The following is a 56,685-nucleotide window of genomic DNA, read 5'->3' as shown; positions in this document are numbered from 1 at the left end:
CGCAGCCGCTGCAGTTCTGTGACGCGTGCTCTTTTCGGCAGCTGGAGCCGCTCCTGTACCTGAGCGGAGGGCGTGACGTTGCGAATCGAAACAACGCGTGCGAAGGTCTCGTAACCCATCTGGCGCATCGCTTCGCCAAAGCCCTGCAACCGGCCCAGGTCCTGGAAGGCCTTGGGCTTGGAGACAAAGGTGCCCTTGCCGTGCATGCGGAAGATCAGGCCTTCGTTCTGCAGGTCGTTCAGTGCCTGGCGCACCGTGATGCGGCTCACGTTGAAGAGCGCCATCATTTCGCTTTCCGAGGGCATCTGCTGATGCGGCTGGTAACTGCCGTCGAGAATGCGCGCCCGCAGGATGTCCTTGATCTGTGCATACAGAGGCGTGGGCGACTCGGGCTGCATGACCGCTTCAGCCGGACGTTGCTGGCTTTCCGGGACCGCGTGCAGAGGGGTGTTGCGAAGCCTGGGGTTCATGGGGGCACCAACTTGTTATGACAAGTTATGCTGAGCAAAAGCCATGCCAGCCGAAACAGGCCTTTCCGCGTCTTCCGGTAGCTATAAAGGTGCAAAAACCGGACGGTGCGCAGAATGGAAACGCCGGGCTGTGCAATTGCGGTGCATGCCCCTATATGTCTGCACAAAAATACAACTGTTGGGGCCACGGCAAAGGTTCGAGCAATCGCTGATGTATATAAATGAGCGGTTTCGCTTGCGCGGCTGCGAAAGTTTGTGCCCTCATCGGCGTGGTGGTACCCTGCGGGTCCTCTTGTCGTTGCGGGCGTGAGCTGCGCATGTGTCTGTATCCAACCGGCTTTTTTCATGAACGAAACCCCGATTCCCTCCTGTGACGTGCTTGTTGTGGGTGGCGGCCCCGCCGGCTCCACCGTTGCGGCCCTGCTTGCCTCCCAGGGGCGTGACGTGGTGCTGCTTGAAAAAACGCACCATCCCCGGTTTCACATCGGCGAATCGCTGCTTCCGGCCAATGTGGAGCTTTTTGAGCGCCTGGGAGTGCGCGATCAGGTGGACCGTATCGGCATGCCCAAATGGGGTATCGAGTTTGTGTCGCCCGAACATGCGCATTGCAGCTACATCGAATTCGCCGATGCCTGGGACAAGTCGATGCCCTCGGCCTGGCAGGTGCGGCGTTCCGAGCTGGACGAGTTGCTTTTTCGCAATGCGGCGACGCGCGGGGCCAAAACGCTGGAAGGCTGCACCGTGCGCGATGTGAGTTTTGACGCAGAGGGCGCCACGGTCCAGGCCGAGATGGACGATGGTGCGAAACGCAGCTGGCGAGCCCGCTTCGTGGTGGACGCTTCCGGCCGCGATACGCTGCTGGCGAACAAGCTGCGCAGCAAAGCCAAGAGCCGCGAACACAACAGCACGGCGCTGTTTGGCCATTTCACCAACGTCGAGCGGCTGGAAGGAAAACGCGAAGGCAACATCAGCATCTGCTGGTTCCCGCACGGCTGGTTCTGGTTCATTCCGTTGGCCGACGGCACGACCAGCGTCGGTGCGGTGTGCTGGCCGTATTACCTGAAGTCGCGCGAGAAGCCGCTGCGCGAATTTTTCATGGACACCATCGCGATGGCACCGGAGCTGAAACGCCGCCTTGCCAAGGCCACGCTGGTCGATGACGCAGTGCACGCCACCGGCAATTTTTCCTACAGCAGCACCCACGCCACCGGCGACCGCTACCTGATGCTGGGTGATGCATACACCTTCATCGACCCGATGTTCTCGTCGGGCGTGTACCTTGCAATGCACAGTGCCTTCGATGGTGCCGAACTGGTGGCGACCGCGCTTGACCAGCCGGCCGACCTGCCTGCGGTGCGCAAAAGCTTTGAGGCCATGATGCGCAAGGGGCCGAACGAGTATTCGTGGTTCATCTACCGCGTGACCAACCCGACCATTCGCGAGATGTTCATGCATCCTGCCAACCCCTTGCGCGTCAAGGAAGCACTGCTGTCGCTGCTGGCCGGAGACATTTTTGGCAAGACGCCGTTCTGGGGTCGGCTGCGGGTGTTCAAGGCGATTTATTACGGCATTTCACTGGCGAATTTCCGCCGCACCTGGGCAGGCTGGAAGCGCCATCGCATGGCCATCCGCGATGTGGGCGCGCTCAAGGGCGAGACCATCCTGAAGACGGACGGCAGCTAGGCGCGTCAGGGCTGATGCCGGCGCGCGGCGCCGGGGCTGGTGTTCTTTCTACAATGGGGGATGTCCCCAGAAGTCCCCAGCTCCCCTCTCCTGCAAAACCTCAATCCGGAGCAACTCGCAGCGGTCACGCTGCCCAGCACGCATGTCCTGATCCTGGCCGGCGCCGGCTCCGGCAAGACGCGTGTCCTGACCACCCGCATCGCCTGGCTGCTGCAAAACGGCTACGTGTCGCCCGGCGGCATCCTGGCAGTGACCTTCACCAACAAGGCCGCCAAGGAGATGCTGACGCGCCTGTCGGCCATGCTGCCGGTCAATGTGCGCGGCATGTGGATTGGCACCTTCCACGGCCTGTGCAACCGTTTTTTGCGCGCGCACTACAAGCTCGCCAACCTGCCTTCCACCTTCCAGATTCTTGACACGCAGGACCAGCTTTCGGCGATCAAGCGCCTGTGCAAGCAGTTCAACATCGACGACGAACGTTTCCCGCCCAAGCAGCTGATGTGGTTCATCGCCGGCTGCAAGGAAGACGGCCAGCGTGCGAAAGATGTCGTGGTGCGCGACGAGGAGACGCGCAAGAAGGCCGAAATCTATGCGCTCTACGAAGAGCAGTGCCAGCGCGAGGGTGTGGTCGATTTCGGCGAGCTGATGCTGCGCAGCTATGAGTTGCTGCGCGACAATGCGCCGGTGCGCGAACATTACCAGCGGCGGTTTCGCCATATCCTGATCGACGAGTTCCAGGACACCAACAAGCTGCAGTACGCCTGGATCAAAATGCTGGCCGGGCAGGGCGATGATGCCGTGTCAGGTGTGGGCGCCATGCCGGGTGGTTCGGTGATTGCCGTGGGCGACGACGACCAGAGCATTTACGCTTTCCGCGGCGCGCGTGTCGGCAACATGGCTGATTTTGTGCGCGAGTTCCACGTCCAGCACCAGATCAAGCTGGAACGTAATTACCGCAGCTTCGGCAACATCCTGGATTCAGCCAACGAGCTGATCAGTCACAACAGCAAGCGCCTCGGGAAAAACCTGCGTACCGAGGCCGGCCCGGGCGAACCGGTGCGCGTCTTCGAGGCCACGTCCGACTTTGCCGAAGCGCAATGGTTTGTCGATGAAGTGCGGCAACTGGTGCGCGACGGCACGGAGCGCAAGGAAATTGCGCTGCTCTACCGCAGCAATGCGCAAAGCCGGGTCATGGAGACCGCGCTGTTCAACAACGGCATCCCCTACCGCGTGTATGGCGGCTTGCGCTTTTTCGAGCGCGCCGAAATCAAGCATGCGCTGGCCTACCTGCGCTTGCTGGACAACCCGCATGACGACACCAGTTTCATGCGTGTCGTCAACTTCCCGCCGCGTGGCATCGGGCTGCGCAGCATCGAGCAGCTGCAGGATGTGGCGCGCGCTTCCGGCTGTTCGCTGCACGACGCCGTCAGCGCCGTGCCCGGCAAGGCCGGTGCCAACCTCGGCGCCTTTGTCGCCAAGCTGGACGTGCTGCGCGAGCAGACGCCGGGTCTGAGCCTGCGCGAAATCATTGAGCTGGTGCTGCAGCACAGCGGCCTCGAGGAACATTACAAACTCGAGAAGGAAGGCCAGGACCGGCTTGAGAATCTGGGTGAGCTGGTCAATGCCGCCGAGTCCTTCGTCAGCATGGAAGGTTTCGGCCGCGACGCGGTGGCCCTGCCTGTCGATGAACTCGGTGCGGCGCTGTCGCAGTCGCCGGCCAGCCAGGGGCTGGACCCATCCGCGCCACTGGGGGACGAGCCGCTGCCAGAACTGCTGGCGCCCGACCAGGAAACCGGTGAAACCCTGTCGCCGCTGGCCGCCTTCCTGACGCACGCCGCGCTCGAATCCGGTGACAACCAGGCCCAGGCGGGCCAGGACGCGGTGCAACTGATGACGGTGCATTCGTCCAAGGGGCTGGAGTTTGACTGCGTGTTCATCTCCGGACTGGAAGACGGCATCTTCCCGCATGAAAACTCCCTGAGTGATGCGGGCGGCATCGAGGAAGAGCGCCGGCTGATGTATGTGGCCATCACGCGCGCGCGCCAGCGCCTGTACCTCAGCCATTCGCAGACACGCATGCTGCACGGCCAGACCCGCTACAACCTCAAAAGCCGCTTCTTCGACGAGTTGCCGGAGGCGGCACTCAAATGGATTACACCGAGAAACCAGGGCTTCGTGCAGGCCTATGGCGGCCAAGGAGGTGCCTGGAATGCTACGAATTCAGGAGCTGGCAGCGCCCGTGGTGATTGGGCTAAGGCCGCTTTTGCTTCAAGGAGTCAGGGGGGTGACCGGTTTCCCAACCCGGCGGTGCCGGTGCAGCGCGACGCACCGGCGCACGGGCTGAAGACCGGCATGAACGTGTTTCACGCCAAGTTCGGCGAAGGCCGGGTGATGATGCTCGAGGGCAGCGGCGACGACGCCCGGGCACAAATCAATTTCACGCGGCATGGTGTGAAATGGCTGGCCCTGAGCGTGGCCAAGCTCACGGTGGTTTAGGGACCTTCTGCATAACTTTCGCCATGCGCGTTCGGGTCCACAACGGGATGATTTGCTCGCCAACACCATGCAGCGTGTGCTGAAGCACACGCAAGGGATTTGGTGAGGAAAGCGCCCGTTTTGGTCCGAACCCGAAGGGGCGTGGTTTTGCGGGCGATCCGCTTCGTTACACAACCAGGCAAGGCGTGCAGCCTTGCCTTGGGTTTTGCGCCTTGCGACTCATCCCGCAAAAGCCTCGCCGCGCTCGGCGCGAGTTATGCAGAAGGTCCCCGCAGTTAAGATGGCGCAAACCCGATCAACCGCTCCGAGACGACAACCATGAACGAGACAGAGACAAGCCAGGCAGCGGACGAAGCCACCGTCGAGGTCAGCCACCAGGACTTCAAGACCGGCCTGCCCATGGGCCGTTTCCGACTGATCGTGAACCCCGAGCGCGCGCAGAAATATATCAAGCACCGGCTGTTTGTGATTGGCATCTCGCTGCCGCTTCTGGGCATGGGTGCGGCACTGGCCCTGTCGGGCCATGTGTGGTGGGGGTTGCCGCTGGTGCTCACTGGCGCCTTGCTGCCCCGCGTCATCAAGGCGCATGCCGCCAGGATCCTGCTGCACCTGGCGCTGCATGATGCCAGGACCTACCGCGAAGCGATCGCGTACGAAATCCTGGAAGTACGTCGCGCTACCTGAGCAACCTGCCGTCGCGGCCGATCACGGTCACTTCGACAAATTTCGAGCCGACGTGGTTTTCCGGCGAGAAACTCACCTTGAAACCTCCCACGTCATAGCTGTTCATTTTTTCGAGCTGGCTGATGATCTTGGCGCGCGTTGGATCGGCGCCGCTGCGGCGTATGGCTTCCACAAGAATCTTGGCTGCGATGAAGGACTCCATGCTGGCGTAGGAAACCACCTTGTCCGGCTGGTATTTGGCCATCAGGGTCTGGAACTCGCGGGCCACCGGCGCCAGCGTGGAATACGGGTAGGGCATGACTTGTGAAATGCCAATGCCGCGGGCGTTGTCCTCGCCGGCGTTTTTCAGCAGCTCCTTGAAGTTCACCACCGAGATGCTGAACAGCCGTGCCTTGCTGCCTTGGGCCCGCATTTTCTTGATAAAGGCCGCTGAGGCCCGGTTGACCGACACCATGATGATGGCGTCCGGATTGGCCGGGGCAATGGCGGCCACCGCTGCATCAACTTCTTCTGGTTTGGTGCGATCATAAGCGCCCGTGGCTACGGCTTTCATCCCGAGTTTTTGCATCGCGCTTTCGGCGCCCACCAGGCCACTTTTGCCAAAGGCATCGTCCTGGTACATCACGGCGAAGCGGCGCAGGCCGATGGTGTACAGGTGTTCCACCATGCGCGCGGTCTCGTCGGTGTAGCTGGCCCGGATGTGGAAAATCTGCGGGTTCATCGGTTCGCGCAAATCCTTGGCGCCGGTATAGGGTGCCAGCAGGGCGATACCCGCTTCCTCGAGCACCTTGTTCTTGTTCAGGGCCAGCACATTGCCGGTGCCGACAAAACCGAACAGGGCCAGCGGCTTGTCTTCGGCAAGCAACTGGCGCGTCAGGGCCAGGGTCTGGTCGGGTTTGTAGGCGTCATCCTTGAGGGCAACGCGGATCTTGCGGCCGTAAATGCCGCCGTTGTCATTGACATAGGCGAAATACGCTGCGCCGCCCGCCACGTATTCGTTGCCGGTTCCGGCAATCACGCCGGTCAGCGGCGCCACCTGCCCGATCACCAGATCCTCGCGCCCCGGCGCCGCGTGCCCGGACAGGGCAAACGACAGCAGAGTGGCAAAACCCAAGGCCCTGGCCATGAGATGAATCGTCTTGTTTTCCATTAGTTTTCCTAGTTAATTAACATTACTTACTGTTCTGCATTGCAGAACTATCTATTTATTCAACTATCGCGATTCTGAAACAATCAGACACATTTGCACTTATGGATTTCCCGTGTTGTGGGGTTAAACAGACTATCTGGTGCCACAATTGTTGGACTTTTTATTCCGCAATGCAGAACTGATAATGTCTCAACCTCTTGTTTCCAGCAGACCCGTCGTCCGAACGGCCAGCCTCGTTCATGCGAAGGAAGATCGCCACTTTGTGACAGCATTGGCACGCGGACTAGATGTGCTCAGTGCTTTTCGCTCCCGCGACCGGACCTTGGGCAACCAGGAACTGGCACGCCGTTGCGGCCTGCCCAAGTCAACGATTTCGCGTTTGACCTACACGCTGACCAAACACGGTTATCTGGAGCATGCGCAGGATGCCAATGGCCATGCCGGTTATCGCCTGGGCAGCGCGGTACTCGCGCTGGGCAGCGCCATGCTGGCGCGCATGGACATGCGGCAGCTCGCCAGGCCGCTGATGCAGGACCTCGCTGACAGCTCGCAAGCCATGGTGTCGCTGGGCATTCGCGACCGCCTGAGCATGATTTACGTTGAAAACTGCCGCAGCGAATCCGCACTCACGCTCAGCCTGGATGTCGGTTCACGCATCCCGCTGGCCAGTACAGCGATGGGCCGCGCCTACCTGTGCGGCTGCTCGGACAACGAGCGTGAGGCCCTGCTCGAGCGTATTCGCGTCCAGGACGAGAAGGCGTGGCCTAAAACCCGCGAAGTGCTGGAGCTGGCGCTGACACATTACCGCGATCACGGCTGCTGCGCGTCTTTTGGTGATTGGCAGAAGGACGTTAACGCCATTGCTGCTGCATTTCGGCCTGCAGGTGGACGCTCCGTCATGGTGGTGAACTGCGGCGGTCCAGGGTTTAATCTTTCGCCGCAATTCCTGATGGCAGAGGTGCGGCCGCAACTCGTGGCGCTGGTTAGGCGGCTGCAAAACGCCTCTGGCGAAACGTTTTAGAGCAGGGCCCATGCCTGCGCCTGCTACGTCATGGTCAGCGCCGCCAGGTGCCTTCTGATTCTCGAAAATCGTGACATGATGCCGCGTCCAGTTGGCGTTTCCCGGCGTTTATCAGTCGGCACCAACGCCTTTTTTGGGAGACTTGCGATGAACATCAAGCTTTTGTTTCTTGCCCTGACGGCCTGCACTGCTGTGGTCCACGCCGCCGACACCCCTGGCAGCAACCCCAGCGCGCCGCGCACGTCAGTGAGCGACCGCCTGGGCAACGCCCGCACGGCCATTGAAGCGCGGGACTGGAACCGGGCCATGTCCGAATTGACCACCGCCGCACGCGAAGAGCCGCGCAACGCCGACGTTCACAACCTGCTGGGTTACAGCTACCGCAAGCGCGCCACGCCCGACATTACGAAGGCGTTCGAGCACTACTACACGGCGCTCAAACTCGACCCCCGGCACAAAGGGGCACATGAGTACATCGGACAAGCCTATTTGATGGAAAAGCGCCCGCTGGAAGCGGAGAAACATCTGGCCGAGCTGGAAAAAATCTGCGGCAACAAAACCTGCGAAGAATACGCAGACCTCGCCAAGGCGATCATGGAGTACAAGGCGAAGAACTGAGCCCGAGGTGGACAGACCCGCATGCGGCGCTGGAAGGCCGCTTGCCGGGCTGGCATTCTCAAGGCGCGGCCTGGCTCAATACGTCATCCTGCCGCTGCCGTCCTTGGTGCCTTTTCGGCCTGCGATCTGCCAGGCCGTGCGCTGGTCCACCAGCCGGGCCAGGAATTCCAGCTCTTCGTCGGTGTGGTTCAGGGCCTGGGCCGGGGACAGGTAGAGGCCGTCCCTGGGCTCGGCATCGGCCCAGAACGACTGGTGGTATTGCGCCTGGGACAGCTGTTTTTGACCGCTCGCGCCCAAATCCACCGTGCCATAACAGTTGCAGAAATAGTTGCGGTTGCCCCGGTCCGCAAAAATCTCGGCATACACGCCGGTGCCGCGTATGCCTGCAGTCAGTGTCGGCATGACAATGGAGCGGTTCACACCCTTGCCCCAGACGCTGGCCACGGCGCCCGTCAGCAGGCGCAGCAGGCTGACCGCATTGAGCGTGGCACCGCGTTCCACCGACAGGCGCGAGTTCTGGCGTACCTGGAAGGCCGAATTGCCGATCACGAACACCAGGCTGGCGCCCGGTCCGGTCTGGATCTCGTCGCCGGTCTGGATCGCTTGTTGCGGGCTCAGGCGGTTGCCGTTGATGGTTGCATCGCCGTTCAATTGCACGATATTGCTGCGCTGCTGCGCGAGGGCGGCCGGCAATCCGCCCATGGCCACCCAGGCCGCCGCGGCCTTGAGCGCGTCACGCCTCTGGAACCACAAAATTTCTTTTTCTTGCCGGCCTTGCAGCAGGTGCTGTGTCATGGCGTTTCTCCTGGGGTGGGGTTGTTGTCGGTGTTGTCAGGATCGTCGGTCGGGGAAGCATCAAAACTGTCGCGGAAGGTGAAATAAAGCGAGGTCGAAAACATGGCGGCCATCAGCAGTGCGGCCGGCATGAACAGTGCGGCCGCCGCCTCGGGGCTGGCCAGCAGGCCGGCAAGCAGGCTCACGGCCAGGCCGATGACCATGAGCACCGCCATCCAGGTGAGGCCGAACACCACGTAGGCGCCGGCATTCCTGAAACAGACGACGGCACTGAAAAACAGGCTCTTGACCGGTGTCACGCCATGCCAGTGCACCAGGGCGGGCGCGTGCCAGAACAGCACCGAGACCGGCAGGTACAGGGCCATGATCATCAGCATCGCACCCTGCATCTCGGGGGCGAGGGCACTTTCCCGGCTGACCGGCACCTCGAAAAAAAGCGGCACCACGGAAACAATCAGCAGGCAGGCCGCCGCGTACAGGAAGCCCAGAACCATCATGGCACGGCTGCGCTGCTGGCCCGCGCGGAAGGCGCTGACCAGGATGGCGGGCATGGGGAAGCGACCCTTGGTGGCTTCCAGCGTGGCCGCCATCAGTCCCAGTGTGGCGGCCGGCACGATGGCCAGCGCCAGAACCACGCCAACGAAGGGAATCAGCGACGCCAGCGTGGCCGCCGCCATGTACATGAAAAACAGGCCGGCCAGCGCCAGCGGCTGCTTGAAGAAGGTTTGAATGCCGAGCTTGACCCATGTGACGCCAGTACGTGCGGGAACGATGTTTAGTTTCATTGCGTGAGTTGCATGTTGGGGGTTCAAGCCTGTTCAGGCTCGGTCAAAAAGGCTAAAAAAGGCTGACTCGGTGAACAATTTAACGCCGGCAGGGCAGTTTGCTTCAAAAACGGCGACTTGCCGGTTTTCTGCGCCCGGTAGCTCGTCCACGGATTCAGGAGGCCAGGCCGCAGGGATGGGCTACCCGCTGGCGCAGCACCCGCTCGAAATGACCGGGGTCATGCGCCTGCAGCAGGGCTGCCTCGCGCGGCAGGTAAAAGTCCCACAGCCGCGAAATCCAGAAACGCAGGGCGCCCGCACGCTGCATGGCCGGCAGCAGGCTGCGCTCCTGCGCGGTAAGCGGTCGCACGGCCTGGTAGGCTGTCAGGAAGGCGCTGGTCCGAGCTGCGTCGCGTTCACCGGTGGCCAGGTCCACGCACCAGTCGTTGAGGCTGACGCCGATGTCGAACAGCAGGGCGTCCCAGCCGGCGAAGTAAAAATCAAAAAAACCTGTGAGATGCAAATCGCCGCCGTCAGCGTCGAACATCACGTTGTCGCGGAACAGGTCGGCATGGACCGGCCCGCGCGGCAAGGCCTGCCAGGCCGAGGATGCCGCCACATGGTTCTGGTAGGCCAGTTCGGACAGGATCAGGCTGGCCTGTCCGGCACTGAGGTAAGGCAGCACCACCGGCACTGTCTCGTTCCACCAGGGCAGGCCGCGCAGGTTGGCTTGCTGGCGCGGGAAATCTTGCCCCGCCAGGTGCATGCGCGCCAGCATGCCGCCCACGGCAGCGCAGTGGGCAGGCGTGGGAGCTAGTTCGCTGCTGCCGCGCAAACGATCCACGACGGCGGCGGGTTTGCCCTTGAGCCTGTGCAGGATGTCGCCGGGCTGGCTGCCCGCGTCTGCCGTCACGGCGGCGTGCGGTTCGGGCACTGGAATGCCGCGCTGCGCGAGGTGTTTCATCAGGTGCAGGTAAAACGGCAACTGCTCAAACCCCAGGCGCTCAAACAGGGTCAGGACGTAACGGCCCTGGTCGGTGTCGGCGAAATAGTTGGTGTTTTCAATGCCGCCCGAACAGGCGTCCAGGGTTTGCAGCTTGCCCAGTCCGAGCGAGTGCAAAAGAGGGGCGGCCTCGTCGAACGAGACTTCGGTGTAAACGGCCATGCCTGGGGCTGAAACTGGAACTGAACGAAAAAACTAGAACTTGAGAACGTTCCAGACACGGCTGCCGGTGGCACCGGCGCCTGATTTGGACGGAGCCGTACCGCCGCCCTTGGTGGAATCCGACGGCAGCACTTCATAGGCCGGCACATTGGTCTTGGGCTGTACCGTGATGCTTTGCGTTTCACCCCCGACGCGTACTTCGTCGATCCGTGAACCGGCGTCTTCGGTGCGGATGCGCTGGATGGCGGCATCCGGCCGGCGGCTGGCCGGGTTGGTGCCGGGCTCCACGGCGACAGGGGCCGGTGCCGGGGCCGCAGCGGGTGCAGCTGTCTGGGCCAGGGCCGGGACGCAGGCCAGCACAGAGGCGGCAGTGGCGAGCAAAAGGGAGCAAAAGGGGTGTTGCATGCCTGCATTGTAGGGGGCCGGAACCGCGGTGGATAGAGCCTGCAAAACGGTGACAATTGGCGCCATGAGCACCGACAAAAAAACACTTCTGCTGGTGGACGGCTCCAGCTATCTGTACCGCGCCTTTCACGCCATGCCTGATCTGCGCGCCGATCCGGGCGACCCTGCCAGTCCTGCCACAGGCGCCATCCGCGGCATGGTCAACATGATGCAGAAGCTGCGCAAGGATGTCCGGGCGGACTACGCGGCCTGCGTGTTCGATGCCAAGGGTCCGACTTTCCGCGATGCGCTCTACCCGGAATACAAGGCTCAGCGTTCGCCCATGCCCGACGATTTGCGCAGCCAGGTCGAGCCCATCCATGAAGTGGTGCGCCTGCTCGGTTGGAAGGTGCTGGACGTGCCCGGCGTGGAGGCTGATGACGTGATCGGCACCCTGGCCTGCATGGCGTCGCAGCAGGGCATCGAGGTCATCATCTCCAGCGGCGACAAGGACCTGAGCCAGCTGGTGGACGAACACATCACCGTCATCGACACCATGAACGATCGCCGGCGCGACCTGGCCGGGGTCGAGGCTGAATTTGGCGTGCCGCCGCGGCTGATGGTGGATTACCAGGCACTGGTCGGTGATGCGGTCGATAACGTGCCCGGCGTGCCCAAGGTGGGCCCCAAGACGGCGGTGAAATGGCTGCTCGAATACGGTTCGCTGGATGCGCTGGTGGAGCGTGCCGGCGAGATCAAGGGTGTGGTCGGGGAGAACCTGCGCCAGTCGCTGGAATGGCTGCCCAAGGGGCGGGAGTTGCTGACCATCAAGAAGGACTGCGACCTGGTGGATTACATCGCCGGCTTGCCTGCTCTTGAATCGATAGCAATTGGCGCCCAGCATACGGAGGGTTTGAAGGCTTTTTACGAGAAGTACGGTTTCAAGGGGTTGGTCCGGCAGATCGATATCGAAAGCACGCCGCCGGAGCTGATCGGCGGACCCGAGGGGCGGCACAAGCCACCGCCTCCGGGCGGTGCGGGCGGCAGGGCGGACTCGCCGGGACTTTTTGACGAGGTGCCCCTCGTCGACACGCCGTCGGCCGGGCGTGCCAGCAACCTGAACTACGACACGGTGCTCACCTGGGAAGCCTTTGACGGCTGGCTGGCGAGGATCGAGGCGGCCGAATTGGTCGCGCTGGATACCGAAACCACGTCGCTCGACGAAATGCTTGCGCAGATTGTTGGCCTGAGTTTCAGCGTCAAACCGGGCGAGGCCGCCTACATCCCGCTAACGCACGACTACCCTGATGCGCCGGCGCAGCTGCCGCAGGGCGAGGTGCTGGCGCGGCTCAAACCCTGGCTGGAAAACCCGGCCAAAGCCAAGCTGGGACAACACGTCAAGTACGACCGTCATGTGTTTGCCAACCACGGCATCGAGGTGCAAGGTTACGCGCACGACACGATGCTGCAGAGTTATGTGCTCGAAGTGAACAAGCCGCATGGCCTGGCGAGCCTGGCCGAGCGCCATGTCGGACGCAGCGGCATCAACTACGAAGACCTGTGCGGCAAAGGCGCGCACCAGATCAAGTTCAACCAGGTGGACATCGCCAAGGCCGCCGAATACTCCTGCGAAGACTCCGATCAGACCCTGGACGTGCACCGCGTGCTCTGGCCGCGGCTGCAGGCCAATGACAGGCTGCGTTTCATCTATGAGCTGGAAATCAAAAGCAGCGAAGCCCTGTACCGCATCGAGCGCAACGGCGTGCTGATCGACGCGCCCATGCTGGCCAGACAAAGCGGCGAGCTCGGTGTACGCATCCTTCAGCTCGAGGCCGAAGCGCACCAGCTGGCGGGCCAGCCTTTCAACCTCGGAAGCCCCAAGCAGATCGGCGAAATTTTCTTCACCAAGCTGGGCCTGCCGGTCGTCAAGAAAACCCCCAGCGGCGCGCCGTCCACCGACGAGGAGGTCCTTGAAAAACTGGCCGAGGACTACCCGCTGCCGGCCAAGATCCTGGAGCACCGCGGCCTGTCCAAACTCAAGGGCACCTACACCGACAAGCTGGCACAGCTGGCCCACCCAAGGACCGGCAGGGTGCACACCCACTATGCGCAGGCGGTGGCCATCACTGGCCGGCTGTCGAGCAATGACCCCAACCTGCAGAACATTCCGGTGAAGACCCTGGAGGGCCGGCGTGTGCGGGAAGCCTTCGTGGCACCCGCAGGCAGCGTGATCGCCAGTGCCGACTATTCGCAGATAGAGCTGCGCATCATGGCGCACCTCAGCGGCGACGAAGCGCTGCTGTCCGCTTTTGCCCAGGGCCTGGACGTGCACCGCGCCACCGCTGCCGAGGTGTTCGGCGTGGCCCTGGAGCAGGTCAGCAGCGAGCAGCGCCGTTATGCCAAGGTCATCAACTTCGGTCTGATCTATGGCATGAGCAGTTTCGGCCTGGCGCGCAATCTGGGCATCGAGACCAAGGCCGCCGCGGCCTACATCGACAAATATTTCCAGCGTTACCCGGGCGTGAAGAACTACATGGAGCAGACCGTGGTGTTTGCCCGCGAGAACCACTTTGTCGAGACCGTGTTCGGCCGACGCCTGTACCTGTCGGAGATCAACGGCGGCAACGGCCCCAGAAAAAAGGCAGCCGAAAGGCAGGCCATCAACGCGCCCATGCAGGGCACGGCAGCCGATCTGATCAAGCTCAGCATGGTCAAGGTGCAGGACGTGCTCGATGCTGAAAAACGTGCCACCAAGATGATCATGCAGGTGCACGATGAACTGGTGTTTGAGGTACCCGAGGCCGAAGTCGAGTGGGTGCGCACTGAAATACCGCGCCTGATGGCCGGGGTCGCAGAGCTCAAGGTGCCGCTGCTGGCCGAGATTGGCATCGGGGCCAACTGGGAAAAAGCGCATTGAGCGCGGGTGCCGCCGCCGACGCATGACAGACATCAAGACCTACGGGATGTCCGAGCGGGCCGACCACCTTGACTTCGACATCCGCTCCCAGCTGGTTCGGCCGCCGCTGGCGCGCCCGCACCGGCACGAATATTTCCAGATTCAGGTGAGCCTGCAGGGCGACACGAAGCAGAACGTGGCCGGTACGGTGCGGCCGTTCCGGCGCGGCTACCTCAGTTTCATTCTGCCTTACCGCGTGCATGTGATTCCGCATCCCGAAGGCTCGCGCTACGTCATCATCAACATGTCGCAGCAATTCCTGCGTCCCGGCCTGGATGTGGACCCGCTGGACCTGGAAGACGTGCCGCTGAGCCGCGCGCCTGAGCTGGCCCCTTTCCTGTTTCAGGAATATGCCGATTTCTGGTTCACTGAAGAAGAGTTCCCTGAAGTCGAAGCCCTGCTTGACAAGCTGGCCTTTGAGAATGCCCATCGCCGCTTCGGCTCCATCGAGATGATCCGCGGCCTGATGCTGCAGCTGATTGCGCTGGTGTGCCGCAAGTTCGAAGCCGACCTGCTGCGTTTTTCTGCCAGCCAGGCGCAGCAGAGCAGCCGGCGCGCCAGCCTGCAGCGCGCGGTGCGCTACATCCGCGACAACCTGGCGGGCGAAATCACCCTGGCCGATGCCGCCGCCGCGGCCTTTCTGTCTCCCAATTATCTGGCGCATCTGTTGAAGAAGGAAATAGGCAAGACCTTCACCGACCTGGTGACGGAGCGCAGGCTCGAGTTTGCGCAGGAACAGCTGGCGCACAGCACCCAGCTGATCGCCAGTGTGGCTCATGCGTCGGGATTTGCCGATGAAGCTTATTTCGCGCGCCGCTTCCGCCAGCGTTTCGGCATGAGCCCGAAGGCCTACCGCGACAGCGTGCGGGCAAAAATTTCAGGCGCCGCCTGAGGGAAGTGCGGCGTCCGCACGGGTGCCGCCGGGGCTTCTTTGAATCGTCCGGTGAATGCGTAAATGCGTCTGCCCGCGTGGTGGACATGCGGCTTAAGCTGGCTGCTCGACATTTCACGACCACTCCAAGGAGACAACCATGACCGACATGAACAAACGCGGACTTCTGCAATCGGGCGCATTGATGACGGCAGGCGCCATCGCCGGCTGCGCGGCACCCGGCACGGCGGCCAATGCACCGGCCACGCCTTTTTCGGTAGCCGACACCTACGTGCCGATTGCCGGCAGCAGCGAAATGTTTCCGGTGCGCCGGATTTATTGCATAGGGCGCAACTATGCCGCGCATGCGATCGAAATGGGCTCGGATCCCACGCGCGAGCCGCCTTTCTTTTTCCAGAAACCCACCGATGCCATCCAGACCGTGCCACCGGGGCAGGTGGCCGACCATCCCTACCCGACATTGACCAAAAACTATCACTACGAGGTCGAACTGGTGGCGGCGCTGTCCAGGGGCGGGCGCAACATTCCCATGAGCCAGGCACTGGAGTGTGTTTATGGTTACGCCGTGGGCCTGGACATGACACGCCGCGACCTGCAGCGCGGCATGGGCGACCAGAAAAAGCCCTGGGAAATCGGCAAGAGCTTCGACCGGTCGGCGCCCATCGGACCCATCCACAAGGTGGCGCAGACCGGCCACTACACCAAGGGCGCCATCTGGCTCAAGGTCAATGGACAGACCAAGCAGCAGGCCACGCTGAATCACATGATCTGGTCGGTGGCCGAGCAGATCTCGAAGCTGTCTGAAGCGTTCGAGCTGTTTCCGGGCGACATCATCTATTCGGGCACGCCGGAAAATGTCGGGCCGGTGGTCAAGGGCGACGTGATCGAATGCCATATCGACGGCCTGCCCGAGCTCAGCATCAAAATCGTCTGAGCCGCCGTACAGGGCAGGCACGGCGCAGGGCTACGCCTGTATTCCCTGCGCCGGCAAGAATTTCTGCAGCTGCTTAGACTCCGGGGGTTGATTCAACCACCCCAGAGGAAACCACCATGCTCAATAGCAATCAGAAAAACGAGTTTGATTCCCTTTTGCCCGGGCAAAGCACGGAAAACGGCGCCACCCGCCGCACGGCGCTGAAGGCTGCGCTCGGGGTCGGTTATGCAGCGACGGCTTTGCCGATCATGGCGCAGACCGCCATCAAGACGCCGTCTGACGGCCTGAAGGCCGGCGAAACCACGTTTGAAGTCAACGGGTTCAAAGTGCCCGCGTATTACGCCGCACCCGCCGGCAAGACCAACCTCCCGGTGATCCTCGTTATTCAGGAAATTTTCGGCGTGCACGAATACATCGCCGACACCGCGCGCCGTTTTGCCAGGGCCGGTTACCTGGCGATTGCGCCCGAGCTTTATGCGCGCCAGGGCGATCCCACGCAGTACGGCGAGATGGCCAAGCTGATGGCCGAAGTGGTTTCCAAGGTGCCGGATGCGCAGGTCATGGCCGACCTCGACGGCGCCGTGAAATGGGCGGGCGCCAATGGCGGCAACACGGCGAAGGTGGGCATCACCGGTTTTTGCTGGGGTGGCCGCATCACCTGGCTGTATGCCGCGCACAGCCCCAACGTCAAGGCCGGCGTGGCCTGGTATGGCCGGCTGGTCGGCGCCAGCACCGAGCTCACGCCGAAACACCCGATCGACATTGCCCCCATCCTGAACGGCCCGGTACTCGGCCTCTATGGAGGACAGGACGGCGGCATCCCCCTTGACACGGTGGATAAGATGAAGACAGCCCTTGCTGCCGGCAGCCCGGCGGCGAAGGCTTCGCAATTTGTGGTGTACCCTGATGCCCCGCACGCTTTCCACGCCGATTACCGCCCGAGCTTCCGCAAGGAGCCGGCCGAGGACGGCTGGAAACGCGCTCTGGCGTGGTTCAAGGCCAACGGCGTCGCTTAAATCCCAGCGCCCGTGTTGCCCAGGCCGCCCCACAGCAATGTGCGGCGGCTTTTTGACAGGTGCGCCATCCGGCATTGTTTTATTAACCTTTTAGGGTTTAAGCCCTTATAGATCGGGCGTGAGCAGCTATGACATTGATAGCAATTTTGGTGGGCACACTGGCTGCCGGCATCGGCAGCGTGTGGCTGGCGGCATTGCTGAGTTTTGGCGTGCTGGCACGCTACACCTCGCACATGCTCAGCCTGGCCGCTGGTGCGCTGCTGGCAACGGCCTTCATGCACCTGCTGCCCGAAGCCTTCGAGAGCCAAGCCGGCGCGCAGGAGCTGTTTGCCACGCTGCTGGTGGGCCTGGTGTTTTTCTTCCTGCTCGACAAGGCCGAGCTTTACCACCATGGCCACGAGCACCATGACCCGCAAGGGGGAAAAGAAGATCTGGGCTACATGCTGGCCCCCGTGCGCACCGGCAACTCCCAGCGCGCCGAGCGGGTGGAAACCTCGCCGGGTGCGCTGGAGCATGGCCATGGGCACCACCATCACCATCATCATGGCGAAGCCAAATCCGGCAGCTGGGCTGTCCTGACGGGCGACAGTGTGCATGCCTTTGGCGACGGCATCCTGATCGCCTCCGCCTTTGTGGCGGACATGCGGCTGGGCGTCATCACCGCGCTGGCCGTGCTCGCGCATGAAATCCCGCATCACATGGGAGACCTGGTGGTGCTGCGCCAGACGTCGAGCAACCAGCGCGCGGCCCTGGTCAAGGTGTCGCTGGCCGGTGCAGTGACGGCCCTTGGCGGCCTGGTCGGCTACGCGCTGGTGGACATGCTGCACGACTGGCTGCCGTATTTCCTGGTCGTGGCCTCCAGCAGCTTTGTGTATGTGGCGCTGGCCGACTTGATCCCGCAGCTGCAAAAACGCCTGAGCGCTCGCGAGACGTTTTCGCAGATCGCCTGGCTTGCGGTGGGCATAGGCCTGGTGACGGTGGTCAGCGGGCTGGCGCATTCGCGTTGAGCCGCTTCCTCTCGGTGTTGCACGTGTCAGCCAGACACTGACAGGCAAAGGGCATGGCAGCCTATAGGGTCCGGGCCTGCGGGCCGCGACCATGGAGTCATTCTTCAAGGATGCTGCCATGAAACTTCCCACTTTCACTCCCGGGCCGTCCCGGCCCCGCCGGGTGCGCCGTCCATGGGCGGCTTACACCGCCTACGTCACCACCGTGTGTGCCAGCATGGTCGCTGCCGCGGCCGTGGCCACCGGCATGGTGGGAGGGTTCTGACATGCATGCAGAACCTGTGACCATTCCGGAGGAAGAAGAACAAGCCGTGACACCGGGCGATGACAGCAACGACGATCCGACGCCTCCGCTGCCGGTCGATCCCCCGGGCGCGCCTGCCAGAAATCCCGCCGTCGATACGGCGGCCCCAGGGGATGCGGCAGTGAAGAAGGAAAAGAAAGAAGAGCCCGAGATCGGTAACGAGCGCGATATTCCCTCTGATGGCCGCGATCCCGAAGGCGAGGGGATGATCCGTGAAGTGGAAAAACCGGAAGAACCCCCGTCCGAGCGGCCGGAAAGGGAATGAGGTGGTGGCTACCGATCCCAACGTTCCGCCGCCTGAGCCGGTTCAGCCGATAAGCTCGCCACCCAATCCGGGCCAGGTACAGCCCACACCGCAGCCGATGTAGCTGGCGGCTTGGACGTAGGTCCCGGTGTAGTCACAGCGTTGCACTTGCCGCGTCAGAGTTCGGCTTCCCGCACTTCGTCCGCTGTGGGCAGGCCTTCGGTGTCGCCGAGTACCTGGACCGCGCGGGCGCCGATCCAGGCGCCGCGCCTGACCGCTGATGCCACGCTCTGGCCGGCCAGCAGGGCGCTGATCACGCCGACGGCAAAACCGTCCCCGGCTCCGACCGTGTCCACCACCTTCTGCACCGGAAAACCCGGGACGTATCCGCTGCCGCCCTCGCCGTCGAAGTAAGCGCCTTCGCTGCCGAGCTTCACGACCACCAGCTGGGCGCCGCGCTCCAGGTAAAAGCGGGCAATCCCTTCGGCAGTTGTTTCACCGGTGAGGAAGCGGCCTTCCTCCAGGCCCGGCAGCACCCAGTCGGCCCGGGTGGCCAGGTCGTTGATGGACGTGCGCATCAATTCGGGCGTGGCCCACAGCGTGGGACGCAGGTTGGGGTCGAAGGACACGGTGCGTCCGGCGGCCTGCATCAGGTCCATGCTTTGGCGCGCCACATCCAGGGTGTTGGCCGAGAGGGCGGGAAACACGCCGGTGGCATGCAGGTGCCGCGCCGACAGCAGCCAGGCTTCGTCGATGTCGCTGGCATTCATGCGGCTGGCGGCCGAGCCCTGGCGGTGGTATTCGACCGGCGGGTCGCTGCCGTCCAGCACGCTGCCCTTGATCATGAAGCCGGTGGACTGTCCGCCGGCCAGGGTGACATGTGAACAGTCAATGCCTTCGCCCGACAGCGCCTTGATCAGGTAGCGGCCCATCATGTCGGTGCCCAGCCGGCTGGCCCAGCCGACTTTCAGGCCCAGGCGCGCCAAGCCGATGGCCACATTGGTTTCAGCGCCGGCGGTGCGTTTGTAAAAAGAGGTGGCGTCCTCGAGTGGCCCGGGGCGGTCGGCCACCAGCAGCATCATGGCTTCGCCGAAAGCGACGGCGTCCAGGGTGGTTGTCATGGAATGTTTTCGGGCAGTGCAGGGTGCGGAAATCCTAGCACCCCGGAGCTGCTCTGTTATTCATAGCTGTTTGCCCACGCCCCTGTTGGGCCAAGGCCCGATTTGACTTGTGGAAATGCGGAAGCCGGTGCGACACGGCCCGGGTGATATTTCTTGCGGTATCCGGAGATGTTTGTCCGGTTGATCTGGAGCAATTGGAACCGCTGGGTACCAAGGCAAACTCATGTCATGCGACTTAACAGCAAGGCATGCGTAGAGCCGCAGGAGAGCGTTGCACGCATCGTCTACGCGAGCGAAGCCTGTATCGGCGTCGGCGTGTATGCCGAGATGGAGCGCATCCGCGCCAGCGCGGTGCGCCACAACGTGCCCGTCGGCATCCACACCGCGCTGTTGTACCAATCGGGTTGGTTCGTGCAGTGGAAAGAAGGGGCTGGCCACGCGCTGCTGCGGCTGACAGACCGACTCGCGTCAGACCCGCGTCATCACTCCCTTCGTATCGTCCATTCCAGCTGCGGTCCACGGCTGCTGAGCGGCCCGTGGTCCATGGCCATCGTGCAAACGAACGAAGAACCCGAATCCATGGCCCGGCGCGTGGCGCGCCTGCACGAGAGCATGGAAAACGGGGTGCAGTACTCGCCGCCGGCCGTCTGGCGCCAGCTCTCCACGCCCCTGGACCACCCCGGTGCGGCGCAGCAAACCAACCCTGATGCGTTCCAGCGCATCCTGGTGTGCGCGGCGGCGGCTTCCCCCTCGTTCGAGTTCGCGCGATGGCTTGCCGCACGGCACAGGCAGCCGCTGGTGCACCGGCGCTTTGCGGGTGATGAGGGGTTGGATGTCGGCACCGACTATGTGGATTTCACCGACGGCGACCGCGTACTGCGCGTCATCGCCATGTCGCGCAAGGGGCTGGCTGTTCCTCTCACGCGCGCTTTCGTGCCTGACTACTCGCACATCGTGCTGCTGCTCTCCGGCGAGCCCGAGCGCGACCTGCCGCTGCTCGACAAAGTGGCCGCCGCATGCGCCGGGCTGGCGTCACCACCGGTGCTGGTCGGCGTGGCGCAGCATCGCGCGGCGCACTCGCGGCCCTTCGCCCTGGCACATCACCTGGGCCTTATCTATCTCGACGCCCAGGCGCACCCTCACGACTGCGCGGGTGTGTGGGCGGCCGTGCACCCCTTGCTGGCCTGCTGGCGCGAGGCAGCCAACAGCGGGCCGCTGTCCATTCCCGATTTGCTTGCCATGAGGTAACCCATGTCCATTGAACTTTTCCACAACGACAACCATGCCTGCCTGATGTTCACCGACCTGATCGAGGAGGACGGGCAGGCGGTGCAGAGCAACCAGTTCCTGATCGTCGACCACGGTGCGGGCGCGATCATCGACCCGGGCGGAAACCTTGCGTTCAACGACCTGTTCCTGACGCTCTCCCACTTCTTCCCGCCGCAGGACCTGAACTACCTGATCGCTTCGCACGCGGACCCGGACATCATCGCGTCACTCGACCGCTGGATGACATCCACACGGGCCAAGCTCGTTATCTCGTGCATCTGGGAGCGCTTCGCGCCGCATTTCACCAAAGCCGGCAAGACGCAAGGAAGGGTGATCGGCGTGCCGGACACTGGCGGCTTGCTGCCGCTCGGCCAAAGCGAGTTGTGGCTGCTCCCCGCCCACTTCATGCACTCGGAGGGTAACTTTCATTTCTGGGACCCCGTCAGCCGCATCCTGTTCACGGGCGACCTGGGCGTCTCCATGATGAACGGAAGCGATGCCGCCAAGCCGGTGACCGACTTCGCGAGCCACGTCGACAAGATGGAAGGCTTCCATCGCCGCTACATGGTGTCGAACAAAATCCTGCGACGATGGGTGAACATGGCCAGGCAACTGCCGATCGCAATGATTGTCCCGCAGCACGGTGCCCGGCTCGAGGGGAAGGCGATCGGCCGATTCTTCGACTGGATCGAGAACCTCATGTGTGGCGTGGACCTGTTCGATGACCGGGCGTACCAGCTGCCCACCGCCGGAATCGATCCGCACCTGAATCGGACCAGGCCTGCCCTTCGTGCCGTCCGTTGAGGGGCGTCGGGGTATTGAAAAACAAATTCAGTTTTAGCCAACTTTCTACGGATTTCTCCTGAAAGCAACCCATTCCAGCTGTCTGTGCTGGAAGACCACCTTGGCTTCATTGACCACACGATCCACTGGTCTTGTTGACAGTGGCCCAGGCGTGCGACTCGGCTTCCGGGCTGGCAAGGCCTTTCTTTTCATATCCCTTCTCGATAGGTTCGGGTTGACGCTTTAGCCTGTCGGTGCAGGCGGAGTTATCTCCCTGCGGCATGGCATTTCTCCTGAGTAAAACCTCGTCGAAGCAGCGCGCCGCAGGGGGTGCTCTGTCAACACCCCCGATGCTTTTCTGCAGGACAAACCCACGCCGGGTCCGGGCGGGATTTGTCCTACAGCAAGATTGCGCCCATCCCACAAGGAGCCCTTGGCCGGCTTCTTAGAGTGGCCTTTGTGTTGTGGCGTTTTGCCGCGCACACAGCGTCTCGCTGTCAATCCTTTCATAACCCTTTGAATGAGGTCCCACCATGAGCAAGGCACCTGCAAAAAAGAACGACGCTGTTGACCTGCTGGACGCAGATCACGTTGCCGTTAAAAAATTGTTTACCGAATTCAGGAAACTGAGCGAGGCCGGCGCGCCTGAGGAAGAAAGAAAGGCACTGGCCGACAGGATCTGCATGGAACTGACCGTGCATGCCGAGATTGAAGAGCAGATTTTTTATCCCGCCGTGCGCGCAGCCATCAACGATGAGGAACTGCTCAATGAAGCCGAGGTCGAACATGCCAGCGCGAAGGAATTGATCAGCCAGATTTCCGCGATGGGCGCCGGGGAAGAGCTGTTCGACGCCAAGGTCATTGTGCTCGGCGAGTACATCGTTCACCATGTCGAAGAAGAGCGCAACGAAATTTTTGTGAAAGCGCGCAGGAGCGACCTGGACCTCAAGGGCATGGTCGAAGAACTCAAGACCCTCAAGGAGGAATTGATGGCCAATTACGAAGTTTCGGCCTGATGTGCTGTCCGTGGAGCGGGGGGGAGCCCCGCGTTCCACGGCGCGGCAAAAAAAATCCCACGGACCGTCAAGCACGTGGGACAAGGGGGAGGATGGGTTCCTCAAGCGGAGTTCGAGGCATCCGGTTTGTGCTTCTGCACCTCTCCGGAGGCATGAACCCAATGTAGGCGAGGTGCGGCTACCCGGGGAGTCGGACGATGAAGTGTCCGCTTGTAGGAAAACCTCCTGGCCCGTCTGGCCCCGTTGCGGGGCCAGCTTGCAAGGACACACAGCAGCTTCAGAGTGCCCCTGTTCCGAAGCGGGGGTCCAGGGAAAAATAAAAGCAGGCCCCGGCACCCTCGGCGGATTCGGCACGTATCACGCCGCCGTGCCTCTCGAGAATGCGGTGCACCGTGGCCAGCCCGATGCCGCTGCCTTCGAATTCGGTTTCATGGTGCAGCCGGTGAAAAGGCTTGAACAGGCTGTCGGCGTAGGCCATGTTGAATCCGGCGCCGTTGTCCCGGACAAACAGCATCTTGCGGCCGTCCTCGCGGGTCGGCAGAACGCCGAACTCTATCGTTGCATCGGCGCGGTGGCGCGAGTATTTCCAGGCATTGCCGATCAGGTTCTCCAGCAGGATGCGTGCGAGCTTGCTGTCGCAGCGGTCGCTGATGCCCGGCTGGATGGTGATTTGCACCTGGCGCCCGGGGTCGCGCTGCTTTTCCTGCGCCACCACCTGCCGCGCCATGGCACTGAGGTCAACCTCCTCGAGGCTCAGCTTGCCCTTGCTGACACGGGCCAGCGCCAGCAGGTCGTTGATCAGTTCATGCATGCGCACGACATTGAGCCGGACGCGCTCGAACAGCCGCTCTTCCTCATCACTGAGACGCCCCTTGAGGCGCCGTGCCAGCAGGACACTGAAGCCCTCGATGCTGCGCAGCGGTGACTGCAGGTCATGCGAGACCGAGTAGCCGAAGGATTCGAGCTCCGCATTGGTGGCCTTGAGCTGCTCGGTCCGTTCATTGACGCGCTGCTCCAGTGTTTCATGCAGACGCGAGATTTCCCGGTCGCGGCGCAGGCGCACCAGTTCCGCCGTGATGCGGCTGGCAAAGATCTGCACCAGTGCGTTGCGGTCCGGTGACAGCTGCTGGGGCTGCTGCCAGAAGGCGTTGACGATGCCGATGGTACTGCCGTCCGCGTCGCGCAGCGCCGCACCGGTGTAGGCGTGGTAGCCGCCTTCCTGCAGAAAGGGGTCTGCCGGGAACAGCTGCTGCACGCCCTCGCCATAGACGCACAGATCGCCGCGGCTGAGGGTCATGTCGCAGGGCGTGCCCGCCAGCAGGTAGCGGATATTGGGCTGCAGCACGCCGCCCCGCACCATGGCCAGCGACGTGACGCTTTGGTCCGGCGCCGTTTCTCCGACCATCACCAGGTCGGCGCCTATGGCATTTGCCAGGTGCTGCACCACGGAGCGGAAGAAGGCTTCGCCGGTGCCGGTCGACAGGCCCCTGGCAACGTCGATCAGCAGGGCCTCTCGCCGCTTCTGATCGCTGATGTTGATGGTCGAAGTGAGCATGCAGGGCTCGCCGGCAATGTCGACAATCACCGACCACACGCGGCAATCGACCATGCTGCCGTTTTTATGGCGCATCTGGATTTCGCGGCTCAGGGCCCGCCCATGCGCCTGCAATTCCTCAACGAACTGCTGGCGCTCGGCGTCATTGCGCCAGACCCCGACATCCACTGCAGTGCGCCCCACCAGCTCATGCGGCTCGTAGCCATGGATCCGGTCTTCGGAGGCATTGGCGGCCAGGAAGGTGCCGTCGGACACCCGGCTGATGGTCATGTTGATGGGGCTGAAATCGAAGGCCTTGGAAAACAGCTCTTCCGATTGCCGGGCTTCCTGCCGGGCCAGGGTTTCGGCGGTGGCGTCGGTGATGGTGGACACCACAATGCGCCCCTGGCCTTTGCCCTCGATCTCGGTGGAAAGCAGGATGTGGATCAGCCGGCCGTCCCTGGTGCGCGCTTCCAGCGGGAGATTGATCACGCGTCCGGTGGTCGCCATCTGGCGATGGAAGTCCTTGCGGGCCTGCGGCTTGTCCCACAAGACTGCGTCGGTGCCTCCCAGGAATTCTTCGCGTGAGTAGCCATACAGCCGTTCGAAGGCCGGGTTGACGTCCAGCACGGTCATGTCTGCGAGCGACTGCACGATGATGGCGGCGGGGCTGCTGCGAAAGATGCGGCTGAAGCGGTCTTCGCTCAGGCGCAGTTCGTTCTCGGCATGTTCGCGGCGTCGCAGGTCGGTGTGCTGGCTGCGCAAGGCGCCCAGGATCACCTGGCGGCTGGTGTAGACGCTGATGGCAATGCCGGTCAGCACCAGCACGTGGAGCAGCCAGAACCTGGAGCCCACCGAGAAGTCGGGCCGGACCAGCAAGCCGGTTGCCTCGGCCCAGGTCAGCACGCCCAAGGCTGTCGCGCTGAACAGCACGGTCGCGATCAAGGCCTTTTTCTCCAGCAGCATGCCGGCAGCAATCACCGCGGCGGCAAAACCTACTACCACGGCACCGCGTACGGAGCCGTAAACCAGGATGCCGGCCGTAGTGCAGCCGAGCAGGGAAAGCACCAACAAGTGGCTGGCCCACTGGTAGTGGCCGCGGCGCAGCAACTCGTAAGACACGGCGATCAGAACCAGGGATAAGACCACCGTCGCGATCTGCATGCCACCGCTGTTCTGCGCAATGGATAGCACCAGCACCAGCGGCAGGCCCGCCATGAGTACCAGCAGCAGGGACCGCAGCCCCGAGACGTAGCGCTTGTCGATCAACTCTTCCGCAAGCAGGTAGGCTGAGTCAGGAAAGGAAGGGTTGGACATGGCAATAGGGCTGCAGCTGATGGTAATGCATGGAGCTTGCAGCGGATGAATGTGTTTTTGCCGTCAGATCGCGCGGGCTAACCCTTTGCCACTGGCCGGCCGGGATCGCTGCACCACTCGCTCCAGCTGCCGGCGAACAGGCCGGTGCGGCCCAGGCCGGCGATTTCCATGGCCAGCAGGTTGGGCACCGCGCTGACGCCGCTGCCGCAGTGGTGCACCACGCTGGCCGGGTCGTGCCCGGCCAGCAGTGTTTCAAATTCGCTCCTGAGCTGGGCCGCGGGCTTGAACTTGCCGTCCGGGCCGATGTTCTCGCTGAAAGGGCGATTCAGGGCACCGGGGATATGGCCGGCCACCGGGTCCAGCGGTTCGACCTCGCCGCGAAAGCGCGCGGGCGCACGCGCGTCCACCAGCGTCTGGCCGGGCCGGCCGAGCTGGCTGGCGACGGTTTGGGCAGTGACCAGCGCGGCTTTTTCAGGCCCGGGGAAAAAGTTGGACTGGAAGTGCGAAGGCTCCTCGCCGCTGGCGACGGCACCGCCGGCTGCCTGCCAGGCCTGCAGTCCCCCGTCGAGCACAGCGACGGCCTCGTGGCCGGCCCACTTGAGCATCCACCACAGGCGGCCGCAGTAATTGGCGCTGTTCCGGTCATAAACAACGGCCTGCATGTCATTGGTAAAACCCACGCTGGACAGCCAGATCGCAAATTTCTCGCGGTTCGGCAGCGGATGCCGCCCCCCGGAGGCGGGCTGGTCGGCGCCGCCGCTGGCGGTCAGCACGCCGTGGGCGCCGGGCACGCCGTGTTTGGCGCTCAGGTCGGTATCGAGGTTGGCATAGACGGCACCCGGGATGTGGGCCTCCAGGTACTGCTGTTTGCCGGCCTGCGGCTGGAAGAGGTCAAAGCTGCAGTCAAATACCCGGCACGGCTGGCGGCTGTCGATCAGGGCCTGCAATTGCGCGGCGGAAATCAGGGTGGTGTACATGAGCGGCTCCCGGTTGAAAAATGAATCCCTGCAAGGGCCTGGCTCAATGCTCCTCGGCAGGTGAGCCCGGCGCGGCCCGCGCGCGCAGCACCGTGGCCGCGATGCCGCTGGCCACGATCAGCGCCATGCCCGCCCAGCCGATCAGCGGAATCCGGTCACCAAACAGGATCAGGCTGTAGACGGCGCCGAACACGATGCCGGAGTATTGTAGATTTGCCACGACCAGCGTGGCGCTGCGGGTTTTGGCCAGGCTGTAGGCGCGCGTCATGCAGAGCTGGCCCAGCGAGGCCAGCACACCCAGCGGGATCAGCCACAGCGCCGGTTTCCAGTGCCATTCCGACACGCCGGTCACCAGCATGCCTGCGCCGCCGGCCACGGCCGAGCCGACCGCGAAGTAAAACACCGTGCGGGTCTCGGGTTCACCGACGCGTGCCAGCGCCATCACCTGCATGTAGGCAAAAGCAGCGAGCAGGCCGGACATCAGGCCGATCAGGCCGGCGAAGGCCTGGTTCTGCTCGATCGTTGGTCGCAGCATCATCACCACCCCGGCGAAACCGGTGATCACCGTGAGGACGAGCGGACCTTGGGAGGCGACGCTCGCGGTCGTTGCCTGGCCGCGTGCGGGCAGCAAGCCCATGAGCAGCGCACCCCCGACCAGGAAAGCTGCGATCCAGACACTGCTCATGTAATTCAGCGTCATGGCCGTGGCCAGAGGCAGGTGGGCGATGGCGTAAAACCAGGCACCCAGCGAGATCACACCCACCAGGCTGCGCCACATGTGCATGCCGGGAAAACGGGTGGACAGCGTCACGCCGCGTGTGCGGGCCAGCGCCCACATGAAGAACATGCCGAGCAGGCCGCGATAGAAAACCAGTTCGGCACTGTTGAAGTATTCCGACGCGAACTTGACGCAGACCGCCATGGTTGCGAAGAAGAAGGCGGCAGCTAACATCCAGAGGGCTTGCATGTGTCGGCCTGGGTGGGATTGGGGGTGAAAAGTGGCTTTTGCCCTTTGGGGGCGGGCGCAGGCAGCTATGAAAAAGATAGTGAACTGCCCGTGCAGCGCCGGCCTCAGAGCATTTGCGTGGTCTTGCTGGCACCCATTTCGCGGCGATACCACTCGTGAAAGTGCTGCATGCCGTCTTCCATCGGGCTCTGGTAGGGGCCGAACTCGTTGTCGCCGCGCTGCATCAGGGCCTTGCGGCCGGCGTCCATGCTCAGAGCAATCTCGTCGTCTTCGACACAGGTCTCCATGTAGGCGGCCTGCTGCGCATCCATGAACTCGCGCTCGAAGGCGCAGATTTCCTCGGGATAGAAAAACTCCACCACGTTGAGCGTCTTGTCCGGCCCCTGCGGGTGCAGGGTGCTGACCACCAGGGCGTGCGGGTACCACTCGACCATCACGTTGGGGTAGTAAGTCAGCCAGATCGCGCCGTACTTGGGCGGCACGCCCTTGCGGTACTGCAGCACCACATCGTGCCATTTCTTGTAGACGTCGGTGCCGGGCTTGCCGAGCTTGTCGGACACACCGACGGTCTGCACCGAATAACTCGGCGCCAGCTCCCAGCGCAGGTCGTCCGTGGTCACGAAGGCGCCCAGGCCGGGGTGGTAGGGGCCGACGTGGTAGTCCTCCAGGTAGACCTCGATGAAGGTTTTCCAGTTGTAGTTGCACTCGTGCAGGTGGGTCTTGTCGAGCTGGTAGCCCGAAAAATCGAGGTCGGGCATGGCGCCCAGCGGTGCCATTTCGGCGGCGATGTCCCGGCCGTTGTCTTCAAACACCAGGCCATTCCAGCTGCTGGTCTTGTAGCGGTTCAGGTTCAGGCAGGGATCGACTTCAAAGTGCGGTGCGCCTATCAGCTCGCCGTTGGTGTTGTAGGTCCAGCGGTGCAGCGGGCAGACGATGTTGCTGCCGGTGTTGCCGCGGCCCTGCAGCATGGTGGACTGGCGGTGCCGGCAGACGTTGGAGATCAGCTCCACGCCGCCCGCGTTGCGCACCAGTGCGCGGCCGCCGAGCTCCTGCGGCAGGGCGTAGTAGTCGCCCAGGTTCGGCACCGACAACTCGTGACCCACATAACGCGGACCGCGCGCAAACAGTTTCTGCTGCTCCCGCTGGTACAGGCCGGCATCGAAATAGCTGGAGACGGGGAGCTGGCTGGTGGCCTGCAGGAGACGAAGGCTTAGATCAGACATGCAGATTCCGAAACGGGTGATTTCGGGTGAGTACTCAGGAGGCGGAGGGGCAACCTTGCCACGGCGGGCCAGGAGCGGCAGGATGAAAATTACTTTCAATTGTAACGTGTGCCCCTTTGCGCGCCCTCCTGCTCTTTCCGTACAAGCACCCTTCCCGGGGTGGGCAGCTCGCACCCCACAAACACGGGACCAGGCCTGGGAACGGCGGGTCCGTCTCAAAGCAGGGCCACAACGGCCTAAAATCAGGCTCCAACCAAATACCATGGCCAAAACCTCCTCCACCTCCGCACCCACCGCACCGGCCAGCTATGAAGCTGCGCTGGAAGAACTTGAAACCCTGGTGGCCCGTCTCGAGTCCGGCCAACTGCCGCTGGACCAGTTGCTGACCGGCTACCAGCGCGGTGCCGAATTGCTCAAGTTCTGCCACGACAAGCTGGAAGCTGTGGAAAACCAGATCAAGGTGCTGGAGAGCAGTGAACTCAAGCCCTGGAACCAAGAGTAAGACATTGACTGAGCACAAACCTTTTGCGCTGGACGCCTGGAGCGCCCGGCAGCTTGCCGCTGTAGAGCAAGCCCTGACGCGCTGGGTTGCGCCCCTCGAACCGGTTCCGGCACCCGCCGGGCTCGGTGATGCGATGCGCTACGCAGTGCTCGACGGCGGCAAGCGGTTGCGCCCCTTGCTGGTCATGGCCGCCTGCGAGGCGGTGGACGGCCATCCCCGCGCGGCCCTGCGTGTGGCCTGTGCGGTCGAGCTGATTCACGCGTACTCGCTGGTGCATGACGACATGCCCTGCATGGACAACGATGTGCTGCGGCGCGGCAAACCCACGGTGCATGTGAAATTCGGCCAGGCGCAGGCGCTGTTGGCCGGTGATGCGTTGCAGGCGCTGGCTTTCGAACTTCTGACACCGGAAGACGACTCCATCGATGCCGCAACCCAGGCGGCCCTGTGCCGCATGCTGGCGCAGGCCGCGGGTTACCAGGGCATGGCCGGCGGCCAGGCCATCGATCTGGCCAGCATCGGAAAAACGCTGTCGTCCAATGAACTGCATGACATGCACCGGCTGAAAACCGGCGCGCTGCTGCAGGCCAGCGTGATGATGGGTGCCGCCTGCGGCAAGCCGTCGGCCGCGGCAAAAAATGCGTTGCGCGACTATGGCGCAGCCGTGGGGCTGGCGTTCCAGGTGGTCGACGACATCCTGGATGTCACGGCCGACTCGGCCACGCTGGGTAAAACCGCAGGCAAGGACGCCGCCCAGGACAAGCCGACTTTTGTCTCGCTGATGGGCTTGCCCGCTTCCCGCAACTATGCGCAGGAGCTGCTGTCCCAGGCGCATCACAGCCTGAAAGCCAGTGAACTCGGGCACACGGCTGCGCTCAGCGCACTGGCCGACATGCTGGTCAACCGCACGACATGAAGGAAGAGCAGCCAGCGCCTCCCAAAGAAAAAAGCCACCAGAAACAAGACACCACGATGTACCCCTTGCTTGAAACCATCAACAGCCCTGCCGACCTGCGCCAGTTGCCGCGCGCGCAACTCAAGACGCTGGCTGACGAGCTACGCGCTTATGTGCTGCACAGCGTGTCGCAGACCGGCGGACACCTGAGCTCCAACCTGGGCACGGTCGAACTCACGGTGGCGCTGCACTATGTGTTCAACACGCCGGACGACCGGCTGGTCTGGGACGTGGGCCACCAGACTTATCCGCACAAGATCCTGACCGGCCGGCGCGAACGCATGGCCAGCCTGCGCCAGTTCGGCGGCCTCAGCGGCTTTCCGCGGCGCGATGAAAGCGAATACGACACGTTTGGCACCGCGCATTCGTCGACCTCGATTTCCGCCGCGCTCGGCATGGCCATGGCGGCCAAACAAAAGGGTGAAGACCGCCATGCGGTGGCCATCATCGGCGACGGCGCCATGAGTGCGGGCATGGCCTTCGAGGCGCTGAACAATGCCGGTGTCTGCGACTGCAAGCTGCTGGTGATACTCAACGACAACGACATGAGCATCAGCCCGCCGGTAGGTGCGCTGAACCGTTACCTCGCGCAGCTCATGAGCGGGCAGTTCTACGCCTCCGCCAAAAACGTCGGCAAACATGTGCTCAAGGTGGCACCACCGCTGTTCGAGCTGGCCAAGCGGCTGGAGACGCATGCCAAGGGCATGGTGGTGCCTGCCACACTGTTCGAGAACTTCGGCTTCAACTACATCGGGCCGATTGACGGTCATGACCTCGAGTCGCTGATTCCCACGCTGGAAAACATCAAGCACCTGTCCGGTCCGCAGTTCCTGCATGTGGTGACCAAAAAAGGCCAGGGCTACAAGCTGGCCGAAGCCGACCCCGTGGCCTACCACGGACCGGGCAAGTTCGACCCGGCGATGGGGCTGCAGAAGTCCACCGCGCCGGCCAAACAGACCTTCACCCAGGTCTTTGGCCACTGGCTCTGCGACATGGCTGAAAAGGACAGCCGGCTGGTCGGCATCACGCCGGCCATGCGTGAAGGCTCGGGCATGGTGGAGTTCCACCAGCGGTTCCCCGATCGTTATTACGACGTCGGCATCGCCGAGCAGCACGCGGTGACCTTTGCCGCAGGCATGGCCTGTGAAGGCCTCAAGCCGGTGGTGGCCATTTACTCGACCTTCTTGCAGCGGGGCTATGACCAGCTGATCCACGATGTGGCGCTGCAAAACCTGCCGGTGGTGTTTGCTCTGGACCGTGCCGGCCTGGTCGGTGCCGACGGTGCCACACACGCCGGTGCCTACGACATTGCCTACCTGCGCTGCATTCCCAACATGAGTGTGGCCTGCCCGGCCGACGAGAACGAATGCCGCATGCTGCTGAGCAGCGCGTTTGAGCAGAATCATCCGGTGGCTGTGCGTTATCCGCGCGGCGCAGGTGCCGGAGTGGCCACGCAGACGCATCTGGACGCCTTGCCCTTTGGCAAGGGCGAGCTGCGCCGCGAGGGTGCGGGAGTGGCCATTCTGGTTTTTGGCACCTTGCTTTACCCAGCGCTGCAGGCAGCCGAAAAACTGGGTGCCACCGTGGTCAACATGCGCTGGGCCAAGCCCCTTGACACTGAATTGCTGCTCCAGGTCGCAGCCAGCCATGATGCCCTGGTCACCGTGGAGGAGGGCACCGTCATGGGCGGCGCAGGCAGCGCGGTGGCTGAGGCACTGTCGGCGGCCGGCGTAAGCCGGCAGATGCTGCACCTGGGCCTGCGCGATGAGTTCACCGAGCATGGCGACCCGGCCCGGCTGCTGGCCTTGCAGGGGCTGGATGCCGTGGGCATCGAGCAGGCCATCGTTGCCCGTTTCGGCACCTTGCCCGTTCCGGCAAAACCGGCCAAGCGCTCGCTGAAATCCGTGGCTTGACGCATGCATGAAACCGAAAGCTGCCCCTGCGCGGCTACCGGGCGGCAGCGCGATTCTTTCGGATGGACCGGCCACAACAAGAAGCGGCTGCGTATGTGTGAGCGACGCGCGATCCGTTTTCCCCGTTCCGGCCTGGCTTGCTGACAGAACACTGAAGGCCTGATTCTGCAGATCCGTTTTCAAGGGAAAACCCGCGAAAGTGAACATCGGCACACTCCTACAATTCGCGCAGCAATGTGCCCCTCAAGGCCGTTGTGCTTGCAGTTTCCGTCAATGAGGTTAAGCCCTGAGTGGGTAACTCCCAATGTCTATGGATTGGGTGGCTCCTAAACTCGCGGCTGGTTGTACCTTGTTTAATTTTTATAACTGAGGAGTTAGCTCATGGATCGTCGTTCCCTTATCAAGAATGCCGGCATTGCCGGTGTACTGGCTGCTGGCGTAGCCCCAGCTGTCCATGCCCAGGGCGCCGCTATTCGCTGGCGCCTCGCGTCGAGCTTCCCGAAATCGCTGGACACCATTTTTGGCGGCGCTGAGACCTTTGCCAAAAAAGTGAGTGAAATGAGCGGTGGCAAATTCACCATCAGCACTCACGCAGCCGGCGAATTGATGCCCGCTTTCGGTGTGGTGGATGGTGTGCAGAACGGCACGGTCGAATGCTGCCATACCGCGCCTTACTACTTTTTCGGCAAGGACGAGACTTTTGCGCTCGGTTGCGCCATTCCTTTCGGCCTCAACAGCCGCCAGATGACGGCCTGGATGTACGAAGGCAACGGCATGAAGCTGATGCGCGAGTTCTACGCCAAGTACAACATCATCAATTTCCCGGCCGGCAATACGGGCTGCCAGATGGGTGGCTGGTATCGCAAGGAAATCAAATCGGTCAAGGACATGAAAGGCCTGAAGATGCGCATCGGCGGCTTCGGCGGCAAGGTGCTGGAGCGTATGGGCTCGGTGCCACAGAACATCCCTGGCGGCGAGATTTACCAGGCACTGGAAAAAGGCACGATTGACGCCGCTGAATGGGTTGGTCCTTACGATGACCAGAAACTGGGCTTCAACAAGGTCGCCCCGTTTTACTACTACCCTGGCTGGTGGGAAGGCGGCCCCGAGCTGGACGTGTTCGTCAACAACAAGGCCTATGAGGGCCTGTCTGCAGAGAACAAAGCCATCGTCGAAGCGGCTGCGGCGTATGCCCACGTCGAAATGCAGGCCAAGTACGATGCCAAGAATCCGACGGCGCTGAAGCAGCTGGTCGGCAGCAAGACCAAGGTGCTGCCTTTCCCCAAGGACGTGCTGGACCTCGCTTTCAAGGAAGCCATGGCCCTCTATTCGGAGATCAGCGCACGGAATCCGAGCTGGAAGAAGGTTTACGAAGATTACGCCGGCTTCCGCAAGGACCAGAATCTCTGGTTCCGTTTTACCGAAGCACGTTTCGACAGCTTCATGCAGGCCCAGAAGCTGTAATCAGCAGTTTCAGCCATGCTGATCAAAGCCCCGCTCTGCGGGGCTTTTTTTATGGATGCTTGTCGTCACCCATGACCCGGGAGTCTTCGCGGTGTTGCAAAGTCTTGTCGGGGGATGGCCCGTAGCCATCCGGGCCACGAAGAGGCCCGGAGAAGAGCCGCTGATGGTGCTGCTCCGCTGTAAAGCTTCGCGCATGGACGCCGCGCTAGCACCCCGACGGCGTTTTACGCCTTGCTCATGGACTTTTTGATCGCAACCCGAAGGGACACATTTGCACAAATAGCGTTATCCAAGCCCTGACTGCCTCTGGGGCAGCGTGCGGCAGAGGGCGCGTGTAGTGAGCAGTCGCCGCGCGGCTGCGTGACGCTCCTCGGAGGCAGCTGAAGTCTTTGGAGCCTGGTCGACAGCGGGTCAAGCAGATATTCAACGGCCTGCAAACGCGCAAAAAAAAGCCCCGGTATGCCGGGGCTTTTGGGGTTTCGAAGCAGAAGCCGCAAGAGGCCGTTACTTCTTTCCCTTGTCCTTGGCCATGGAGTCCTCCATGGCCTTCATTGGGTCATCATCGGCCAGCTTTTTCTCAGCGGCGGCTTCTTCGGCGCTGCCCGGGGCTGCAGGTGCTTCAACAGGCTCCTGCTGGACTTCCAGGATCACCTTGTCGAGGTCGAGTTTCTCAACCTTGTCGAGGCCACTGGACACAATGCCCGGGAAGGCAATGATCAGGCCGACCATGACGATCTGGATCAGCACAAAGGGAACGGCACCCCAGTAGATCTGCATGGTGGTCACGGGCTGGATCAGCTTTTTGGTGACCTTGTCGGTGTATTCCTTGATCGGTGCGACGCTGCGAAGATAGAACAGCGCAAAACCGAAGGGCGGATGCATGAAGGACGTCTGCATGTTCACCGCCAGCAGCACGCCGAACCAGATCAGGTCGATGCCCAGCTTTTCAGCCACAGGCGCCAGCAGCGGTACCACGATAAAGGACAACTCGAAGAAGTCCAGGAAGAAGGCCAGGAAGAAGATCAGCGCGTTGACCACGATCAGGAAGCCGGTCTGGCCGCCGGGCAGGCCGCTGAGCAGATGTTCCACCCATTTCGGTCCGTCCACACCCTGGAACACCAGGCTGAAAATCGTTGATCCGATCAGAATGAAAACCACAAAACACGACAGCTTGGTGGTGGTGTTCAGGGCCTGCTTGAGCAGCGAAAAACTCAGGCGACGGCGCGCAAAAGCCATGATCAAGGCACCCAGCGCACCCATGGCGCCGCCTTCTGTCGGTGTGGCAATGCCAAGGAAAATCGTGCCCAGCACCAGGAAAATCAGCAGCAGCGGGGGGATCAGCACAAAGGTGACGCGTTCGGCCATGCGGGAGAGCAGGCCAAGGCGGGTAGCCTTGTTGATCACGGCAATGACAAAGGCCAGAATCACGCCCAGGCACATGGACACCACGATGGTTTCATCGAGGGCCACGGTTGTGACTGCTTCGCCTTTCCACCAGGTCTGCACCTCGGCATAGTGCTTTGCAAAGTAAACGGCGCTGCCCGCCGAGGCAATCGTCAGCAGCAGCAGCGACAGCAGGCCGGCCTTGCCGTTGTCCTCGCGGATGGTGCGCGCTTCAGCGGGCAGCGCAGGCACCCATTGCGGTTTGATGAAGGCGAGCACGAAGACATAGCCGACATACATGCCAGTCAGGATGAAACCGGGAACGAAAGCGCCTTTGTACATGTCGCCCACGCTGCGGCCCAGCTGGTCAGCCAGGATGATGAGAACCAGTGACGGCGGGATGATTTGTGCCAGAGTGCCCGAGGCCGCAATCACGCCCGAGGCGATGCGCCGGTCATAACCGTAACGCAGCATGATGGGCAGGGAAATCAGGCCCATGGAGATCACCGAGGCCGCGACCACGCCGGTGGTGGCTGCCAGCAGCGCGCCGACCAGGATGACCGCAATGGCCAGGCCGCCGCGCAGCGGGCCGAAGAGCTGGCCAATGGTGTCCAGCAGGTCCTCGGCCATGCCGCTGCGTTCAAGCACCAGGCCCATCAGCGTGAAGAAGGGGATGGCCAGCAAGGTATCGTTCTGCATGATGCCGAACAGGCGCAGGGGCAGGGCCTGAAGCAGTGCTTCGGGCAACACACCGAGCTCGACGCCGATAAAACCGAAAAACAGGCCGCAGGCGCCGAGGCTGAACGCCACCGGAAAACCCATCAGCAGGAAAACGATCAGCCCCATGAACATGATGGGGGCGAGATTGGCAATGAAAAATTCCATGATGGTGTTCCTGTTCAGCCGGCAGTTCTGGACTCGGCGAGGCGGCGTATCGCCTCGGCCAGCTCTTCTTCAGCCGTCTTTTCAACCTTCCTGGTCGTCGGGTCCTCGATCAGGCCTTTGAGAAAGGCCACGCGCTTGATCAGCTCCGACCAGCCCTGCACCATCAGCAAGGTGAAGCCGAGGGGAATCATGGCGTAGACGGGCCAGCGGATCAGGCCGCCGGCGTTGGCGGAGACCTCGCCAGAGCGGTAACCCTGCAGGAAAAACGGAATCCCGTAATAAAGGATGGTCAGGCAAACCGGTGTGAGGAAGATGGCGAAGCCGATGATGTCTATCCAGATCTGTCCGCGTTTGGACAGCCTGCTGGAAAGCACGTCAATCTTGACGTGCTCACCATGGAGCAGGGTGTAACCCGCGGCCAGCAGGAAGGCTGCCGCAAACAGGTACCACTGCACTTCCAGGTAGGCGTTCGAACTCATGTTGAAAACTTTGCGGATCACGGCGTTGACGGCGCTGATCACGGTGGAGGCAAGAATCAGCCAGATCACGTATTTGCCGATCAGGGCGTTAAGCCAGTCCACGGCGTTGGAAAATTTCAATAAGGCGCGCATTGTTGTCTCCAGAAAAAAGAGTCCGCGCATTAACAATCATCCGGCAGATCCTCGCGAGGAGGGGGCCGGATGCAGGTCTGCGCGGATGGGATTCTATAGAGGACTATAGAAGGCAAGCTGACAGCTTCGTGACGGTGTTATCCCGTAGCGCGGCCGATGGCAGGCACGCCGGCGTGGCTCCTTTTACAGGCGATCGCGCTGCAGACAGCGTGCAGCACCGCACTAGATGACCTGAACGCCGTTGCCTTCCAGCATGCAGCCGATGATGCGGGCATCGGCGAAACCCTGGCTGTGAAAGCATGCCAGGACCTGGTCAGCGATTTCCGGGGCGCAGGACACCAGCAACCCGCCGCTGGTCTGTGGATCGGACAGCAAGGCTTGCTGGGCCGGGCTGATGCCTGCCGGCAAGCCCACTTCGCTGCCATAGCTGGCCCAGTTGCGGCCCGAGGCGCCGGTGACCATGCCCCGGGCTGCCAGTTCGAGCACACCCGGCAGCAGCGGGATCTGGTCAAGCTGCAGCTCCATCTTCAGTCTGGCGCCGCGCGCCAGCTCCAGGCCGTGGCCCAGCAGGCCGAAGCCGGTGATGTCGGTCAGTGCATGCACACCTTCCATTTGTGCCAGCGCGATGCCCGGCTTGTTCAGCTGGGTGGTTACGGCGATCATGCGTGCGTAACCCTCTGCATCAAGTGCGTCCTTTTTCAACGCTGCCGACAGGATGCCGACACCCAGTGGTTTGCCCAAGATCAGCACATCGCCCGCCCGGGCGCCCGAATTTTTCTTGACGCGGGAAGGATGGACCAGCCCGAGCACCACCAGGCCGTAGATTGGCTCGACCGAATCGATGGTGTGGCCGCCGGCGATGGGAATGCCTGCATCGCGGCAGACGTCCTGCCCGCCGCGCAGGATGGCGCCTATGGTCTCCAGCGGCAGCACGTTGATGGGCATGCCGACCAGGCCCAGCGCCATGATGGGTGTACCCCCCATGGCGTAGACGTCGCTGATGGCATTGGTGGCGGCGATGCGGCCGAAGTCGTACGGGTCATCGACGATGGGCATGAAGAAGTCTGTCGTGGCGATCAGCGCCTGCTCGTCGTTGAGAAGGTACACCGCCGCGTCATCGGCAGTTTCGATGCCGACCAGCAACTGTGGCGGAATCGGGAGGTTGCTGGAATTCTTGAGGATTTCACTGAGTACGCCGGGCGCGATCTTGCAGCCGCAGCCGCCACCGTGCGAAAGGCTGCTCAATCGCGGCGGGACGGCGGGTGTGAGTTTGTCAGGGGCGTTCATGGGCGGACTTTCAAGGCTGTGCCGGGTGGAGTGCACTGAGCACCAAGTTTAAGACAAGGCGCTCTTCTTCTGCGGGATCGAGCAGATGGGCGCGCTGGCGGCACTGGTGTTCGAGCAGCGCCAGAAAACGCGGCTCGGCGGCGCAGCGCTGCAGCAGCAGCGCCAGGGCGGCATCGTCACCCACCGGGAAATAGCCCGCGTAATCGGCACCCAGCATGCCAATGTTGCCGCCGATCCGCGATGCCAGCACCGGCGTGCCGGACTGGATGGCTTGCCCAATGACCTGGGCACCGCCTTCCATGCGGGAACTGTTGACTAGCACATGCGCATGCCTGATGTGCTGGCGCGTCCGCGCTTGCGGCAATCCTCCGAGCCAGCGATAACCGGGCGAGGCTTTTTCCGCCGCACGTGCGGCCAGCGCGAATTCGGGGGCGAGTGCGTCGCCGATATGGTCAAGCAGGATGCGGGTCCCCCGGGCTGCGGCTCCCGCAGCCAGCCGTGCCGCGGCCCGCAGAAAGGTCAACGGGTCTTTCTCCTCGCGCAGGTGGCCGACCATCACGGCACGCAGGTGCCGCACCGGCTTGACCGCGGGCTTCAGGGGCCGGGCCGACTGGTAGATCACACGGGCTTTGTTTCGCAGGGCGGCAGGCAGCGCCTGCAGGCCGTCCTCCTGCAGCACCACCAGGTGGGTTGCCAGCGCCAGCGACTGCCGGGCGCTGGCGTCCTCATGGATGTCGCGGTACAGGTCGGTGCCCGTCAGGACCACGATCAAAGGTTTGCCGGGATATTGCCGCGCCCAGTTTTCAATGGAGGGCGCCGATCGGCGTGCGTGCAACGCGACCAGGGCGTCGGCGCCAGCCGGATGCGGCGATGGAGGCCACTGCAGCAGCAGTGTGGTGCGTGCATGACCACTCAGGCATTGTGCCCACCGCCTTGCAGTGTGCCAGTTGCCGTTGTTGGCTTCCTGGAGGGCCGGGCTGACCAGGACAACGGTTTTGGCTTCGGACGCGTTACGCAAATTCATCACCCCGATTCACGGGCCAAAAAAAGCCCCGGAACGAGGTTAACAGCTCAGGTGACGCCCTGGACGTCGTCATTGAAGGCGTCCGCCTTGAGTTCACCCTTCAGTGCGTCGTAACTGAACAGCTTGTTGGCCAGCGCTGGCTGGTAGTTGAGCATGTCGATGAGGAAGCTCAGGGCCCCCAGGTTGTTGCCCAGTCGGTCGAACGTGCCGGCAGCACGGGCCTGCTGTTCGCTCACATCCTTCTTGAGCAGGTCTTCGACGAGCTCGCGCATGTGCATCACCGCGAGCGCGGCCTGATCCAGTTCCAGCACAGCCAGCACACCCTGCATCTGCGCCAACTGTGCGGGAACGGCGGCCAGGACGGTCTTGTCCTTCGGTGCCCGGAAAAAACTGTCCAGCGACTTTTCCAGCTCGCCCAGCGAAACGCGCAGCTCTGCCACCACGGTCCCCATGGTTTGCCTGTCGTTGACACGCTGGTACAGCTCTTCCATCCAGGACTCCAGCGGCTGCGCCTGTCCACCGGTGCGCACGCCCTCGAGCCGCTCCGCCAGCCTGGCCGTCCGGGTCCAGAGCTTGGGGTCGTTGGGATCGAAATCGTCGAACATGGCTTCCAGGTACAGAACGGCGGTGGCCACTTCCAGGGCCAGCTCGGGGCGCGGCGCCTGGCCGGCGCGTGCGGTGGCCTCGATCACCCGTGTCAGCACGCGGGCCAGCGGTTCGCTGGGCGGATGCAGTTTCACCAGCGAATCGGTCACCAGGCTGAACTGGTCGGCCACGGTCTTGAGCCTGCCCAGGTCACCGGCCGTCACCAGGGACCAGGTTTCCTTGGCCGAGCTGATCCGTTTGCGGGCCTGCGCGATCAATGCCGGAGCGAAGCGACCGAACTGCACCGCCTCGTAATCCACCGGCTTGAACCGGGCCAGCCCGTAACTCTTGCGAACGGCCGCCAGCACGGGTGCTTCACCGGGGCGGTGGGGCTTGACCTGCGAGCACAGGAACAGCAGATCCTGCGCGAGCCGGGTCGATGCCTCGGTGCCGCCCCGCGCCAGGGTGACGTACTGCAACAGGACGCGCAAGGTGGCCCGCTTGACATAAAGATCGACTTTCAGCAAACCTTGCGCGAGTGCTTCAAAAAAGCCTGCGGCAATTTTCCAGAAAGTACGGGGCTCATCCTCAGCCTGTCCCTCCGCGAAACCCAGGCACACATCGCTGAGGCTTTGCGCTGTTTCCTGGTCACCGGTTCGAATCAGGGTCAGCATCAACCGGTCCAGCATCTGGCGTGACGCGTCCCCGTACTCCCTGGGGCCCAGGGTCAGGTTCAGCGGCGGCTCTATCCAGCGCCATTCGAAGGCCCAGAGATCCGCCGGGTGGATGCGATCCGCGCCGATCAGGCCCTGGATGTCGCGGTATTGGGGAAACAGTGACACGGCCGATACCGGTTTGCCTGCCAGCACATCCTCGAGGTAGGCGGTCAGGGAAAAACTGGCCAGTTCCAGCTTGGCGGACGCATCCTGGGTGCATTGCGCCGGTTGTTGGACGAATTTCTGCACCGCTGCTTCCATGGCCCGCAGCATCAGCGCGGCTGCGCTCATGCCGACCATCTCCAGCGCACCCACTGCCTGGTGCAACTGCTGGCGGGCCAGGCGCAGCTGGGTGGCGTCCAGGGCCGCCAGTTCGGAGCCGGTTGCCACTTCGGCCTCCCGCACAAAACGTTTCACGGCCTTGGTCGATGTATCCAGCGATTTTCGAAGTTCGTCCAGGACCCAGGCCAGCGGGCCCAGATCGATAACCGTCAGTTCGAGTTCAGCGGGTGATGAATTCGGGGGAATGGATTGCATGAATGGCAGGCCGGTAGATGGATCGGGGGTTCACAATCGAAAAGAAAGATGAGGCGTCCAGCCGCTCTGCGGCGCGGGCAGCCTGCAGAAGTCTATCCTCGGCCTTGTTGCTTCGGAACCCGACACGGGAACGGGGTGACAACCGGTCGTGAAAGCCGCATGACTGGTTGTTCGTCAGCGTACCTGTTTTTTTGCACAGGAGCCGAAAGTCGCACGATGGGTGCAACGATCAGCCTTTCGTCTGCTATTCTGGATCCGACAGTTTGCGGCGCGCCAGTTGCCATGGGTGGCACATCCGGCAGGGCCGGATTTATCAGGACCACGGTTTTGGCTTCAGACGCTTTGCCCGATTCATCCCCTCAATCTTCTTCCTCCGTCACGGGGGCCGGGCTGATGGACTCACCCCTGATGCGCAGCGCGGGCCGGGATGTCCTGTCACTGGCCCTGATGGATGCGCGCAACCATACGCTGCATCTGCTCGGCCAGTACCAGCAGGCGCTGGAGGCCGTTCATTTTGTGGTGCCCGAGCTGCCTGTCCTCAACCCACCGTTGTGGGAACTGGGCCATGTCGGCTGGTTTCAGGAGTGGTGGATAGCGCGCAACATGCAGCGTGCGCGCGGGCCGGGCTGTGACCCGTCTCATGCGCGGCTGGCGTCGATCGAGCCCAACGCCGACCGCTGGTGGGACTCCGGCCATGTGCCGCATGGCCAGCGCTGGACGCTGGACCTGCCGGGGGTGGCCAGTTGCCGCGCCTACCTGCTCGACACGCTGGAAAGTACGCTTGAGCTGCTGGAAAAAGCCGGGGACGATGACGATGCGCTTTATTTCTACCGCCTCTGCCTGTTTCACGAAGACATGCATGCCGAAGCCCTGAGCTACACCGCGCAGACGCTGGGCCTGAGCCTGGACAAGGGTTTGCTGCGGGCCTTCCATCCCCCGACCATGGCGTTGCGCGAGCCTTTGCTGGTGCCGGCCACGGTCTGGAAACTCGGCAGCCCCGATTCCTCGCAGGCGGTTGGTTTTGTGTTCGACAACGAGCAGGCACAGCATGACGTCAGCGTGCCAGAGTTCGAGATCGACGCGCAACCGGTGAGCTGGGCGCAGTTTGTGGAGTTTGTTGACGACGGCGGCTATGACCAGCCCGAGTTCTGGCAACCCGCAGGTTGGGACTGGCTGCAGGCTGCGGCGAAAAGCGAAGGTCGGCGCGGCCCGCGTTATGTCGAGCAGATCGGTGTGGCCAGCGGTGCGGTGATGCAGACCCGGTTCGGTAAGGCCATGCGCATGCTGGGCAACCAGCCGGCCATGCACATGAGCTGGTGGGAAGCCGACGCGTGGTGCCGCTGGGCCGGGCGCCGCCTGCCGGCGGAGGTCGAGTGGGAGGTGGCGGCGCATACGGCGGCGCGGCGAGGCTTTCGTTGGGGCGATGTATGGGAGTGGACGGGCAGCACTTTCCGGCCTTACCCGGGTTTCATGCCGGGGCCCTATGCCGATTATTCGCAGCCCTGGTTTGGCACGCACAAGGTGCTGCGCGGCGCATCTTTCGCGACGCGCGCGCGCATGAAACATCCGAAGTACCGGAACTTCTACCAGCCGGATCGGGACGACATCTTTTGCGGGTTTCGCTCCTGCGCTTTGTAGGCGCTATCTTCCTGATAGCTGGTGGCGCCCGCCGGATAAGGGCTGGAGACCGAAAAGACCACTGTCAGGAGAGGGAAGTCTTGGCTTTCCGGTAATTCCACCACGGCAACATGGCCCGCAGCGACAGCACCTGCCCACTTTGTGCCGAACCTCCGCTGTAGCCGGTCAGGCGGGCCAGCAGGACCTGCCAGTCCTTGCTTCGCAGCTCGGCCATCAGTGCCTGCACCGGCGCTTCCTGCAGGGCAGACTTCAGGCACACCAGGTGGTAGCGCTCACGGACCAGCGGTACAAAGTCCAGGCCCTTGTCGCGCGCCGCCGCTTCAATGCCCAGGCCCGCGTCGGCCGCCCCGCTGGCAATGGCCTGCGCTACCGCACCGTGCGACGGTTCCTGCGTGGCATAACCTTCGATGCCGGCGGCATCCAGGTCGCCCTGCGCCAGCAGCTCGTCGAGCAATACACGTGTGCCCGTGCCTTCCGCGCGGTTGACATAACGCAGGCCGGGCCGTTTCAGGTCGGCGAGGCCGGTAATGGCCAGCGGGTTGTTTTTTGCCACCATCAGGCCCTGCTGGCGGTGCGCAAAACCAATCAGCTTGTGCTGCCCGGGTTTGAGCAGGCTGCGGTAGGTTCGCGCGGCCACCGACTTGCTGCCGGGCTGGTCCAGCGTATGAAAGCCGGCCATCATGCAGCGCCCGGCGTTGAGGGCCGCAATCGCGTCCACGCTGCCCATGAAACGGATATCCAGGTGCAGGCCGCGCGCACCGGTCTGCTCGCGCAAGGCACTGAGTGCGGCATCGTGGCTGGCATACAGCGTGAGCACATGCGCCGTGTCGTCGAAGGCGGTGGAAAAAGCCCGTTCGATGTCGCCGCGCAGCGCCTCGATCTGCGGTGCCAGCCGGGCCTGGGCCTGGCGCTCGGCCCACAGCAGTTTTTCGCCGAACTCTGTGAGCTGTGCGCGCTGGCCTTTGTCCCAGACGATCAGCGGGCGGCCCAAGGTTTGTTCCCATTTTTTCAGTGCACCCCACACATGACGGTAGGAAAGATCCAGCGCGCGCGCGGCTTTCGAGATCGATCCTTGCTCTCGCACGGCATGCAACAGGTCCATCAGCGGATTGCGGATCAACGTGTCCGTGCCGCGCTCGGGCGACAGCAGGTAGGAGAGTTCGACTTTGTGCATGGAGAACGTAAGGAGAAGGTCGTGGTTCAGTGTTTGGCCCGGCCGGTTGGCCGGACGCGCAGTGACGGGAAAATTTCGTCCAGCTCTGCGACGCGGCCGCAATCGTCGGCCTGGTAACCCGGCAACTGGTCCACGGCATGTCTGAACGCTTCGCTGCGCAGTATGTCCAGCATCTGCTGCACAAAGGGCGTGCCCAGCGAGCGTTCGTCGCACAGCAGAAAGTAGCGCTCGGTCTGGCTCGGGATGAACTCAAGATTGAACTGCCGCGCCGGTGTCTCCACGCCATAACCCGCATCGGCCATGCCGCTGGCCACGAATGCGGCGACGGCGGCATGGGTGTATTCGCATTGCTCGTAACCCCTGATCTGCGTGGGCTCGATCCCTTCCTTTTGCAGCAGCATGTCCAGCAGAAAGCGCGTGCCCGAGCCCGCCTGGCGGTTGATGAAGCGCACATCCCGCCGTTGCAAGTCTTTCAAGGAGTAGATTTTTTTGGGATTGCCTTGCGCCACCATCAGACCCTGGTGCCGCGAGGCGACGTTGATGATTTTTTGCGAACGCAGGTCCAGCCAGGGGAGGTAGTAGGCGACCGCCTGCGCTTCGAACTCGCCCACCGGCACGTGAAAGCCCGCCACGTCGCAGCCCGCGTTGTGCAGCGATGCGAGCGCCTCCACGCTGCCGCAGTACTTGAGGTCGTTGGGCACGCCCTCCGCCACCAGAAAGCGGCGCAGGGCCTCGATCGCAAAGCCGTGGCTTGCATGCACCCGCAACAGGGCGGATGCCGATGACAGCACTTTTTCGATCTCCGCGCCGAGCTCGGAGGCCAGTGAGTCGAGCATGGGCGACAGGCGCGCGGAAATCCGACGGTCAGCCCAGACCAGCTTTTCGCCCAGGGCCGTTAGCGTGGAGCCTTTGCCCCGTTCCATCAACACCAGGGACTCGCCGAACAGGGTTTCGCCCTGGCGAACCAGCTCCCAGGCGTGGCGATAGGAAACGCCCAGGACTTTGCAGGCGCTCGCCAGGCTGCCTTGCGCATGAACCTGCACCAGAAGTTCTATGACACGCGGTGCCAGGACGGCGCCGCCGGCCTGCCGGATGGTCCATTGCGGCCTGATGGTGACTTCATGCATGGATATAAGTTATTGAAAGCCTATTAAGAAGGCCGGCTGGATCATATTGCGGCGAATCATATCGACAAATAAACTGGCCCGCAATGCGATCGCATAGTTTATGCCTTTGAAAGCCTATTTAAGGATGAATACCATGATTGAAACCGCTCGCGGCATAGCCTTTGCCCACAAGGACAGGCCCGGTGGCCTGCTGCCGGCGCTGCATGGCATCCAGGATGCGCTGGGTCATATCCCGGCGGCTGCGGTGCCTGCAATTGCAGGCGAATTCAACCTGTCGCGCGCCGAGGTGCACGGCGTCATCACTTATTACCACCACTTTCGCGCCACGCCGCCCGCGCGCCACGTCATTCACATCTGCCGGGCCGAGGCCTGCCAGTCGATGGGCGCGGATGCGCTGGTGGCGCATGCGCGCAGGCAACTGGGCTGCGAACTGCACGGCCATTCGAAAGACAGCGAATTCACGCTGGAGGCAGCCTATTGTCTGGGCTTGTGCGCCTCGTCGCCGGCGATCCAGATCGGCGAGGAACTGCATGCGCGCGTGACACCCGCCGTGTTCGACGAGCTGATGGCCGAGGTTAGGTGTTCAGCATGAGCACCGCAGTGACCATTTACGTCCCCCGCGATTCCGCGTCTCTGGCTGTTGGCGCCGACCGTGCGGCGCGGTTGATTGCGCAGCAGGCGGAGGTGCGGGATATCGAAATCAATCTGGTGCGCAACGGCTCGCGCGGCATGTTCTGGCTGGAGACACTGGTGGAGGTGGCGACACCGCAGGGACGCGTCGCTTACGGCCCGGTGGCCACCGGCGACGTGGCCGATCTGTTCGATGCCGGTTTCCTGGAGGGCGGCGCCCACGCGCTGTACCTTGGTCTGACCGAAGAAATTCCCTATCTGAAGAAGCAGGAGCGCCTGACCTTCGCGCGCATGGGCATCACCGACCCGCTGTCGCTGGCCGACTACGAGGCGCACGAGGGCTTCGCGGGCCTGCGCAAAGCCTTGACGCTGGCGCCCGCCGAGATCGTGCAGCAGGTGATGGACGCGGGCTTGCGCGGGCGCGGCGGCGCAGCCTTTCCCGCTGCCATCAAGTGGAAGACCGTGGCCGCCACACCGGCTTCCCAAAAATACATCGTCTGCAACGCCGACGAAGGCGATTCGGGCACTTTCTCCGACCGCATGACGATGGAGGGCGACCCCTTCATGCTGATCGAGGGCATGGTGATCGCCGGCATTGCCACCGGCGCGACCATGGGCTACATTTATGTGCGTTCGGAGTATCCGCATGCCATCGCCGTGCTCAACGAAGCGATCGGGCTTGCCGGGGTGGCCGGCTTCCTGGGTGCGGACATCCTCGGCTCGGGCTTAAGCTTCACGCTCGAAGTGCGCAAGGCTGCCGGCTCCTATGTGTGCGGAGAAGAAACCGCCTTGCTTGAAAGCCTGGAAGGCAAGCGCGGCATCGTGCGCGCCAAGCCGCCCGTGCCAGCCACCTGCGGCCTGTTCGGCAAGCCGACGGTGGTCAACAACGTGATCACCCTGGCCACCGTGCCCATCATCCTGGCGCGCGGCGCGGATTTTTACAAGAACTTTGGGCTGGGCCGCTCGCGCGGCACGCTGCCGTTCCAGATCGCGGGCAACATCCGGCAGGGCGGCCTGGTCGAAAAGGCTTTCGGCCTGACCTTGCGCGAACTGCTGTACGACTTTGGCGGCGGCTCGGCAACAGGCCGGCCGATCAAGACCGTGCAGGTCGGCGGGCCGCTTGGCGCCTACCTGCCCGAGTCGCAATGGGACATCCCGCTGGACTATGAGGCCTACGCCGCGGTTGGTGCGGTGGTGGGCCATGGCGGCATCGTGGTGCACGACGACACGGCCGACATGTCGAAACTGGCGCGTTACGCCATGGAATTCTGCGCCATCGAATCGTGCGGCAAGTGCACACCCTGTCGCATCGGCTCCACGCGCGGCGTGGAAGTCATCGACAAGATCAGTGCCAACAAAAGCCGGCACGAGCAGGTGATCCTGCTGCGCGACCTGTGCGACACCATGCTCAACGGTTCGCTCTGCGCCATGGGCGGCATGACGCCGTACCCGGTGCTGTCAGCCCTGAACCATTACCCGCAGGACTTCGGTCTTGCACAGCCTGACAAACAAGCGGCCTGAAGGAACACACCATGCTAGCTCACACCCACGAGATCGATTACGGCACGCCGCGGCGCGAGAGCGCTGAAGAAGTGACGCTGGACATTGACGGCATGCAGGTGACCGTGCCCAAGGGCACGTCGCTGATGCGCGCCGCCATCGATGCCGGCGTGCAGGTGCCCAAGCTGTGCGCCACCGACAGCCTGGAGCCTTTCGGCTCGTGCCGTCTGTGCATGGTGGAGATCGACGGCCGCCGCGGCTACCCGGCGTCATGCACAACGCCCGCCGAGGCCGGCATGAAAGTGCGTACGCAAAGCCCAAGGCTGCAGGAGCTGCGCAAGGGCGTGATGGAGCTGTATATCTCCGACCACCCGCTGGATTGCCTGACCTGCGCCGCCAACGGCGACTGCGAACTGCAGGACATGGCCGGTGTCACCGGCCTGCGCAATGTGCGTTATGGCTACGACGGCGTCAACCACCTCAAGGACAAGAAGGACGAGTCCAACCCGTACTTCACCTACGACCCCAGCAAATGCATCGTCTGCAACCGCTGCGTGCGCGCCTGCGAGGAGACGCAGGGGACCTTTGCACTGACGATTCAAGGCAGGGGCTTCGGGTCGCGCGTGTCCGCGGGCCAGGACGAACCGTTCATGGAATCCGAATGCGTGAGCTGCGGCGCCTGTGTGCAGGCCTGCCCCACGGCCACCTTGCAGGAAAAATCGGTGATCTGGCTGGGTCAGGCCGAGCACAGCGTCATCACCACCTGCGCTTACTGCGGCGTGGGCTGCGGCTTCAAGGCCGAGATGAAGGGCAACGAGGTCGTGCGCATGGTGCCATGGAAGGACGGCAAGGCCAATGAGGGCCACTCCTGCGTCAAAGGCCGCTTCGCCTGGGGCTACACCACCCACAAGGACCGCGTGCTCAAGCCCATGATCCGCAAGAACATCAGCGATCCGTGGCAGGAAGTCAGCTGGGATGAGGCCGTCAACTACGCCGCCAGCGAATTCCGCCGCATCCAGGCGAAGTACGGCGCGGATTCCATCGGCGGCCTGGTGTCCTCGCGCTGCACCAACGAAGAAGGCTACCTGGTGCAGAAGCTGGTGCGCACCGCCTTCGGCAACAACAATGTCGACACCTGCGCACGGGTGTGCCACTCGCCCACCGGCTACGGCCTGAAGCAGACGCTGGGCGAATCGGCCGGCACGCAGACCTTCAAGTCGGTGGACAAGTCCGACATCATCATGGTGATAGGCGCCAACCCGACCGACGGCCACCCGGTGTTCGCCTCGCGCATGAAGAAGCGCCTGCGCGCCGGCGCCAGGCTGATCGTGGTTGATCCGCGCGGCATCGACCTGGTGAAGTCGCCGCACATCCGCGCCGACTACCACCTCAAACTCAAGCCCGGCACCAACGTAGCCGTGATCACCGCCATGGCGCACGTTGTCGCCACGGAGGGCCTGATCGACGAAGCCTTCGTCACCGAGCGCTGCGACATGAAGTCATTCAACGAGTGGCGCGAATTTGTCTCGCGCCCCGAAAACTCGCCGGAAGCCATGGCGGAAGTGACCGGCGTACCGGCTGCCGAGCTGCGCGGCGCGGCCCGTCTGTTCGCCACCGGCTTCGACGGCCGCAAGAATGGCGCCATCTATTACGGCCTGGGCGTTACCGAGCACAGCCAGGGTTCGACCATGGTGATGGGTATTGCCAACCTGGCCATGGCCACCGCCAACGTCGGGCGCGAAGGCGTGGGCGTGAACCCGCTGCGTGGCCAGAACAACGTGCAGGGTTCCTGCGACATGGGCTCCTTCCCGCACGAGCTGCCGGGCTACCGCCATGTGTCCGACACGGTCGCGCGCAACGCGTTCGAGGATGTCTGGGGCGTGACGCTCAATCCCGAGCCAGGCCTGCGTATCCCGAACATGTTCGATGCCGCCATCACCGGCAGCTTCAAGGGCCTGTACTGCGAAGGCGAGGACGTCGTCCAGTCGGACCCGAACACCCAGCACGTGGCCGAAGCCATGATGGCGATGGAGTGCATCGTGGTGCAGGACCTGTTCCTCAACGAAACCGCCAAGTACGCCCATGTGTTCCTGCCGGGCACCTCGTTTCTGGAGAAGGACGGCACCTTCACCAACGCCGAGCGCCGCATTTCCCGCGTGCGCAAGGTGATGCCGCCCAAGCCCGGCCTGGCCGACTGGGAAGTGACGCAGAAGCTGGCCAATGCGCTGGGCTATCCGATGAACTACAAGCACCCGGAAGAAATCATGGCCGAGATCGCGGCCCTGACGCCTACCTTCAGCGGTGTGAGCTACAGGAAACTCGACGAACTGGGCAGCATCCAGTGGCCTTGCAACGACGACGCGCCCGAGGGCACGCCCACCATGCACATCGACACCTTCGTGCGCGGCAAGGGCAAGTTCATCATCACCAAGTACGTGCCCACGCACGAGAAGGTGACACGCATGTTCCCGCTGATCCTGACCACCGGGCGCATCCTCTCGCAGTACAACGTGGGCGCGCAGACGCGCCGCACCGAGAACAACCAGTGGCACAGCGAAGACCGGATCGAGATCCATCCGCATGACGCCGAGGAGCGCGGCATCAGGCAGGACGATTGGGTCGGTATCAAGAGCCGCGCCGGAGAAACCGTGCTGCGCGCCGTCATCACCGAGAAGGTGCAGCCGGGCGTGGTCTACACCACCTTCCACTTCCCCGAATCCGGCGCCAACGTGATCACCACCGACAACTCCGACTGGGCCACCAACTGCCCCGAGTTCAAGGTGACGGCCGTGCAGCTGATGAAGGTGATGCAGCCCTCCAGCTGGCAGCAGGAATACAGCCGCTTCAACCGCATCCAGGAGGGCCTGCTCGAGGCGCGCACCCCGCAGAGCGAACTGGTGAGCAAATGAAACCGGACGACGCTTTTCTGGCACGGGGCGGCGCGCAGGCGCTGCGCGTCACCGGCACGCGCAAGGGCCGGCCTTTCGAGACACGGGACTGGATCGCGGACGAGGTTCCGGTGGCGCTGGAATTCAACGGCATCTCTCATGCCGTGATGCTGGCCACGCCGTTGGATCTGGAGGATTTTGCATTGGGCTTTTCGCTCAGCGAAGGAATCCTCAGCGGGCCGCAAGAGCTGTATGGCGTGGAGCAGCAGGACAGCGACGCCGGCATCACGCTTCGGCTCGACGTGGCCAGCGGTGCGTTCGCGCGGCTCAAGGGCCGCCGCCGCACCTTGGCCGGGCGCACCGGCTGCGGCTTGTGCGGTACCGAGAGCCTGGCGCAGGTGGCGCGGCCGCTTCCGGTGCTGGCACCCGGCCCGGTGTTCCGCAGCGAAGCCGTGGCGCGTGCCATGAACGAACTGCGTGGCCTGCAGGTGTTGCAGCAGGCCACTGGTGCTGTGCATGCGGCCGCCTGGTGCACCGCCGACGGCCAGGTGCAGTTGCTGCGCGAAGACGTGGGCCGTCACAATGCGCTGGACAAGCTGGTCGGTGCGCTGGCCGCCGCGGGCATCGCCGCAGCGGACGGCTTCATCGCCGTCACCAGCCGCGCCAGTTTCGAGATGGTGCAAAAGGCCGTGCTGGCCGGTGCCCCCTTGCTGGCTGCGGTCTCCGCCGCCACTTCACTGGCCACCGCCACCGCGCAGGCGAGCGGGCTGACGCTCGCAGGCTTCGTCCGCGGCGAAGACCTGGTGGTTTATTCCCATCCCGAACGGATTGTGTGATGCATATCGAACACCTTATCAAGATGGCCAATCAGATCGGCGACTTCTTCGAAGCCATGCCGGACCGCGTGCAGGCGCTGGAAGATGCCGCGCAGCACATCAAGCGTTTCTGGGAGCCGCGCATGCGAAAGGAATTCCTTGCGCACATCGACAGTACCGGAGCGAGCGAGTTGAACGAGACCATGGCGCAGGTGGTGGCCCGGCACCGCAGCATGCTGGGTTGACGTGTTCGGCACGGCGCCATCGTACCTATGCATTTCACTTCATAGCTCGTGATTCCCAATGCCCACCGAAGGCCTTCGCCTCTACGATAAAGTGCAACATTTTCCTGAATGAACACTTTCTCGGACAGCATTGGCACGGCCATTTCGCTGATTACTTCCCTGGATCCTCTGCTCGGCAGCATCGTCATCAGATCGCTGGCCGTGAGTGCCTGCGCCTGTCTGCTGGCCTGTGGCGCAGGTTTGGTGCTGGGCGCGTGGCTTGGTGTGGCGCGCTTCCGTGGCCGTGGCGCATGGTTGACCTTGCTCAACACCATGCTGGCCCTGCCTTCGGTGGTGGTGGGGCTGGTTGTCTATCTCGTACTGTCGCGGTCTGGCCCGCTGGGCTTTCTCGGCTGGCTGTTTTCCTTCAAGGCCATGGTGCTGGCGCAGACGATCCTGGTGCTGCCTGTGGTCACTGCCTTGACGCGCCAGGTGGTGGAGGACGCGGACCAGGCCAATGGCGAGCAGCTGCGGTCACTGGGCGCGGGTCCGCTGCTGCGTAGCTGGCTGCTGGCCTGGGATGAGCGGTATGCCTTGCTCACCGTGGTGATCGCGTCGTTCGGCCGGGCCATCTCTGAAGTGGGCGCGGTGATGATAGTCGGCGGCAACATCGACGGTTTCACGCGCGTGATGACCACGGCCATCGCACTGGAAACCAGCAAGGGCGATTTGCCGCTGGCTTTGGCGCTGGGCATGGTGTTGCTGGGTGTGGTGCTGGTTCTCAATGCAATGATTGCAGCGGTGCGGCGCTGGCGCGTGGGCCGCGACGGGCAGCCCATGCTGTTGGGGGCTGCGGTATGAGTGCTCTGCTGCAGCTCAAGGCCGTGGACCTGCGTTTCGGGGCCGTGGCTGCGCTGAGCGGCGTTGAGCTGCGCATAGCGGCCGGCGAGCGTGTGGCGCTGATCGGCGCCAACGGCAGCGGCAAAAGTACCCTGCTGCGCGTGTTGCACGGCCTGATACCGCCCAGCCGCGGCTCTGTGCTGCGCGACAGTGCAATGCGGCAGGCCATGCTGTTTCAGCGGCCCTTCGTGTTGCGCACCAGCGCCATGAACAACGTCGCGCTGGGGCTCTGGATTCGCGGTACCCCATGGAGGCTGGCGAAAGAGCAGGCTCTTCTTGCACTCGGGCGCGTCGGCATGGGCGAGGTGGCCCTGCGCAATGCGCGTGCGCTTTCCGGTGGGCAGCAGCAGCGGCTGGCACTGGCACGCGCCTGGAGCCTGCGGCCCGACATGCTGCTGCTCGACGAGCCCACCTCCAGCTTGGACCCGCATGCCAAGCGCGAGGTGGAGGCGCTGATGGCCGAGTTCGCAGAAAACGGCATGACCCTGGTGTTTGCCAGCCACAACCTGGGTCAGGTCAAGCGCCTGGCGACGCGTGTGGTCTACCTCGAAATGGGCCGCGTGCTGGCCGACCTGCCGACACAGGAGTTTTTCAACGGTCCGCGCCTTGGTGAAACATCGCGCGAGGCTGATTTGTTCGTTAAAGGAGAAACAACATGAATTTCAAGAGACTTTTCTCGTCATTTCGGCACTTTGCCCTTGTGGTACTTGCGCTGGCAGCTAGCAATTTCATAGCGGCTGGTACGTGGGCCCAATCCATCACCATGGCCTCGACGACATCAACCGAGCAGTCGGGACTGTTTGGCTACCTGTTGCCTGAGTTCAAGAAGGCCAGCGGGCTGGACGTCAAGGTGGTAGCGGTGGGCACGGGCCAGGCCATCGACATGGCGCGGCGCGGCGATGCCGACGTGCTCTTCGTTCACGACCAGGTGGCCGAGGAGAAGTTCGTGGCTGACGGGTTTTCCGTCAAGCGCTTTCCGGTGATGTACAACGACTTCGTGCTGGTCGGACCCAAAAGCGACCCCACAGGAACGCGAGGCAAGGACATTGGCGCGGCGCTGCAGAAAATTTCCGCCGCCAACGCGCCTTTCATTTCGCGCGGCGACAAAAGTGGCACGCACGCGGCCGAGTTGCGCTACTGGACGCAGGCGGGCATGGCAGACAAAAAAGGCAGCGGTTACAAGGAATGCGGTTGCGGCATGGGCCCGGCGCTGAACATCGGTGCATCGTCCAATGCCTATGTGTTGACCGACCGCGGTACCTGGCTGAATTTCAAAAACCGCGCTGACCTGGCAGTGCTGGTTGAAGGCGACACCAAGCTGTTCAACCAGTACGGTGTGATGGTGGTGAACCCCGCGAAGCATCCACACCTGAAATCCGCCGACGCCCAGAAGTTCGTGGACTGGATTGTTTCTCCAACAGGCCAGAACGTGATTGCGTCTTACAAGATTGGCGGCGAACAGCTGTTCTTCCCGAACGCGGTGAAGTGATGCGGCTAGGGGGCTGGCTTGTTCTTGCGGCACTGCTCATGACGACCCAGGCCGTGCAGGCCCAGCCGGAAGCAGCACCCGTACGGCTTTATGCGGCGGGCAGCCTGCGCGAGGCGCTCACCGAAGTGGCCAGGCAATTTGAAGCGGAGACCGGTCAGAAGGTGGCGCTGACCTTTGGCGCTTCCGGTCTGCTGCGTGAGCGCATCGAGAAGGGCGAGGGCGCGCAGGTTTTCGCTTCTGCCGACACCGACCACCCGCAGCGCCTGGCGCAGGCGGGTGGCTGGCAGCCGCCAGCCGTCTTCGCCCGCAATCTGATGTGCGCGCTGGCGTCGCCGTCAGTGGATGTGACGCCCGATACCCTGCTCGAAACCATGCTCCGGCCGGCCGTGCGCGTCGGCACCTCCACGCCCAGGGCCGATCCCTCGGGCGACTACGCCTGGGCCCTGTTTCGCCGCGCCGATGCCGTGCGGCCGGGCAGCTATGCCGCGCTTGATGCCAAGGCGCTGCAACTCACAGGCGGCGCTGATTCGCCCAAGCCACCGGCTGGCCGCAGCACCTACGCCTGGGTGATGGACGAAGGCAAGGCGGACCTGTTCCTGACCTATTGCACCAATGCCGTGCTGGCCCAGCGCGAGGTGCCGCGCCTGAAGATCATTGCTGTGCCGCCCGCGCTTCAGGTGGCTGCCAGTTACGGGCTGACCTGGCGGCCTGATGCAGGTGTTGTCGCAACGCGGCTCGCACAGTTCATCCTGTCGCCGCCTGCGCAGGCTGTCTTTCAGCGTCACGGTTTCGGCCAGCCTTGAAGAGCTGACCTGCGCTAGCCGACCAGCGCGGCCGATTTCACCTGAGCCCAGACAGCCTTGCCCGGCACCAGGTCCAGCGCCTCGGACGCCCGCGCAGTGATGCGCGCCAACAGCAGCGATTCGCCGCACAACAGTTGCACCAGCTGCTGTGACGGGTGGCTGTCGGGAGCGATGGCCTGCACCACGCAGGCAAGCACGTTCTGGATGCTCGTGGCTTGCGGCTCTTGTGTGGCAATGCTCACGTCGCGTGCCAGGACGCGCACGCGAACGCGGGATCCTGTTGCCAGGCCGCTGTCGCGCAGCCACAAGCCGCCGCCAGGAAAGGTGATGCTCGCCAGATGCCAGCGCTCGTCGCGTTCTGCCACCGTGCCCTCCAGCAGTGCGCCTGTGTCTTCACCCAGCAAGAGAGGCGTGTCGATGCGCGCCAGTGTCTGTGCCAGCGGGCCGGAGGCCACGACGCGGCCCTGCTCAAGCACCACCAGCGTGTCGGCCAGCTGGATCACTTCGTCCAGGGCGTGGCTCACGTACAGCACCGGAACATCCAGCTGGCTGTGCAGGCGCTCCAGATAGGGCAGCACTTCGCTTTTGCGCTGCGCATCGAGGGCTGCCAGCGGCTCGTCCAGCAGCAGCAAACGCGGACTGCTGGCCAGGGCCCGTGCGATGGCGACGCGCTGGCGCTCGCCTCCGGACAAGGTTTCGGGTTTCCGATCCATCAGCGGCGCGATGCCCAGAAGCTCGACGGCCTGGTCCAGTGACACCTGGCGCTGGAGTGCAGGGATGCGCTTCATGCCGTATTCCACGTTGCCACGAACGGTGAGATGGGGAAACAGGCTGGACTCCTGGAACACATAGCCCAGCGGCCGCCGGTGCGTGGGCAGGAAGCGGTTTTGCACATCGTCCTGCCAGACATCGCCAGCAATATCGAGGCGGCCGCGCGCGTGTTCCAGCCCGGCCATGGCGCGCAGACAGGTGGTCTTGCCGCAGCCCGAACGGCCGAACAATGCGCTGACGCCGCGGCCCGGCAGGTCCAACTGAACGTCGAGCGTGAAGCCGGGATAGCTGATTCCGAAGTCGGCCAGGATGCGGTCCATCAGCGGCCTTTCTTCCGGCGGCCGGTCGGGTTCAGCGCGTACAGTGCCAGCAACACGGTGAAGGAAAACGCCAGCATGATGGCGGCCAGACGGTGTGCATCGGCGTATTCCAGGGCTTCAACGTGGTCGTAGATCTGTACCGAAACGACGCGGGTCTGGCCCGGTATGTTGCCTCCGACCATCAGGACCACGCCGAATTCACCCACGGTGTGCGCAAAACCCATCACCATGGCTGTCAGGTAGCCGGGCCGGGCCAGCGGCAGCACCACGCTGAAGAAAGTATCGAGCGGCGAGGCGCGCAATGTGGCCGCCACCTCCATGGGCCGGTCGCCGATGGCTTCAAAGGCGTTCTGCAGCGGCTGCACCACGAAGGGCATCGAGTAGAACACCGACGCCACCAGCAATCCCCAGAACGTGAATGGCAGCACGCCCCAGCCCAGTGACTGCGTGAGCTGGCCCAGCGGACCATTCGGACCCATACCCACCAGCAGGTAGAAACCAAGTACCGATGGCGGGAGCACGAGCGGCAGTGCCACCACCGCACCCACCGGTGCTTTCAGCCATGACCGTGTGCGCGCCAGCCACCAGGCCAGGGGCGTGCCGATGAGGAGCAGGATCAGCGTGACCAGCCCCGCCAGCTTGATGGTGAGTGTTATCGCCCCCAGGTCTGCGTCACTGATCAAACGGTTCTCCGGCTCGCCTGATTTGATTACAGCTCATAGCCGTAGGAGCGGAGCAGGGCCTTGATGCGGTCGGATTTCAGCAGGGTGACCAGTGCCGCCGCGGCGGGCTTGTCCTTCCCGCGTGTGAGCACGATGGCATCCTGCACGATCGGCTGGTACAGCGCTGCGGGCACTGCCCACATCGACCCGTTTTTGAGTTTTCCGCCCTCGAGGACTTGCGACATGGCAACGAAACCCAGCTCTGCGTTGCCGGTCGAAATGAAGCTGAAGGTTTGCCCTATGCTTTCACCCAGAACCAGGCGTGGCCCCAGCCGGCCGGCGAGGTCGAGCCGGGTGATGGCTTCCATGGCGGCTGCGCCATAAGGCGCCACTTTCGGCTGGGCGATGGCGATTTTCCTGAACTCGCCGGTTTTGAGCACCTGCCCCTGGGCGTCGACCAGCGCAGGGTTTGCCGACCACAACACCAGCTTGCCTTTGGCATAAGTGAAGCGACTGCCCGGCACCCCGAGCCCTTCCGCCTCAATTTTTTCAGGTGTTTCATTGTCTGCTGCGAGAAACACGTCGAAGGGCGCGCCGTTTTTGATCTGTGCGTAAAACTTTCCAGTTGCGCCGGTGACGATGTTCGCCTTGTGTCCAGTGGTTTTTTCCAGAATGGCAGCGATGGCCTGCAAGGGTGCGGCGAAATTGGCGGCCACCGCCACCGTGACATCGCCGGCGTGCGCCGAACCCAGCGCCCATGCCGCCAGTACGGCCAGCATGCGGGAGTATTTCATGGCAATGCCTCGCTATTCTGAAAAGGAATAGCGAAAGTATAGCGCTCAACGAAGGTGTGGGTGGACAATGCGCGCATGAAGAAAACCCAACTCCAGCTCGCCGGCGCGCTTGGCCACGATGCGGCCGACAAGCGCATCGACATCCTGCGCCGCATCGGCGAGGCGGGCTCCATTTCGGAGGCGGCGCGGGCCGCCGGCGTCAGCTACAAGGCCGGCTGGCAGGCGGTTGATACGCTGAGCAATCTGGCCGGTGCGGCTCTGGTCGAGCGCATGGTGGGCGGCTCGGGCGGAGGCGGCG

General features: G+C 63.1%; 51 protein-coding genes (1 of these 51 only partly in view). 30 read left to right on the top strand and 21 right to left on the bottom strand.

Annotated features, from left to right (window positions below; all coding sequences use genetic code 11):
* Positions 1 to 398: the 5' portion of a GntR family transcriptional regulator gene (locus WA904_RS06335; RefSeq protein WP_425196288.1), read on the bottom strand. It extends 343 nt beyond the left edge of the window; the window shows 398 of its 741 coding nt (coding positions 1–398); its start codon is at positions 396 to 398; the stop codon falls past the left edge of the window.
* 417 nt (positions 399 to 815) lie between these two features.
* On the opposite strand from WA904_RS06335, the gene WA904_RS06330 reads away from it, so the two are divergent.
* From WA904_RS06330 to WA904_RS06320, 3 genes are all read left to right on the top strand, one after another.
* Positions 816 to 2,153 carry an NAD(P)/FAD-dependent oxidoreductase gene (locus WA904_RS06330; RefSeq protein WP_425196283.1) on the top strand — a complete coding sequence of 446 codons (1,338 nt, stop codon included), beginning with the start codon at positions 816 to 818 and terminating at the stop codon, positions 2,151 to 2,153.
* A 60-nt stretch (positions 2,154 to 2,213) separates the two neighbouring features.
* Positions 2,214 to 4,649, top strand: a complete 2,436-nt coding sequence (locus WA904_RS06325; RefSeq protein ID WP_425196282.1) for a UvrD-helicase domain-containing protein — start codon at positions 2,214 to 2,216, stop codon at positions 4,647 to 4,649.
* A 318-nt stretch (positions 4,650 to 4,967) separates the two neighbouring features.
* Positions 4,968 to 5,333: a hypothetical protein gene (locus WA904_RS06320; protein ID WP_425196281.1), complete on the top strand. Its 366-nt coding sequence runs from the start codon at positions 4,968 to 4,970 to the stop codon at positions 5,331 to 5,333.
* On the opposite strand, the gene WA904_RS06315 is transcribed toward WA904_RS06320, so the two are convergent.
* Positions 5,326 to 6,483, bottom strand: a complete 1,158-nt coding sequence (locus tag WA904_RS06315) for an ABC transporter substrate-binding protein (RefSeq protein WP_425196280.1) — start codon at positions 6,481 to 6,483, stop codon at positions 5,326 to 5,328. The genes WA904_RS06320 and WA904_RS06315 overlap by 8 nt on opposite strands.
* A 184-nt stretch (positions 6,484 to 6,667) precedes the next feature.
* Between WA904_RS06315 and WA904_RS06310 the strand changes: the two genes are divergently transcribed.
* Both WA904_RS06310 and WA904_RS06305 read left to right on the top strand, forming a co-directional pair.
* On the top strand, positions 6,668 to 7,504 hold the full coding sequence (locus WA904_RS06310; protein ID WP_425196279.1) for an IclR family transcriptional regulator: 837 nt from the start codon (positions 6,668 to 6,670) through the stop codon (positions 7,502 to 7,504).
* 147 nt (positions 7,505 to 7,651) lie between these two features.
* Positions 7,652 to 8,122, top strand: a complete 471-nt coding sequence (locus WA904_RS06305; RefSeq protein ID WP_425196278.1) for a tetratricopeptide repeat protein — start codon at positions 7,652 to 7,654, stop codon at positions 8,120 to 8,122.
* A 75-nt stretch (positions 8,123 to 8,197) separates the two neighbouring features.
* Here the strand turns inward: WA904_RS06305 and WA904_RS06300 are convergent, their stop codons facing one another.
* The 4 genes from WA904_RS06300 to WA904_RS06285 form a co-directional block, all read right to left on the bottom strand.
* On the bottom strand, positions 8,198 to 8,917 hold the full coding sequence (locus tag WA904_RS06300; protein WP_425196277.1) for an iron dicitrate transport regulator FecR: 720 nt from the start codon (positions 8,915 to 8,917) through the stop codon (positions 8,198 to 8,200).
* The gene (locus tag WA904_RS06295; RefSeq protein ID WP_425196276.1) at positions 8,914 to 9,702 is read right to left on the bottom strand and encodes a BPSS1780 family membrane protein; all 789 of its coding nucleotides are present in this window, start codon (positions 9,700 to 9,702) and stop codon (positions 8,914 to 8,916) included. The genes WA904_RS06300 and WA904_RS06295 overlap by 4 nt, the downstream gene beginning before the upstream one ends.
* Positions 9,703 to 9,856: 154 nt before the next feature.
* Positions 9,857 to 10,846, bottom strand: coding sequence for a homoserine kinase (locus WA904_RS06290; RefSeq protein ID WP_425196275.1), 990 nt, complete (start codon positions 10,844 to 10,846; stop codon positions 9,857 to 9,859).
* 33 nt (positions 10,847 to 10,879) lie between these two features.
* Entirely contained in the window at positions 10,880 to 11,251 is a 372-nt protein-coding gene (locus WA904_RS06285; protein ID WP_425196274.1) for a hypothetical protein, read from the bottom strand.
* A gap of 64 nt (positions 11,252 to 11,315) precedes the next feature.
* Here WA904_RS06285 and polA point away from each other — a divergent pair, with 64 nt between their 5' ends.
* The 7 genes from polA to WA904_RS06250 all read left to right on the top strand — a co-directional run bounded on the left by polA (position 11,316) and on the right by WA904_RS06250 (position 18,604).
* Entirely contained in the window at positions 11,316 to 14,147 is a 2,832-nt protein-coding gene (polA, locus tag WA904_RS06280; RefSeq protein WP_425196273.1) for a DNA polymerase I, read from the top strand.
* A gap of 22 nt (positions 14,148 to 14,169) precedes the next feature.
* Positions 14,170 to 15,078 (top strand): helix-turn-helix transcriptional regulator, encoded by a 909-nt coding sequence (locus WA904_RS06275; protein ID WP_425196272.1) that lies wholly within the window; start codon positions 14,170 to 14,172, stop codon positions 15,076 to 15,078.
* Positions 15,079 to 15,217: 139 nt separating this feature from the next.
* Entirely contained in the window at positions 15,218 to 16,012 is a 795-nt protein-coding gene (locus tag WA904_RS06270; RefSeq protein WP_425196271.1) for a fumarylacetoacetate hydrolase family protein, read from the top strand.
* 116 nt (positions 16,013 to 16,128) lie between these two features.
* Positions 16,129 to 17,028, top strand: a complete 900-nt coding sequence (locus WA904_RS06265) for a dienelactone hydrolase family protein (protein ID WP_425196270.1) — start codon at positions 16,129 to 16,131, stop codon at positions 17,026 to 17,028.
* A 128-nt stretch (positions 17,029 to 17,156) separates the two neighbouring features.
* Complete coding sequence (locus WA904_RS06260; RefSeq protein ID WP_425196269.1) at positions 17,157 to 18,035, top strand: ZIP family metal transporter; 879 nt, start codon at positions 17,157 to 17,159, stop codon at positions 18,033 to 18,035.
* A 118-nt stretch (positions 18,036 to 18,153) separates the two neighbouring features.
* Positions 18,154 to 18,300 carry a hypothetical protein gene (locus WA904_RS06255; RefSeq protein ID WP_425196268.1) on the top strand — a complete coding sequence of 49 codons (147 nt, stop codon included), beginning with the start codon at positions 18,154 to 18,156 and terminating at the stop codon, positions 18,298 to 18,300.
* Between the two features lies 1 nt (position 18,301).
* Complete coding sequence (locus WA904_RS06250; protein WP_425196267.1) at positions 18,302 to 18,604, top strand: hypothetical protein; 303 nt, start codon at positions 18,302 to 18,304, stop codon at positions 18,602 to 18,604.
* A 155-nt stretch (positions 18,605 to 18,759) separates the two neighbouring features.
* Here the strand turns inward: WA904_RS06250 and WA904_RS06245 are convergent, their stop codons facing one another.
* Complete coding sequence (locus WA904_RS06245) at positions 18,760 to 19,704, bottom strand: sugar kinase (RefSeq protein ID WP_425196266.1); 945 nt, start codon at positions 19,702 to 19,704, stop codon at positions 18,760 to 18,762.
* Positions 19,705 to 19,932: 228 nt separating this feature from the next.
* Between WA904_RS06245 and WA904_RS06240 the strand changes: the two genes are divergently transcribed.
* The 3 genes from WA904_RS06240 to WA904_RS06230 all read left to right on the top strand — a co-directional run bounded on the left by WA904_RS06240 (position 19,933) and on the right by WA904_RS06230 (position 22,772).
* Positions 19,933 to 20,952, top strand: coding sequence for a BLUF domain-containing protein (locus tag WA904_RS06240; RefSeq protein WP_425196265.1), 1,020 nt, complete (start codon positions 19,933 to 19,935; stop codon positions 20,950 to 20,952).
* 3 nt (positions 20,953 to 20,955) lie between these two features.
* Positions 20,956 to 21,777 (top strand): MBL fold metallo-hydrolase, encoded by an 822-nt coding sequence (locus tag WA904_RS06235; RefSeq protein WP_425196264.1) that lies wholly within the window; start codon positions 20,956 to 20,958, stop codon positions 21,775 to 21,777.
* Positions 21,778 to 22,289: 512 nt separating this feature from the next.
* Positions 22,290 to 22,772 carry a hemerythrin domain-containing protein gene (locus tag WA904_RS06230; protein WP_425196263.1) on the top strand — a complete coding sequence of 161 codons (483 nt, stop codon included), beginning with the start codon at positions 22,290 to 22,292 and terminating at the stop codon, positions 22,770 to 22,772.
* Between the two features lie 277 nt (positions 22,773 to 23,049).
* Here WA904_RS06230 and WA904_RS06225 read toward each other — a convergent pair whose 3' ends face one another.
* The 4 genes from WA904_RS06225 to WA904_RS06210 form a co-directional block, all read right to left on the bottom strand.
* A complete protein-coding gene (locus tag WA904_RS06225; protein ID WP_425196262.1) occupies positions 23,050 to 25,623 on the bottom strand; it encodes a PAS domain-containing sensor histidine kinase in 2,574 nt (857 codons plus the stop codon).
* Between the two features lie 77 nt (positions 25,624 to 25,700).
* A complete protein-coding gene (locus tag WA904_RS06220; RefSeq protein WP_425196261.1) occupies positions 25,701 to 26,600 on the bottom strand; it encodes a sulfurtransferase in 900 nt (299 codons plus the stop codon).
* Between the two features lie 43 nt (positions 26,601 to 26,643).
* Positions 26,644 to 27,567: a DMT family transporter gene (locus tag WA904_RS06215; RefSeq protein ID WP_425196260.1), complete on the bottom strand. Its 924-nt coding sequence runs from the start codon at positions 27,565 to 27,567 to the stop codon at positions 26,644 to 26,646.
* 104 nt (positions 27,568 to 27,671) lie between these two features.
* Complete coding sequence (locus tag WA904_RS06210; RefSeq protein ID WP_425196259.1) at positions 27,672 to 28,790, bottom strand: aromatic ring-hydroxylating oxygenase subunit alpha; 1,119 nt, start codon at positions 28,788 to 28,790, stop codon at positions 27,672 to 27,674.
* Between the two features lie 262 nt (positions 28,791 to 29,052).
* Between WA904_RS06210 and WA904_RS06205 the strand changes: the two genes are divergently transcribed.
* The 4 genes from WA904_RS06205 (at position 29,053) to WA904_RS06190 (ending at position 33,624) form a co-directional block, all read left to right on the top strand.
* Positions 29,053 to 29,292 (top strand): exodeoxyribonuclease VII small subunit, encoded by a 240-nt coding sequence (locus WA904_RS06205; protein WP_425196258.1) that lies wholly within the window; start codon positions 29,053 to 29,055, stop codon positions 29,290 to 29,292.
* Between the two features lie 4 nt (positions 29,293 to 29,296).
* Positions 29,297 to 30,208, top strand: a complete 912-nt coding sequence (locus WA904_RS06200; RefSeq protein ID WP_425196257.1) for a polyprenyl synthetase family protein — start codon at positions 29,297 to 29,299, stop codon at positions 30,206 to 30,208.
* Positions 30,209 to 30,264: 56 nt separating this feature from the next.
* Positions 30,265 to 32,160, top strand: a complete 1,896-nt coding sequence (gene dxs / locus WA904_RS06195) for a 1-deoxy-D-xylulose-5-phosphate synthase (RefSeq protein ID WP_425196256.1) — start codon at positions 30,265 to 30,267, stop codon at positions 32,158 to 32,160.
* A 381-nt stretch (positions 32,161 to 32,541) separates the two neighbouring features.
* Positions 32,542 to 33,624 carry a TRAP transporter substrate-binding protein gene (locus WA904_RS06190; RefSeq protein ID WP_425196255.1) on the top strand — a complete coding sequence of 361 codons (1,083 nt, stop codon included), beginning with the start codon at positions 32,542 to 32,544 and terminating at the stop codon, positions 33,622 to 33,624.
* Between the two features lie 504 nt (positions 33,625 to 34,128).
* Here WA904_RS06190 and WA904_RS06185 read toward each other — a convergent pair.
* The 5 genes from WA904_RS06185 to WA904_RS06165 all read right to left on the bottom strand — a co-directional run bounded on the left by WA904_RS06185 (position 34,129) and on the right by WA904_RS06165 (position 40,652).
* Positions 34,129 to 35,892, bottom strand: a complete 1,764-nt coding sequence (locus WA904_RS06185; RefSeq protein WP_425196254.1) for a TRAP transporter large permease — start codon at positions 35,890 to 35,892, stop codon at positions 34,129 to 34,131.
* Positions 35,893 to 35,906: 14 nt separating this feature from the next.
* The gene (locus tag WA904_RS06180) at positions 35,907 to 36,503 is read right to left on the bottom strand and encodes a TRAP transporter small permease subunit (RefSeq protein ID WP_425196253.1); all 597 of its coding nucleotides are present in this window, start codon (positions 36,501 to 36,503) and stop codon (positions 35,907 to 35,909) included.
* A 222-nt stretch (positions 36,504 to 36,725) separates the two neighbouring features.
* Positions 36,726 to 37,790 (bottom strand): selenide, water dikinase SelD, encoded by a 1,065-nt coding sequence (gene selD / locus WA904_RS06175; protein ID WP_425196252.1) that lies wholly within the window; start codon positions 37,788 to 37,790, stop codon positions 36,726 to 36,728.
* Between the two features lie 10 nt (positions 37,791 to 37,800).
* On the bottom strand, positions 37,801 to 38,814 hold the full coding sequence (gene senB, locus WA904_RS06170) for a selenoneine biosynthesis selenosugar synthase SenB (protein ID WP_425196251.1): 1,014 nt from the start codon (positions 38,812 to 38,814) through the stop codon (positions 37,801 to 37,803).
* Between the two features lie 47 nt (positions 38,815 to 38,861).
* Entirely contained in the window at positions 38,862 to 40,652 is a 1,791-nt protein-coding gene (locus tag WA904_RS06165; RefSeq protein WP_425196250.1) for a hypothetical protein, read from the bottom strand.
* A 393-nt stretch (positions 40,653 to 41,045) separates the two neighbouring features.
* On the opposite strand from WA904_RS06165, the gene senA reads away from it, so the two are divergent.
* A complete protein-coding gene (gene senA, locus WA904_RS06160) occupies positions 41,046 to 42,290 on the top strand; it encodes a selenoneine synthase SenA (protein WP_425196249.1) in 1,245 nt (414 codons plus the stop codon).
* Between the two features lie 64 nt (positions 42,291 to 42,354).
* Here the strand turns inward: senA and WA904_RS06155 are convergent, their stop codons facing one another.
* Together WA904_RS06155 and WA904_RS06150 are read right to left on the bottom strand one after the other, a co-directional pair.
* A complete protein-coding gene (locus tag WA904_RS06155; protein ID WP_425196248.1) occupies positions 42,355 to 43,464 on the bottom strand; it encodes a substrate-binding domain-containing protein in 1,110 nt (369 codons plus the stop codon).
* A gap of 26 nt (positions 43,465 to 43,490) precedes the next feature.
* Positions 43,491 to 44,591 carry a substrate-binding domain-containing protein gene (locus WA904_RS06150; protein ID WP_425196247.1) on the bottom strand — a complete coding sequence of 367 codons (1,101 nt, stop codon included), beginning with the start codon at positions 44,589 to 44,591 and terminating at the stop codon, positions 43,491 to 43,493.
* Between the two features lie 133 nt (positions 44,592 to 44,724).
* Here WA904_RS06150 and WA904_RS06145 point away from each other — a divergent pair, with 133 nt between their 5' ends.
* From WA904_RS06145 to WA904_RS06105, 9 genes are all read left to right on the top strand, one after another.
* Positions 44,725 to 45,183: a formate dehydrogenase subunit gamma gene (locus WA904_RS06145; RefSeq protein ID WP_425196246.1), complete on the top strand. Its 459-nt coding sequence runs from the start codon at positions 44,725 to 44,727 to the stop codon at positions 45,181 to 45,183.
* Positions 45,180 to 46,742, top strand: a complete 1,563-nt coding sequence (locus WA904_RS06140) for a formate dehydrogenase beta subunit (RefSeq protein WP_425196245.1) — start codon at positions 45,180 to 45,182, stop codon at positions 46,740 to 46,742. The genes WA904_RS06145 and WA904_RS06140 overlap by 4 nt, the downstream gene beginning before the upstream one ends.
* Positions 46,743 to 46,753: 11 nt before the next feature.
* Positions 46,754 to 49,630, top strand: coding sequence for a formate dehydrogenase subunit alpha (gene fdhF, locus WA904_RS06135; RefSeq protein WP_425196244.1), 2,877 nt, complete (start codon positions 46,754 to 46,756; stop codon positions 49,628 to 49,630).
* The gene (gene fdhD / locus WA904_RS06130) at positions 49,627 to 50,445 is read left to right on the top strand and encodes a formate dehydrogenase accessory sulfurtransferase FdhD (RefSeq protein ID WP_425196243.1); all 819 of its coding nucleotides are present in this window, start codon (positions 49,627 to 49,629) and stop codon (positions 50,443 to 50,445) included. The genes fdhF and fdhD overlap by 4 nt, the downstream gene beginning before the upstream one ends.
* The gene (locus tag WA904_RS06125) at positions 50,445 to 50,669 is read left to right on the top strand and encodes a formate dehydrogenase subunit delta (RefSeq protein ID WP_425196242.1); all 225 of its coding nucleotides are present in this window, start codon (positions 50,445 to 50,447) and stop codon (positions 50,667 to 50,669) included. The genes fdhD and WA904_RS06125 overlap by 1 nt, the downstream gene beginning before the upstream one ends.
* A gap of 108 nt (positions 50,670 to 50,777) precedes the next feature.
* Entirely contained in the window at positions 50,778 to 51,509 is a 732-nt protein-coding gene (locus WA904_RS06120; RefSeq protein WP_425196241.1) for an ABC transporter permease, read from the top strand.
* Positions 51,506 to 52,207: a phosphate ABC transporter ATP-binding protein gene (locus tag WA904_RS06115; RefSeq protein ID WP_425196240.1), complete on the top strand. Its 702-nt coding sequence runs from the start codon at positions 51,506 to 51,508 to the stop codon at positions 52,205 to 52,207. The genes WA904_RS06120 and WA904_RS06115 overlap by 4 nt, the downstream gene beginning before the upstream one ends.
* Positions 52,204 to 53,037, top strand: a complete 834-nt coding sequence (locus tag WA904_RS06110; protein WP_425196239.1) for an extracellular solute-binding protein — start codon at positions 52,204 to 52,206, stop codon at positions 53,035 to 53,037. The genes WA904_RS06115 and WA904_RS06110 overlap by 4 nt, the downstream gene beginning before the upstream one ends.
* Positions 53,038 to 53,075: 38 nt before the next feature.
* Positions 53,076 to 53,840: a molybdate ABC transporter substrate-binding protein gene (locus tag WA904_RS06105; RefSeq protein WP_425196238.1), complete on the top strand. Its 765-nt coding sequence runs from the start codon at positions 53,076 to 53,078 to the stop codon at positions 53,838 to 53,840.
* Between the two features lie 14 nt (positions 53,841 to 53,854).
* Here the strand turns inward: WA904_RS06105 and modC are convergent, their stop codons facing one another.
* The 3 genes from modC to modA are packed head-to-tail and all read right to left on the bottom strand — an operon-like array spanning position 53,855 to position 56,387.
* A complete protein-coding gene (gene modC / locus WA904_RS06100; RefSeq protein WP_425196237.1) occupies positions 53,855 to 54,931 on the bottom strand; it encodes a molybdenum ABC transporter ATP-binding protein in 1,077 nt (358 codons plus the stop codon).
* Complete coding sequence (modB, locus tag WA904_RS06095; RefSeq protein WP_425196236.1) at positions 54,931 to 55,614, bottom strand: molybdate ABC transporter permease subunit; 684 nt, start codon at positions 55,612 to 55,614, stop codon at positions 54,931 to 54,933. Before modB ends, modC begins: the two co-directional genes overlap by 1 nt.
* A 26-nt stretch (positions 55,615 to 55,640) precedes the next feature.
* Positions 55,641 to 56,387: a molybdate ABC transporter substrate-binding protein gene (modA, locus tag WA904_RS06090; RefSeq protein WP_425196235.1), complete on the bottom strand. Its 747-nt coding sequence runs from the start codon at positions 56,385 to 56,387 to the stop codon at positions 55,641 to 55,643.
* 75 nt (positions 56,388 to 56,462) lie between these two features.
* Between modA and WA904_RS06085 the strand changes: the two genes are divergently transcribed.
* On the top strand, positions 56,463 to 56,685 hold a 223-nt coding region (locus tag WA904_RS06085; RefSeq protein WP_425196234.1), incomplete at its 3' end, for a winged helix-turn-helix domain-containing protein.

Origin of the sequence: Polaromonas sp., from assembly GCF_049790275.1 — a bacterium.
Taxonomy (GTDB): domain Bacteria; phylum Pseudomonadota; class Gammaproteobacteria; order Burkholderiales; family Burkholderiaceae_C; genus Polaromonas.
This window is presented reverse-complemented; position numbering and strand designations above follow the sequence as displayed.

Coding starts and splice junctions, on each gene's coding strand:
- WA904_RS06330 (WP_425196283.1), top strand. CDS start 816: ATGAACGAAACCCCGATTCCCTCCTGTGACGTGCTTGTTGTGGGTGGC.
- WA904_RS06325 (WP_425196282.1), top strand. CDS start 2,214: ATGTCCCCAGAAGTCCCCAGCTCCCCTCTCCTGCAAAACCTCAATCCG.
- WA904_RS06320 (WP_425196281.1), top strand. CDS start 4,968: ATGAACGAGACAGAGACAAGCCAGGCAGCGGACGAAGCCACCGTCGAG.
- WA904_RS06315 (WP_425196280.1), bottom strand. CDS start 6,483: ATGGAAAACAAGACGATTCATCTCATGGCCAGGGCCTTGGGTTTTGCC.
- WA904_RS06310 (WP_425196279.1), top strand. CDS start 6,668: ATGTCTCAACCTCTTGTTTCCAGCAGACCCGTCGTCCGAACGGCCAGC.
- WA904_RS06305 (WP_425196278.1), top strand. CDS start 7,652: ATGAACATCAAGCTTTTGTTTCTTGCCCTGACGGCCTGCACTGCTGTG.
- WA904_RS06300 (WP_425196277.1), bottom strand. CDS start 8,917: ATGACACAGCACCTGCTGCAAGGCCGGCAAGAAAAAGAAATTTTGTGG.
- WA904_RS06295 (WP_425196276.1), bottom strand. CDS start 9,702: ATGAAACTAAACATCGTTCCCGCACGTACTGGCGTCACATGGGTCAAG.
- WA904_RS06290 (WP_425196275.1), bottom strand. CDS start 10,846: ATGGCCGTTTACACCGAAGTCTCGTTCGACGAGGCCGCCCCTCTTTTG.
- WA904_RS06285 (WP_425196274.1), bottom strand. CDS start 11,251: ATGCAACACCCCTTTTGCTCCCTTTTGCTCGCCACTGCCGCCTCTGTG.
- polA (WP_425196273.1), top strand. CDS start 11,316: ATGAGCACCGACAAAAAAACACTTCTGCTGGTGGACGGCTCCAGCTAT.
- WA904_RS06275 (WP_425196272.1), top strand. CDS start 14,170: ATGACAGACATCAAGACCTACGGGATGTCCGAGCGGGCCGACCACCTT.
- WA904_RS06270 (WP_425196271.1), top strand. CDS start 15,218: ATGACCGACATGAACAAACGCGGACTTCTGCAATCGGGCGCATTGATG.
- WA904_RS06265 (WP_425196270.1), top strand. CDS start 16,129: ATGCTCAATAGCAATCAGAAAAACGAGTTTGATTCCCTTTTGCCCGGG.
- WA904_RS06260 (WP_425196269.1), top strand. CDS start 17,157: ATGACATTGATAGCAATTTTGGTGGGCACACTGGCTGCCGGCATCGGC.
- WA904_RS06255 (WP_425196268.1), top strand. CDS start 18,154: ATGAAACTTCCCACTTTCACTCCCGGGCCGTCCCGGCCCCGCCGGGTG.
- WA904_RS06250 (WP_425196267.1), top strand. CDS start 18,302: ATGCATGCAGAACCTGTGACCATTCCGGAGGAAGAAGAACAAGCCGTG.
- WA904_RS06245 (WP_425196266.1), bottom strand. CDS start 19,704: ATGACAACCACCCTGGACGCCGTCGCTTTCGGCGAAGCCATGATGCTG.
- WA904_RS06240 (WP_425196265.1), top strand. CDS start 19,933: ATGCGACTTAACAGCAAGGCATGCGTAGAGCCGCAGGAGAGCGTTGCA.
- WA904_RS06235 (WP_425196264.1), top strand. CDS start 20,956: ATGTCCATTGAACTTTTCCACAACGACAACCATGCCTGCCTGATGTTC.
- WA904_RS06230 (WP_425196263.1), top strand. CDS start 22,290: ATGAGCAAGGCACCTGCAAAAAAGAACGACGCTGTTGACCTGCTGGAC.
- WA904_RS06225 (WP_425196262.1), bottom strand. CDS start 25,623: ATGTCCAACCCTTCCTTTCCTGACTCAGCCTACCTGCTTGCGGAAGAG.
- WA904_RS06220 (WP_425196261.1), bottom strand. CDS start 26,600: ATGTACACCACCCTGATTTCCGCCGCGCAATTGCAGGCCCTGATCGAC.
- WA904_RS06215 (WP_425196260.1), bottom strand. CDS start 27,567: ATGCAAGCCCTCTGGATGTTAGCTGCCGCCTTCTTCTTCGCAACCATG.
- WA904_RS06210 (WP_425196259.1), bottom strand. CDS start 28,790: ATGTCTGATCTAAGCCTTCGTCTCCTGCAGGCCACCAGCCAGCTCCCC.
- WA904_RS06205 (WP_425196258.1), top strand. CDS start 29,053: ATGGCCAAAACCTCCTCCACCTCCGCACCCACCGCACCGGCCAGCTAT.
- dxs (WP_425196256.1), top strand. CDS start 30,265: ATGTACCCCTTGCTTGAAACCATCAACAGCCCTGCCGACCTGCGCCAG.
- WA904_RS06190 (WP_425196255.1), top strand. CDS start 32,542: ATGGATCGTCGTTCCCTTATCAAGAATGCCGGCATTGCCGGTGTACTG.
- WA904_RS06185 (WP_425196254.1), bottom strand. CDS start 35,892: ATGGAATTTTTCATTGCCAATCTCGCCCCCATCATGTTCATGGGGCTG.
- WA904_RS06180 (WP_425196253.1), bottom strand. CDS start 36,503: ATGCGCGCCTTATTGAAATTTTCCAACGCCGTGGACTGGCTTAACGCC.
- selD (WP_425196252.1), bottom strand. CDS start 37,790: ATGAACGCCCCTGACAAACTCACACCCGCCGTCCCGCCGCGATTGAGC.
- senB (WP_425196251.1), bottom strand. CDS start 38,814: ATGAATTTGCGTAACGCGTCCGAAGCCAAAACCGTTGTCCTGGTCAGC.
- WA904_RS06165 (WP_425196250.1), bottom strand. CDS start 40,652: ATGCAATCCATTCCCCCGAATTCATCACCCGCTGAACTCGAACTGACG.
- senA (WP_425196249.1), top strand. CDS start 41,046: ATGGACTCACCCCTGATGCGCAGCGCGGGCCGGGATGTCCTGTCACTG.
- WA904_RS06155 (WP_425196248.1), bottom strand. CDS start 43,464: ATGCACAAAGTCGAACTCTCCTACCTGCTGTCGCCCGAGCGCGGCACG.
- WA904_RS06150 (WP_425196247.1), bottom strand. CDS start 44,591: ATGCATGAAGTCACCATCAGGCCGCAATGGACCATCCGGCAGGCCGGC.
- WA904_RS06145 (WP_425196246.1), top strand. CDS start 44,725: ATGATTGAAACCGCTCGCGGCATAGCCTTTGCCCACAAGGACAGGCCC.
- WA904_RS06140 (WP_425196245.1), top strand. CDS start 45,180: ATGAGCACCGCAGTGACCATTTACGTCCCCCGCGATTCCGCGTCTCTG.
- fdhF (WP_425196244.1), top strand. CDS start 46,754: ATGCTAGCTCACACCCACGAGATCGATTACGGCACGCCGCGGCGCGAG.
- fdhD (WP_425196243.1), top strand. CDS start 49,627: ATGAAACCGGACGACGCTTTTCTGGCACGGGGCGGCGCGCAGGCGCTG.
- WA904_RS06125 (WP_425196242.1), top strand. CDS start 50,445: ATGCATATCGAACACCTTATCAAGATGGCCAATCAGATCGGCGACTTC.
- WA904_RS06120 (WP_425196241.1), top strand. CDS start 50,778: ATGAACACTTTCTCGGACAGCATTGGCACGGCCATTTCGCTGATTACT.
- WA904_RS06115 (WP_425196240.1), top strand. CDS start 51,506: ATGAGTGCTCTGCTGCAGCTCAAGGCCGTGGACCTGCGTTTCGGGGCC.
- WA904_RS06110 (WP_425196239.1), top strand. CDS start 52,204: ATGAATTTCAAGAGACTTTTCTCGTCATTTCGGCACTTTGCCCTTGTG.
- WA904_RS06105 (WP_425196238.1), top strand. CDS start 53,076: ATGACGACCCAGGCCGTGCAGGCCCAGCCGGAAGCAGCACCCGTACGG.
- modC (WP_425196237.1), bottom strand. CDS start 54,931: ATGGACCGCATCCTGGCCGACTTCGGAATCAGCTATCCCGGCTTCACG.
- modA (WP_425196235.1), bottom strand. CDS start 56,387: ATGAAATACTCCCGCATGCTGGCCGTACTGGCGGCATGGGCGCTGGGT.